The following is a 57,671-nucleotide window of genomic DNA, read 5'->3' on the forward strand; positions in this document are numbered from 1 at the left end:
TTGGATACTCCGTTTACCGTTATGGTGCGATCGTACATATCTTCGAAAGCTGCCATAGACACGTGCGGTCCCGTGAAGTTAATGTGCTCGTATATTTCGTCACTTACTACGATGATGCTCGGGTGCTTTACCAACACATTGGCCAAAGCTCTCAATTCTTCCTTGGAGTAGACGGATCCACTAGGGTTACATGGTGAACTGTAGATCATCATTTTGGTCTTGGGCGTAATGGCCGCTTCCAAGGCCTCAGGAGTCACTTTAAAATCACTTTCTATAGAAGTAGGGATTTCCACAGGTACACCTCCAGCTACCTTGCTAATATCGCTGTAGCTTACCCAGTAGGGTGCGGGTAGCAATACTTCGTCTCCCGGGTTTAGCAGTACTTGGGCCAAATTGGCTAGCGATTGCTTAGCTCCCGTAGAAACAACAATTTGGGAAGGGCTGTAGTCTAGTCCGTTATCCCTCTTAAACTTGGTAATGATGGCTTGTTTTAGGTCGCCGTACCCATCGACAGGAGTATACGAATGATAATCGTCCTTAATGGCCTGAATGGCGGAGTCCTTAACAAAATTGGGAACCGTAAAATCCGGTTCCCCTAAACTTAAGCCTATAATGTCTTTTCCTTGTTCCCTTAGTTCGCGTGCTTTGGCTGCCATGGCCAAAGTGGCTGAGGTGGCCATTTGATTCACGCGGTCGGATAGTTTTGGATTCATAGTGAAGTTAGGTGGTTAGGGCAGCTGGTTTCATGCCCATTTGTTTTAAATGTTTAAAGTGAGCGATAATTGCTTTCCTGGTAGTTTTGTATTCGTGGTAAGGTAAATTGAATTCCCTTGCCGTGTTTTTTACAATCTCAGATATTTTAGTGTAATGAATGTGGCTTATGTTTGGGAAGATATGGTGTTCTACCTGGTGGTTCAATCCTCCTGTAAACCAGTTCACGATTCTATTTTTTGTAGAGAAGTTAACGGTTGTAAACAATTGGTGAATGGCCCAAGTGTTTTTCATGCTTCCAGTGGCATCCGGTAATGGCATTTCGGTATCTTCTACAATATGAGCCAATTGAAAGACAACACTGAGAATAAGTCCTGCAACATAATGCATGATAAAGAATCCGATTAGAATCTGCCACCAAGCAATGGGGAAGAAAATCATAGGAATTACAATCCATACAACGGCGTACAATACTTTCGTGCTTATTAATATGCTCCATTGCGCCAAGGGTTTCGGTAATTTTCCATAGGAAAGTTTTCTAGCCAAGTATCGCTTGGTTTGCAAGAAGTCCGCTGTTAAAACCCAGTTTATTGTAAGTAGACCGTACAAGAATATGCTGTAGATATGTTGAAATCTGTGAAAGCGGCTCCATTTAGAGTGCTTGGTAAATCTTAGAATGCGACCCGCCTCCAAATCTTCATCATGACCGTGTATATTAGTATAGGTATGGTGCAAAACATTGTGCTGCACCTGCCAATTATAAACATTTCCAGCTAAAATATACATGCTACTTCCCATGAGCTTGTTTACCCATTTTTTGGAAGAATAGGAGCCATGATTGGCATCGTGCATCACATTCATTCCCACACCGGCCATTCCAACCCCCATAATGATGCTGGATAAAAGCAGCAAGTACCATGGCATATCTACCAAAAGAAGTAAGAAATAAGGCCCCAGATACAGGGCAAACATGATGATTGTTTTAAGGTGCAGTTTCCAGTTCCCGGTTCGGGATATGTTGTTTTCCTTAAAATAGTTGTTTACACGCTTGTTGAGGGTTCTAAAAAATTTAGCGGAATCAACCCGGGAAAATTTTATTTGCTTATCATTCACAATAAGTAGTATTTATTGGTTCTGGGGAAACCCAAAAAATTAAGGCACTAAAATACGCATCTTAAGTTAGATAGTACATGCAGATATCTTAAAATTTATCAAGGATATGCTACTTTTGCGGTTGATAACTCACTATGGAATTACTACAGTCTTATTTTACCGATCTATCGGAAACACAAATAGAGCAGTTCACCGCATTAGAAAGCCTTTATAAGGATTGGAACCTAAAAATTAACGTGGTTTCCCGAAAAGATATCGATGAACTTTATTTACGGCATGTGCTGCATTCCTTGGGAATTGCCAAGGTTCAGCTCTTTTTGCCGGGATCAAAAGTCTTGGATGTAGGCACTGGAGGCGGCTTTCCGGGGATTCCTTTAGCGATTCTCTTTCCAGAAACGCAATTCCACTTGGTAGATAGTATTGGGAAGAAAATCAAGGTGGTAGAAGAGGTACGCGATGGTTTGGGGCTGGAAAATGTAAAAGTGACCAACGCGCGTGTGGAAACGATTGACGATCACTACGATTTTATTGTAAGTAGGGCCGTGGCACAAATGGAAACCTTTGTACGTTGGGTGAAAGGGAAAATCCTTAAAGATAGTCGGCATGAGCTTAGAAACGGTATCCTTTACTTAAAAGGAGGCGACTTAACCGAAGAGTTGGCCAATTACCGCACTGCCAAGGTATATCCGCTTTCCAATTACTTCAAAGAAGAATTTTTCGACACCAAAAGTGTGGTCCATCTTCCCATGAAATACAAAGGATAGCCTTTTTTAGATTTCTCTATTGCTTGATGATTTTTTTGATGCTCTCTTGTCCTTCAGAAGTCAATGAGACAAGATACGTTCCAGAGGCTATTCCTTCTAGATTAATAGCGTTTCCCGGCATTAAGTAACCCGATCGTATGGTTTCGCCCTGGAGACTGTAAACGGTATAATGATAGTTTTTTGAAGTATGTGAAAGATATAAGTTATCGTTAGCGGGAACTGGAAATAAACGTAATTGATTCCATTCGTTTTCTTCTGTGGAGAGCGTATTGTACGAATAGGTCCAGCGCATAGAGTTTTCCCAAGTGTTGGATTGTGTCCACAATTGGGTAATAATCGTGTTGATGGTTCCATTGCTGTTGTTCTGATAGGTGAGGAAAGACGAGTTTACCCAACTATTCCCTGTTTCGTCCCAAATTTGGGTCAATAGTTCGATAAGGTAGCCATTGCCATCATAGGTATACAGGTTTCTGCTACTGTTTACGTATTGACTTCCATTCCAAGTTTCGTTCAAGAACTCCAATATGGCGTTATCACTGTTATAGGTGTTGGTGGTTCGATACGAATTTTCCCATGTGTTGTTGTCGCTATTCCAAGAGTCCCCGATTAATTGAATGGGAAATCCGTCAGCATTGTTGGTGTAATTGACTTGTGAATTATTTACATAGGCGCCATTCTCCCAGAATTCCTGAAGCAAATAGACAAGGTGTTCATTAGTGTCATAGGTGTATTCCCGAAAAACGAAATTGTTCCACATATTGTTGAACCAAGAGGTAAGTTCCGATTCGCTTAAAAGGCCATCGCCGTTCACTTGATTTACAGTTCGGGTGCTATTGTCCCAATCCGTACCTGCCCATATTTGTGATATGGTTTCTCCTACGGTATTGCCCATATAGTTGCTGTAACTTGTTAATGAGCTGTTTTCATACTGCGTACCTTCCCAAAACTCCCCCAAGATGGAAGCAATTTGATCATTGCTGTTATAGCTGTAAGTCTGAAGTATGTTGTTTTCCCAATCATTGGCTTCCCAGCGCTCAATTGTAATTGTATTGATTTGTTGTGAAAAAAGAGTGGGGGATACACAAGCGAAAAGAAACACTAGAAGTTTTTTCATGATGATTTTGAATTGGGATTGCTAAAAAAAGAAAAACCTTTCAAATACAATCGATTCGAAAGGTTTTTTATGTCGTGAAATTTGAATTTTATCCCAAGAACGGATATCTGTAATCCGTAGGGGTAACAAAGGTTTCCTTAATCATTCTTGGCGATATCCAACGGTATAGGTTCAATTTACTTCCAGCTTTGTCATTGGTTCCACTGGCTCTTGCACCTCCAAAGGGCTGTTGTCCTACAACCGCACCTGTTGGCTTGTCGTTTACATAAAAGTTTCCAGCGGCATTTTCCAAAATCTTAATCCCTGTTTCCAAGGCATAGCGATCTTCGCTAAAAACAGCTCCTGTTAAGGCATATTCGCTGGTTTCGTCTACTAGGTGAAGGGTTTCTTCCCAAGCGTCATCTTCAAACACATAAATGGTCACTACAGGTCCAAACAATTCAGTACACATGGTGGTGTATTTTGGATCATTGGTCTTGATTACCGTAGGCTCAATGAAATACCCTTTGCTCTTGTCGTAACCACCCCCAGCAATGATCTCGGCGTTGGCATCTGCTTTTGCCTGATCAATATAACTGGCTAATTTGTCGAAAGAACCCTCGTGGATCACAGCAGTAATGAAGTTGCTCATATCTTCTGGCGATCCCATGGTAAAGGAAGCTAAATCTTCTTTTAGGTACTTCTCTACGTCGTTCCAAATACTTTTTGAAATGTAACAGCGACTGGCCGCACTACATTTTTGTCCTTGGAATTCGAACGCTCCTCTTGCAATAGCGGTAGCTACTTGCTTTGGGTTTGAGGTTTTGTGGGCAACGATAAAGTCTTTTCCACCCGTTTCCCCAACAATTCTAGGGTAGGTTTTATAATTGTGGATGTTGGTACCTATCTTTTGCCAAATATCTTTAAATACATGAGTAGATCCGGTAAAGTGCAATCCGCTAAAATCGGGACTGGCCAAAATAGTATCGGTAATCATCACAGGATCTCCCATCACCATATTGATCACTCCTGGAGGCACCCCTGCTTCTTGGAACACGTCTAAAATTACCTTGGCAGAATATACCTGGCTGTCACTAGGCTTCCATACCACTACGTTCCCCATAAGAGCCGCACTGGCAGGTAGGTTAGCAGAGATGGCTGTAAAGTTGAACGGTGTAATCGCGTAGATGAATCCTTCTAAAGGACGATACTCCAATCGGTTCCAAGCGCCTGAAGTTGACTCTGGTTGTTCGTGATAAATTTCGGTCATGAACTGAACGTTGAATCGAAGGAAATCGATCAACTCACAAGCGGCATCAATTTCTGCTTGATGAATGGTCTTAGATTGGGCTAGCATCGTAGCAGCATTGATCTTTGCACGGTACGGACCAGCAATAAGTTCTGCGGCACGTAAGAAGATACCTGCGCGTTGTTCCCAAGGCATTTGCGCCCATTTTTTGCGGGCTTCCAAAGCTGTTGCTATCGCTTGTTCAACATGGGATTTCTCAGCTTTATGATAGCTCCCCAATACATGTTGATGATCATGCGGAGGAGACATGGTTGCTGTATTTCCGGTAGTGATATGTTCACCGTTAATATATAAAGGTACATCAACAGTGCTGTTGTACATTTCCTTATAGGTTTTTGATGCGGCTTCGCGTTCTGGAGAGCCCGGAGCATAGCCCAAAACCGGTTCGTTTACGGCGATTGGAACTTCAAAAAATCCTTTTCCCATGGTGTTTTGTTTAGGTTTTTAAATTTGAGTTGCAAAGGTACAAATTTAGAGGCAGTAAAATACTATGGATGTGGGTATCTTAATGAACCTGAAAAGGAAAGTGAAGGGTTACGGCAGATATACCTATTTTTGTAATGTCCAGTTTACCAAAGACAGTTGCATTAAACAATGTGTACGCTCACTTTTTACCCAACGACCGATTCCGGGTTCATTCTTACATCCAGTAGGGACGAAGCCCCGCAACGAAAGACACTTTTACCAGAAGAATACGACGTAGAAGGATCCAAGCTTATTTTTCCGAAGGATGCAGTGGCGGGGGGAACTTGGTTGGGCGTAAGCGATCGGCAAAGGCTGGTTTGTTTGTTGAATGGAGGTTTCGAACCGCATATCCGGAAAGAGAGCTACAGAATGAGCCGTGGAATCATAGTGACTTCCTTGCTTACGGCAGTAAATGCGGTTGCTGAGGTGCATCATTTCGATTTTACAGGCATAGAGCCTTTTACAGTGGTTATTGTCGATTGGACCGAAACCCTAAAAATCCATGAATTGGTTTGGGATGGAGCCAACTCCCATTTTTCTGAAAAGTCCCTGCAACCTCACATCTGGTCTTCTTCATTGCTATATCCAAAAGACGTAAAACGCAAAAGGCAAGTATGGTTTTCGGACTTGTTGAAGGATGATCTGGCGATGGATGGTAACGCCCTTTTAAATTTCCATAAAACAGCAGGCGATGGAAATCCGCACAGCGATCTTGTAATGGATATGGGGTTTGTGAAGACTAAGAGCATAAGTCAGATCGAAAAAAATGCCGATCTTGGCACTTTCGTATATGAAGATTTGCAAACAAAAGAATCCAAAAAGCTGAAGTTTTGAAGCACACGGGAACCCTATTAGTACTGGCATATCCGGATACCTTCGTTACCATGAGTGATGAATGGATCTGCAATGTGTTGCCACTAGTGGGTCTTGGTACCCGGGAGTACATTAAGGCAGGTCATGCCGCCCTCATGCTTATTGAAAACAAAACAGGAGAGGCGTGCTATTTCGATTTTGGACGATATGTAACCCCGAAAGGTCATGGACGGGTGCGGGGAGCCAATACGGATGCCGAACTTCATGTACCGATTAAAGCGAAGTTCTGTGATATAGGTATGCTAAAAAATAACGAAGAGCTTTTGCTTTGGTTGGATGCCAATCCACATAAAACACACGGAGAAGGACGATTGCTCGCTTCTATATGCTACAGCATCGATTTTAAGAAAGCACAACAATACATCGATAGTCTTCAAGGTAGGGGGAGTATCCCTTATGGGGCCTTCAATAAAGACGGAAGTAATTGTTCGCGTTTCGTAACGGAGACCATATTGGCTTCAACCTCGGATGAAAAAGTGGTTCGAGCCTTGAAATTCAATAAAAAATTTACCCCTAGTACAGTGGGTAATGTAGAAAAGGCGGCTTCACTGGGTACGGTTTACGAAGTTTTCGAAGGGAATGTAAAACCTTTCAAAGGATCTGCGTTTAAGGAAAACCTGACCAATTATTTCGACAAAAAACGACCCAATTCCCATGCTTCTATATCGGAAAGAAATATTCCAGAGCATGCTCAAAAACTATCGGGAACGGGAAGCAATGCATGGTTCGAGTTGATCTTGGACGAAGAGTTACCCAAATCGCATTTCCGCATTCGTAGATACAACGATTTGTTCGAAGTAGATTATGACGGGATCTACGTTTCAGAAGTGTTCGATGCGTATCAGCCCTTTCAATTTACGTACGACTCCCACTGTGGGTTCTGTCACGTCATTCAAGGAGAAGAAAAGATACGATTGGACGGGATTGCTAGCTACACCGTGTTTAATTCATCGCGAAAGGTGCGTTCAGCTTAAATAAGGGAATTCCCACTTTAATATTCTTGGAATTGGTTACCATATCATAGTGGCCCTGCATGGAACCGAAAGGTGAAATTAGTAAGCAACCACTTTCATAGGTATGCGCTTTGCCAGGATCAATGATAGGTTGTTGGCCTATGACTCCTTTTCCTTCGACCACGACCGTGTGGTTCAATGCATCTTTAATGAGCCAATAGCGCGAAATGAGCTGAATGGATTCCGGACTGTTGTTTTCTATGGTAATACGATACGAAAAGGCATACTGTTTCTGCTGCTTATTGTAAAAAGCATTCTCATAATTACTCTCTACGGAAACTTTAATTCCTTGTGTGGTTAATTGTATCATGTCAATACATGGCCGCAGTGACTGCAAAAAACAGAACGGCACTAATCGTGGCGCTTATCAAAAAAACGAAATTTAGGAAAATAAATTTTATTATGGTAATGAGTCGTTTTTGTTGGTAAAAATTACGCAATGCCTTATAAAAATAAAACGGGCCTATGAGTAAAAATAGGATGCTCACAAAAACATCTTCCCCAATAAGCATGTCCGGCAAAATAGCAATGAGCATGGCCAGAAATACAAAGCTGAATATATGGAAGATAAAGATCATGTGCTCCATATAGGTGTATTTTTTTCTCGAATAAATGAGCCAAAAGAATAGGGCATAGAAGGGCGTAAAGAAGAAGACAAAGAAAGGTGTCTTCTCGAATAGATAGGTTGCAAACTCTGCAGGCCGTTCCTTGATTTGCTCAAACGCCTCATTCTTATTGTAGGCCCAACGATTATAGCCAGTGTTGGCATGTTTAAGGCTGTCTAGTGCCTGCGCCGGATCCTTTATGCCGGTGGCTTCATAAAAGTCGTAATACAAGCTAAAACGCTTTACGATTTTGTTGGCCCGATTCAGGGTGTCCAGATGTTCTTCAGAAATGTACTCGTAGGTTTTTAACGAGTCCGCCTCCTTGGGCTTTGGGATGGCTTCCTTAATCATGGAATCCAATTCCTGAGTGCTGGGCACTTCATTCGCTGCGAGTATGGAATCCAATCCAATCGCTTCAACAGGAACTCCCTGTGCTTTCAAGACCGAATCTATGCTGATGCTATCTGGAACTTTGGGAACCAACTTAAAATTTTCCCCATCCGATTTTAACTCGAAATTGGGACCCTTTTTGTTGCCATCGTTAATCAAATTGTTCGTTCCTGTAAAAGTGGCAATCAAGCTTTGCACAAGAAAATAAATGATAGAAACACTTAAGAAGAACCGAAACGGATTGGCGTATTTTAATCGCTGCCCTCCTACATAGTTTCGGGTAATGACCCCAGGCCGAAGCAGAAGGTCTTTTAAGGTAAAGCGAAACCTTGAATCATAAGTGATGATGCTGCCAATAAACTCCCCGAAAAAGTCCTTGAGCGAAAGACTCTTGGTGGTGTTCAATTGCCCGCAATAGGAGCAATACATATCGCTCAGTTCTAATGGGGTGCCACAATTAAGGCATTTCGGAGCCCTGTATTTGGCAGCCTTCCGCCCTTTGTGTTTGGTGGGGAGTTGGTTAGTCATATCGTAAAGTTAAAAAACTTAACGATAGTAGCCCTATTGGGCATTGACCAAAATGCGAGGGGTGAAAGAAATATACTCCCTAGTCCTAATTTTTAATCGTGAATTAGTTGTTGGAGATGAGTTCGGAATTCGCTCGACCGTATCCAATCACTCGATCGAAACGCTCCCCAGGACCGCGGTAGAATACAATGACGGTATAATCGTTTTCCGTTTGCCAGAAATTACCGCCAATTGCTCCTTGATCCACCGATCCATCCCGGTCTACAAGCGCAAAGCGATAGTTGTAAAACCCTTGTTTGAACAAGCGGGTATTTTGGTAGGAGTCCGTTTCGGGATTGTACTTCATATAGGTACTCTCGTCGATACACCAATTGTTGAAGTTTCCATAGATATGGATTTCCTTATCGCCAATATCCTCGTAATACTGAAGGTTAAAGTGCATACGGATATACTCCGCTTCAATATTGGGATTTCTGTCGGAATCGATCCCGAAGGTACGCACCACGAAGTTTCCGTTAATATCTGGGAAATAAGTGTAGGGCCTATCGGCTCGGGATAATCGGGTAAATAGATAATGTTCGAAAAGGTCGGTGAGTTCTATCCGGCGAATGGTATTGTTGGCTCCACGGACTTCTTTGCTATCGAAATTCAAGAATTCGTTTCCACCCCAAAAAGCACTTTCCTGATCGTACCGATAAATGAGCTCGCTCCCAATGGTGTATTGTGGTTTTAAATCGGTAATGGCCGTTTTTAGGTTGCTGTTTTGAAGCACCAATGTTTTTACGTTCTGCTTTGGATTGATGAGGGGACGGGTAGGGGAATCTATCGTAAACTGAACACTTTGTTTGGTATCTATGTATTGGATATCCCGTGAGCGTTTCACCTCGACAGCTACCTTCACTTCCTGTTCCATGATCATGAACTTCCGGGTGAAAACCAACTCTCCGTCATAATCGAAAACACTGAGTAGGTAATTCCCGCTTTTTTTGAGTCGGCGGGTCTCTCTATTTGGGATGGTAAGGGTGTAATGGGAATAGAGCTGAAGCGAATTCAATGAATTTTCATAGGTCTCGATCCGTACATCGTCAAAACCATCCATATATTCCCCTTTGGAAAGATCACTTTCGGACCAATCGAAATCGTGATGGGTAATGACATAGTAATAATCCTCTTCGTCACCATTAATATCGTCGAAGGACAACTGAAGCGATTCGCCCAGTCGTATGATGGGTAACTGACTGAATTGTGAATTCCCCCTAAATTGGATGGTTCGAATATATTCCGGCTCAATTTTTTCAACAATCTGGGCTTGGGTGCTTACTACCATTCCCAAAAAACCGAACATAAGTAATGCTTTTTGTAGCATAGGTTACCTGATTTTGCGGTTAAAGGTAAGCAAATTTTGTGCCTAAAACTTTTTCGAAAACCTTACCGTTTCCTGTTAATTAAAATTATTCCTATTTATTATGAAAACCTCTTCGAAGTTCGTAAATTTGCGGTCGCTAAATCTGGGCAATCTATGTTTCAGGTTTTTACGAGAACTTTAACACGTATATCCTATGTCCAAAGACATTAAGATTAGAAAAGGTCTTAACATTAATTTAAAAGGCGAAGCGGACAAAACACTCTCCAAAGCACCACGCTCCCGCACATTTGCCATAAGACCTCAAGATTTTCATCTCGTTACCCCTAAAATGACGCTTAAAGAAGGAGCCAAAGTTCAGGCAGGGGATACTATTTTCCATAGTAAATCCAATGAGGATATCAAATTTGTCTCTCCTGTGAGTGGGACACTTTCCGAGATTGAAAGAGGTGCAAAACGAGTGATTACCAAAATAACTATTGAAGGAGATCAACAGGATACCTACAAGGATTTTGGAATCATTAATCCGGATTCCATGAAGCCGGAAGAGATCAAAAGTCACTTATTAAGTTCGGGATGTTGGCCTTTCATTAAGCAGCGTCCTTATGCGGTAGTGGCCAATCCACAAAGTACACCAAAAGCTATTTTCGTTTCGGGATACAGTACGGGACCTTTAGTAGCCGATTTGGATTTTACCTTAAAAGGAAAAGAAAATGAACTTCAGGCGGCTTTAACTGCCTTGAGTAAGTTGACCGAAGGTAAAGTACATGTATGTATTGGAAAATCTGGAGCTTCTCCATTGGATGGACTTAAAGATGTAACGATACATAAAATTAGTGGTCCTCACCCAGCAGGGAACGTAGGGACTCAGATTGCAAAGATCGATCCTGTGAACAAAGGAGAGGTGGTTTGGACGGTGAACGCACAGGATTTGGTAATTATTGGTGAGCTGATCCTTACAGGAAGATTTAATGCCGAAAGAGTGATTGCTTTGTCGGGATCTTCAGTAAAAGCACCAAAATACTACACCACTAAAATTGGAGCTGAGGTAGCCACCTTTATTTATGATTCTGGTCTTTCCGAAGACAATTCAAGGGTCATTAGTGGAGATGTGTTAAGTGGAACCCAAATTTCTCCAAAGGCGCACTTAGGATTTTACGACAATACGGTAACTGTAATTCCTGAAGGGGACGACTATGAGTTCTTCGGATGGAACAAACCTATTTTCAATAAGATTTCTCCATCCAGAGCATTGACTTTCTCTTGGATGATGCCAAAGAAAAAATACGACCTCAATACCAATACCAATGGAGAGCACAGAGCTTTTGTGGTAACTGGTAATTACGAAGAGGTTTTTCCATTGGATATTTACCCATTACAGATTTTAAAGGCCTGTATGGTGAAGGATTTGGATCAGATGGAAGCTTTGGGAATGTACGAAGTAGCTCCCGAGGATTTCTCACTTACTGAATTTATCTGCGTATCCAAGCAGCCCCACCAACAAATCATCAGGGAAGGTTTGGACTTAATGTATAAAGAAATAGGATAACGCTATGGGATTGAAACAAAATTTACATAAGCTAAAAGAGAAGTACAAAGGGAAGAAGATGGCACCTGCGTTCAACGCAATCCATACCTTCTTGTACTTACCCAATGAAACAACCCATAACGGGACGCATGTTAAAGGAGCCGATGACTTAAAGCGTACCATGAACACAGTGATCATGGCTTTGGTTCCTTGTTTGATTTTCGGAATCTTTAATGCGGGGTATCAGCATTATCTCGCCACTGGAGAGATTTCTAAAGCTGCCGGATTCCTTTCTCCGGAATTTTGGAGCATGGCCAACTTTAGCATGGGAGCATGGAAAGTACTACCCATTGTTGTAGTTTCTTATGTTGTAGGATTGGCTGTGGAATTCATTTTTGCGGTGATCAAAGGACATGAAGTTGAAGAGGGATATTTGGTAACAGGAATGTTAGTTCCACTTATCGTTCCTGTGGACATTCCATTATGGATGTTAGCCGTAGCGGTAATATTTGGAGTTGTTATTGGAAAAGAGGTATTTGGAGGAACAGGGATGAATATCCTTAATCCAGCTTTGACCATTCGTGCCTTCTTGTTCTTTGCGTATCCTACCTGGATGAGTGGAGATAAGGTTTGGGTGCACGGAGCGGTAGAAAGAGCAAATGAAATTGCAGGGGGAGCCAATGTAGATGCTATTTCCGGGGAAACCATTTTGGGAAGTTTGGCCCAAAACAAAGCATTCGATTACGACATTATGGACATGTTCTACGGATTGATTCCAGGATCCATTGGTGAAACTTCTACCTTATTAATACTTATTGGAGGACTATTCTTAATCTTTACGAAGATTGGTAGCTGGAGAATCATGGTTTCTGCCATCATTGGTGCATTGGCCATGGGATTGATCTTTAACGGAGTAGTGGACCAAGGATGGATAGGAGAAGGAAGTAAATTCTTTAGCTTAATGAGTACCGAGTTCTGGCATCACTTATTAATTGGAGGTCTCGCATTTGGTATTGTCTACATGGCAACAGATCCAGTAACTGCTTCGCAAACCAATAGGGGAAAGTGGATCTATGGATTCCTGATAGGATTCATCTCCGTAACGATTCGAGTATTTAACCCTGCCTATCCGGAGGGAGTAATGTTGGCCATTCTGTTGATGAATGTGTTTGCGCCAACCATTGATCATTACGTATTACAAGGAAATATTAAGAGAAGAGCGAAACGTCTTAAAGTTAAAACTGCTTAATTATGGCGATTAATACAGAAAAAAATAGTTATACCATCATATTTTCGATTTTGATGGTAATAGTGGTAGGAGCTTTGTTGGCTACTATTGCACAGGTATTGAAGCCTACCATTACCGAGAATAAAAGGATCGAAAAGCAGCAGAATATTTTGTACGCCATGGGCGTAAACGAAAATGACGAAAGTTCTGCCAATTTTGTTGCTGAAACCGATGCTGCAAAATTGTTCGAGCAATACATTACCGAGCAATTAGTAATTGCCAATGGTTCTGCGCAAGCCGATGATAAGGCTTATCTCATCGATGTGAAAAAGGAGCAGGCCAAAGCTAAGGCTGGTGAAGAGCGTCGTTTGCCTTTGTTCGTAGGTGAGAAAGACGGGAAGAAATATTACATCGCTCCTATTCGAGGAAAAGGACTTTGGGATGCTGTATGGGCCTATGTAGCCATGGACGAAAACATGGTAGTGCAAGGAGCCTATTTCGATCACCAAGGAGAAACCGCAGGTTTGGGAGCTAATATTAAGGAGCGTTACTTTATGGACGACTTCATAGGAGAACATTTACTGGATGCCTCTGGTAATTTTGTGGGTATTGCTATTTCAAAAAGTAATGCAGATCCGCTCAATAAGGATAAACAAGATAATGAAGTAGATGCCATTGCTGGTGCTACTATTACTGGAGACGGAGTGTCGGCCATGATTAGGAATGACCTAAAATTGTACGTACCATTTTTCAAAAACCTTAAAAAAACGAACTAGACTATGGCACTATTATCAAAAAAAGATAGTAAGCTGATTTTAGATCCCCTAGCGGATAATAACCCTATTACCATTCAGGTATTGGGTATCTGTTCAGCTTTAGCGATTACTGCGCAGCTTAAGGCTTCTATTGTAATGTCCATATCCGTAATTTTTGTAATGGGTGTTGGAAACATAGTTATTTCTTTGATGCGAAACATTATCCCATCGAAGATCCGAATCATTGTACAGTTGGTGGTTGTAGCAACCTTGGTAATTATTGTAGACCAAGTATTGAAAGCATTTTCGTATCAGCTGAGTAAAGAACTGGGAGCGTTTATTGGATTGATCATTACCAACTGTATCATTATGGGGCGTTTCGAGGCCTTCGCATTGGGTAATGGTGTTTGGCGTTCCTTTTTAGATGGAATAGGAAACGCATTGGGTTACGGGGTAATCTTAATTATTGTAGGATTCTTCCGTGAGCTGCTAGGATCAGGAACTTTATTGGGATTCCCGGTTTTGGGAGACCCAATCGCCAAGTCCGGTGTATATAGTATAGGATATGAAAACAACGGTTTCATGCTGTTGGCCCCAATGGCATTGATCGTCGTGGGAATCATTATCTGGGTACAGCGTAGTAGAAACAAAGCATTAATTGAAGAAAACTAGTAGGTCCAAGACTGAAACAATATAGATATGGAACATCTTGAGTTATTTTTTAAATCGATATTCGTGGACAACATGGTATTTGCCACATTCTTGGGAATGTGTTCTTACCTAGCGGTGTCCAAAAAAGTAAGCACTGCAGTTGGATTGGGTGCAGCGGTGATTTTCGTACTTACCGTGACCGTGCCGATCAACTGGTTATTGGACCAATACATCCTGCAAGAAGGAGCTTTAACTTGGTTGGGAGCAGAGTATGCCGATTACGATCTAAGCTTCCTATCTTTTATCCTATTTATTGCGACCATTGCAACGATGGTACAATTGGTAGAGATTGTGGTAGAGCGTTTCTCTCCAGCGTTGTATAACTCCTTGGGTATTTTCCTTCCCTTGATCGCTGTAAACTGTGCGATTTTAGGAGGTTCCCTGTTCATGCAGTCCAGAGAGATTGAGAGCTTTGCCTTGGCATTGAACTATGGGTTCAGTTCTGGTATTGGATGGTTCTTGGCCATTCTAGCAATTGCCGCGATTCGCGAAAAAATCCGTTATTCTAATGTTCCTGCTCCTTTAAGAGGATTGGGAATTACCTTCATTATTACAGGACTTATGGCCATCGGATTTATGAGTTTTGGAGGAATGTTAACTGGAGGGGACGATGCGGCTAAAGAGGAAAGCGATTCCGCTGCACAAGTAGAAAAAGTAATTGAAAAAGAGACCGAGACAGCACAAGCAGCTGTTTCAGATAAAACTGAATAAACTATGATCTTAGCAAGTACATTAGGTGTAGTAGTAGCCACGGTGGTCGCGTTTTTAGTGTTGATCCTTCTTTTGGTGGCACTCTTGCTATTCACCAAACAAAAACTTTCCCCCTCTGGGCCGGTAAAGATTACCATTAACGATGAAAAGGTCATAGAAGTTCCTTCTGGAGGGACGTTGTTGTCCACCCTTGGAAATCAAAAAGTATTCTTGCCATCTGCATGTGGAGGTGGTGGAACCTGTATCCAGTGCGAATGTCATGTATTGGAAGGCGGAGGAGAGGCTTTGCCTACCGAAACCCCTCACTTTACCCGTAAGGAACTGAAATCAGGTGCCCGTTTGGCCTGTCAGGTAAAGGTAAAGCAAGACATGAATATCCACATTCCTGAAGAGGTATTCGGAATTAAGAAATGGGAAGCGACCGTAGTGAGAAACTACAACGTGGCCTCATTCATCAAGGAATTCGTAGTAGAGATTCCTGAAGATATGAACTACAAAGCTGGTGGGTATATTCAAATTGAAATTCCCCCATGTGAGATTAAATATGGTGATATCGACATTACTGCCCACCCTGAAGAGCATGAAACGGCTGATAAGTTTCAAGCCGAGTGGGATAAATTTGGTCTTTGGCCATTGGTAATGAAGAACACCGAAATCGTAGAAAGAGCGTACTCCATGGCCTCATACCCTGCCGAGGGGCGTGAGATTATGTTGAATGTTCGTATTGCAACTCCACCATGGGACCGTGCGAAGAACCAATGGATGCAAGTAAATCCAGGAATTGCTTCTTCTTACATCTTTGCTCAGAAGCCAGGAGATAAAGTAACCATTTCCGGACCTTATGGTGAGTTCTTCATCAACCCATCCGAAGCTGAAATGCTATATGTAGGTGGGGGTGCTGGAATGGCGCCAATGCGTTCTCACTTGTACCACCTTTTCAAGACTTTGAAAACGGGTCGTAAAGTAACCTATTGGTATGGAGGACGTTCTAAGCGAGAGTTGTTCTACATTGAGCACTTTAGAGCATTAGAAAGAGACTTCCCTAACTTCAAGTTCTACATGGCATTGTCTGAGCCGCTTCCAGAAGATAACTGGAAAGTGAAAGAAGGCATTGAAGGAGAAGGAGATGGATTCGTAGGATTCATTCACCAAGTGGTGATCGATAACTACCTGAACCACCACGAAGCACCAGAAGATATCGAATTGTATTTCTGTGGTCCTCCATTGATGAACCAGGCGGTTCAGAAGATGGGAGAAGACTTCGGAATTCCGGACGAGAACATCCGATTCGACGACTTCGGAGGATAATATTCTTAGACATATTAATAATGAAAAAACCCTACAATTTTGTAGGGTTTTTCTTGTTAATACAATTTCGAGATATTATCGACAAAATGTTGTTTTTCTTCGATAAAAATGTATTTTTGGGAGTTACCAAATCAATTGACCCCAATGAACCCAAATCGTATGCCTTCCCCGGCCAAATTCTTGGTACATACTTTCATATTCATTTTCAGTCAATTGGAAGATTTCAGTCAGTTATTACTGGAAAATTACTACAGAAATGGAAAGTATAATCTAAAAAATTTTCAAACCCCTGAATTAAATTATTTGGCCGTTAATTGCTACTAATAGCAATTTTTACCATGTTATTATCTTACTATAGGATTGGCCTAAAAATGTGAATTATGATGAAAAGAAAACCAACCTTACTGTTGCTTTTTTTGTGCTTTGCAACAGCAATGTTCGCTCAAGAAAGAACAAGTGAAAAAAACAGCGAGTACACTCCAAGTAGATATCCTACAAAAATCCTTTACCCTAAGAACTTTTATGTTTCTACCCCAGTTAGGGATATGCCCGTTTGTGATGATCTGACCACATTCGATGGTTACTTTGTTCCAAAAGATGGTGTAAATACTTCATCTGAGATGAGTGAGAAGAGAAAAAGAAAATTGGCACATCTTAATGCAGCAGGACGCAGTAGTACGGAAATAGATCCCCTAATACAAGGGCCAGAAGGACACAAGCGTGCTTCTTCAACAAGAACACCCATTGTGAGTTTTGAAAGTATTGGGCTTAATGTTTCTCCACCCGATCCATCCATGGCCGTAGGGCCTAACCACGTGGTTACTATGGAGAATGGGCAATGGGCCGTTTTCGATAAAACAGGCGTCATGGCGTCTGGTTTCCCCAAGCTGCTAACAGATCCATTATCCGGACCTACGCATGCCGATAACGCAGGGGATCCTGTAGTGATGTATGATAGAGAAGCAGACAGATGGTTCCTGTCCCAGTTTCAATTATCTGGTAATCCATCTTTAAGTGATGATGTATTCCTTATTGGGGTATCTACAACACCAGACCCAACAGGCTCGTACAACGTTTACGAATATGAGTTGACCGCAGGGAATGACTATCCCCACTACGGGATTTGGGGAGATACCTATGTAACTGCAGGTAACTTCACCGGAGCACAAAAAGTATATACCTTCAACAGAAATAAAATGTTGGCGGGAGACGGTACTGCAGAGATTGTAGGTTTTTCTCCCTCTGGATTAGGATCTTCTGGTTTTGCCGCTCCTATTCCTGCACATTCTGAAGCATCGGGAGCCGCTACGGGAGATGCGAAAATATTATTCTATCAAGATGATGCCTTTTCTGGAGTAACCTCAGATCACGTCGGATTGTGGAACATCGATATGGATTGGACCAATGCTACAACCATTGCTAACTCCACGATTTCAGGTAAAATACAAATACCAACTTCTCCTTTCGATGCAGCCATCGCAGGAGGGTTTGCCAACTTGCAACAACCGGGTACTACACAGCGAATCGATGCTATCGTAGGAGCTGTAATGAATATGTGTCATTGGTATAAATTTCCTACCTACGAATCTATTCTACTGAATTGGGTAGTTGAAATTCAGAATGGGACCCAAAAATCGGGAATCCGCTGGGTAGAGATGAGAAGTACAGATGGTGGTGCTTCTTGGAGTGTATACCAAGAAGGTACATTTACCGATCCTGCACAAGCTACCGTTGCGCTTAAAGAATCTGTATTCATGGGCTGTATGTCTATGGATGACCAAGGAAATATCGGTCTAGGATATACCAAAACAGGATCTTCTACTTTCCCATCACTTTACTATACGGGAAGGTTAGCTGGAGATGCACTGGGAACTATGACTTTTGGAGAGAATTTGGTGATTTCTGGAACCAACTCGGTAACCGGGAACGACCGTTATGGAGATTACGGACAGGCCGTAAGGGATCCTAGTGATGATAAAACCTTTTGGGTTACCTCAGAGTATTCTGGAGACGGAGGTGCCAATGGTAGACAGGTACGAGTGTATTCGTTTAAACTTGCGCCCGACACCCCAGAGATTAGCTTTTCAACTACTGCAGGTACTGAAACTGAAGATGAAGACGGATGTTTTACCGATGTAACGGTTCCTTTGAATATCGCTTTGGCCCCTTCGGCCAATGCGGATGTTACCTTTGTAATAAATGGAAGTTCAACAGCGACTACAGGAGTAGACTTCGACTTACTTACACCTAATGTTACCTTTGGTACGGGTAGTTCTACTTCCCAAAATATGATCCTGCGAGTGTACCACGATGGTTTGGTAGAAGGAGATGAAACGGTAACGGTAGACTTTACGGTGAATGCCAATGGTGGAGATGCTACGGCCAATACCAGTGCAGATTCGTATACCCTGACCATTTCGAGTCCTGATGTCGTTCCGCTTTCTACGCAGACGGCTACCTTATTCAGCGACGGTTTCGAAACCTATTCAGATTTCGACATTAATCCAGTTGGTGGATGGACCATGTTCGATGGCGATGGCGATTCTACCTATGGATCTACTGCCTACGATTTTACCAACGAAAATTATACAGGAACATTTATCGTGTTCAACCCAAGCCAGACAACGCCTTCGGCTGCGGGGAGTAACTTTGATGCCCGTTCCGGCGATAAAGGATATTATTGCTTTAATGAAAGTATAGCGCCCCAGCAGAACGATGACTATATCTTCACGCCGCAAATTGCGTTGAATGGAACCAATAGCGAATTGAAATTTTGGGCGAAGTCTGTAGTCGATACCTATGGTTTGGAGCGTTTCCAAGTCGGGGTTTCAACAACGGATACGAATCCAGCCAGTTTTACCTTTATAAGCGCGAGTCCTTATGTAGAACCTCCGACCACATGGACGGAATACACCTATGATCTATCGGCTTACGATGGGCAAAACATTTATATTACCTTCCATGTTGTCTCTGCCGATGCCTTTGTTTTCATGCTAGATGATGTTTCGGTGACGGCTACCGTATCTACCGATGTACAAACAGCGGAAAATTCTGCTACGCAGGATCAGATGGAAATCAATGGAACGGGAACAAGATATGCCCAAGATACTAGTTCTGACAATGTGATGATTGGCATGACCAATAACAATAGCTTCGATTATGGTTGTGTTAGTTCTTATGTGTCTAGAGCAGGAACCAGTGCGCAATCCTATAACGGAAGCAGTGCTCCGAATTTGGTGATGGACAAAACATTTACGATCACCCCATCGAATACAGCAGGAGCTGGAGATAACAGTATTACCTTCTATTTCACGGAAGCTGAAATTGCCGGTTGGGAATCGGCCACAGGACTGCTCCGTGCAAATTTGGTTGCTGCAAGGGGAACCGCCTCCAGTGTGACAGAAACTTCTGCCCTTACCATTGGCAGTTTCGGGAGTAATGTGACGCTTACGGGTACATTCACTGGACTGAATGGAAACTATTACTTCGGAACGGCAAGTGCTTTTGTATCCTGTGCCGGGGTTACCAAAACATGGGATGGTGCTACTTGGAGCCCTGCTGGGGCACCTGACGCCACCAACGAAGTTATTTTGGCTGGAAACTACAATACCAATACCGATGGAAACCTAAATGCCTGTAAGCTAACAGTGAATTCCGGAATTACCTTAACCGTGCCGGGAAGTACCTTTACTAGTATTGCGGGAGATATCATTGTAAATGGTACTGTAGTAGTAGAACACGAAGGAAGTGTGGTGCAAACCAACGCGAATCCTATTGTTCAGAATAATGGAACCATCAATGTAAACCTTACGACGCCGAATTTGGCCTCCAGGGATTTTATGGTGATGGGAAGCCCAATGACCACAGAAACTAGGGAAAGCGTTTGGAACACGGCCTTCTTAGTGTTGGATGCTGAGACGGCCAACTTTGTGCCGCATCCGGATGTAGAAGCCATGTTCCCAGGAGCTGAGAACTTTGCAGATGATAATAATGACTTCTGGTCGCCTGTAGTAGCAGGAACAATTACACCGGGAGAAGGATACATCGTACGCCCACAGGCTGGGTACGGTCAGCCAGGAGGTGTATTCAACTATACATATGATGGAGGAACCCTTAATACCGGTCCTGTTAACTTTACGGTGGTACAGAATACGCCTGGACCTGGGCCAGCAGATAATAAGAATGCCAGTCCTAATGTATTGGCAAACCCATATCCTTCGGCCATTTTAGCAGACGACTTCATCAGTGCCAATTCCATGATCGACGAGTTGTATTTCTGGGAGCATCTTACGCCTCCAAGTGCTACTTTGCCAGGAGCGGGAAGCATGAACTTCTCTATGGAAGACATCTCTATGTACAACCTATCTGGGGGTACTGCCGCCGCTTCGGATGGAACGGGTATCGACACGCGTCCCAATGGATATGTTTCCACGGGCCAAGGATTTGGTATCAAGGCGACGGCTGCAGGAACAGCAGTCTTTACCAATGCCATGAGAAGAACGGACAATAACAATACACTTCGTGTTCAGGAAGACAGGGAGCGTATTTGGTTGAACCTATCCACTTCTGAATATAGCATGCAGAAGCAAGCATTATTGGCTTTCAACGGAGACAATGCCACAGAAGGGATGGACCCTGGTTATGACAGCCGAAGATTGGCTACAGTAGTTTCTTTGTATACTCACCTTCAGGATGGTACTGAGGAACTGGGTATCCAGACCCTGGGGCAGTTCGATCATTCCATTACTGTACCTGTTGGGTTCTCAACCCTCATCGATGCCGATACGGAATACAAGATTTCCATTGCCGATATAGAGGGGGTACAACTTACGGACTCCGATGTTTACCTTGTAGATCATCTTACGGGGGCCGTTCAGGACTTAAGGGTAGATTCTTATGGGTTTGTTAGCGGAATGGGAACCTTCCATAACCGTTTCACTTTGCATTTCAGCCGAGTACTGGGAACTGAAAGTGTAGCGCTGGAGTCGATTACCATGTTCCCCAACCCAACAACAGGTCAATTGAACATTGCATCGCCACAAGCTGCTATCGAAAAGGTAGAAGTATATGACCTTATGGGAAGAATGGTGACTACAAACAATATACAAGGTAATAACAACATTCTGATAGACCTTTCAGGATTAAAGACCTCTGTATACTTTGTTACGTTAACTACAGATCAAGGTGTTGTTACCAAGAAAATTGTGAAGAAATAAAGACATAAAATATTCAATGTGAAAAACGCCTCCTTATTGGAGGCGTTTTTTTTATTTAACAAATCCTTCATATCGTTCTTAAAAGCTCCTTTATATCGATCAAACATCAGTTTTGAAGGTTGTTTAAATTGTTCTAAAATGATTTTATGTGCTTGAATAATAATGTTTTAATCATAATAAGTAATATCTTTATACAAAAACCCCCGTTTTTTTAAATCATTCAGCCAAAAACCCCCTGGCCATTAGACTATATTATTATGAGAAGAAAGATTACACCATCAGTTTGCATGCGAATACTATATATAGGCATGCTATGTTTTTTGACGACGACAATTATTGAAAGGGATGCCGATAATACCCATAGTAAATTTTCGGCAGATACTTCACACGAATGCATGCATAACCATACCCCAGCTCATGAAGAGGCAGAGGCAATACTAAAGCAACATGCTATTTCATTTATAACAACACACTTGGATAAATCGTTGAAGCAAGCCATTGAGTTGACCAAAGGGAACTCTGATGAATTTATTGGTTTCCCGGCTACCTGTTTTGCACCCGATACGGACCCAAGTGTTGTAGAAGATTTTTATAAGAGTAGAGCAGCGCTAGAAAATAGCCTAGGGTTACCGGACTCACATGATTCTCGATTCAATTTGCTGAATCGTTGGACTACCACCGCTTCAGATGGGGGAGGTTTAGGTCAAGGTGATTTCACAACTCTAACATGGAGTTATGTTCCCGATGGTACACCTATAGGGAATAGCGGTTGTCAGGTACCTGGTGAGTCGAGCGATCCAAGTGACTTTATAGCATTTTTCAATGGGATCTATGGAGGTCCAACAACTCCTGGCGATTTCACGACAGCACCATGGCATGCAGTTTTCGTTAGCATGTTCGATTCATGGTCGGCCGTGAGTGGATTAAATTTTGTGTATGAGCCCAATGACGACGGAGCTACTGTGGTTACTGGAGGGGCTGGAGCTATAGGAGTAAGAGGGGATTTGCGTATTTCAGGGCACCGAGTCGATGGTAATAGTAATGTTCTGGCATGTAACTATTTTCCTCAGAATGGTGACATGATTATCGATACCGATGATAACTACTATTCAAACAATCCGGGTATAGGTACCACGAACGTTTTAACTCATGAGATTGGTCATGGATTGGGTATTTTACATGTATGTCCAGTATCACAAACAAAATTAATGGAGCCTTTCGTAACTACTGTGTTTACAGGTCCCCAAGAAGATGATATTTTAGCAACGAACAGGAATTATGGAGATCCCGAAGGAGCCAATGATACTTCTGGAACGGCAACAGTGCTGGGCAGTACTGCAAATCCGGTTACGTATAATAGAAACCAAAGAAGTGTTGACGATAATGGAGATGTGGACTATTATTCTTTTACTATTAGTCAGTCAACACTGCTTTCGGGAACACTTACGCCCACGGGAACGCTGTATCTAAGTGGAGTTCAAAATGGTGATGGGAGTTGCTCAGCAGGAACAGCCTTTAACGCATTAACCGTGGCCGATGTGATGTTCGAAATACTGAACACGGATGGAGTTTCGGTATTGGCGACGGGAGACGCCAATGGACCTGGAGTTGCCGAAAGCGTTACAAATATATCTTTACCTAGTGCCGGAACATATTTTGTTCGTGTGAGTCAGCAGGGTGCTTCGGTCGATAACGTTCAGATGTATGATTTAAGTATTTCCCTAACAGCGGCTGTGTTAACTCCAGAGATTGCTTTTGCTTCCACTACTGGAAATGGAGCCGAAGGTAACGATTGCTCCTTTACCGATGTAAATGTAAACCTTAATATAGGAGCGGCACCCTCGGCAAATGCTGAAGTAAGCTTTAGTATTGATGGTTCTTCCACCGCCTCGCAAGGATCAGATTTTGATTTGATGACTTCGAGCGTGATCTTCAATACTGGAAGTACAGCTTCTCAGACCATGACCTTGAGGATTTATCACGATGCCTTTGTAGAAGGGGATGAAACCATTGTTGTGAACACCTCTTTGAATGCCAATGGAGGTGACGCTACACTAAACCCCGCTGCAGATACCTTTACATATACGATAACCAATGATGATGTAGCTCCTGTAGCTTCTTTCGACACCAATGTTTTTTCGGCAGATTTTGAAGATATAACAGGATGGACTGTGGCAGATAATGATGGAGATGGAAATCAATGGCTGATTTTCGATCCATTTGCACACGGAAATCTTACGGGAAGATGGGCTGGATCCGTTACGAACCTAGCCGTAATTGGGGGATCGGGTATCCTCACACCGGATAATTTCTTGTTCAGTCCCGCTTTCTCGATTCCTGCAGATGCCACCAATACAGAAATTACTTTTGAAATTGGTGACCTCGGCATTCCGGAGCATTATGCAGTGTATTTTGCCTCCACAAACTCTGTGGCAGCCGCATTGAGCGGAACCTTGATTGAAGAAGCCAACACCATTGGTAACGATACCGATACCAGAACAGTGAACCTAGCGTCCCTAGCTGGACAAACAGGTCACTTAGCCTTTAGGCACTACAATACTACAGGGAATAGTCTCCTCATGTTAGATACCATAGATGTGGTTGTTACGCAAGGAACCCCTGTGCAAACAGCAGTGAATAGTGGCACTCCGGATCAAGTAAATATAAATGGAACGGGTACGGCACATACCGCCGATCCTGGCTCTGGGGATGTGATGTTAGATATCACTAACTCCAATAGTTTCGACTATGGATGTGCAGATGTATCGGTATCCCGAGCTGGAACGGGTGCGCAATCCTATAACGGAAGTACCGCTCCCAATTTGGTGACGGACAAAACATTTACGATTACCCCAACGAATACAACTGGGTCCGGCAATACCAGCATTACCTTTTATTTCACTGAAGCGGAAATCGCAGGTTGGGAAGCGGCCACTGGACTGCTTCGTGGAAGTCTGGTCGCGGCGAGGGGAAGCACCTCCAGTGTAACGGAGACCTCCGCCCTTACCATTGGCAGTTTCGGTAGCAATGTGACCCTTACGGGAACATTCACCGGACTTAACGGAAATTATTACTTCGGGACGGCAAGTGCTTTTACTTCCTGTGCTGGGGTGACCAAAACCTGGGATGGTGCCAATTGGAGCCCTGCAGGGCCACCTGATGCTACCAACGAAGTCATTTTGGCCGGAAATTACAATACCAATACCCATGGAAACCTAAATGCCTGTAAGCTAACGATAAATACTGGGTTTACCTTAATAGTGCCAGGAAGTACCTACACAAGCGTTGCTGGCGACATTACAGTAGATGGTACGGTAGTAGTGGAGCACGAGGGGAGTGTGGTGCAAACCGATGCGAATCCTATTGTTCAAAACAATGGAACCATCAATGTAAACTTAACAACGCCCAATTTGGCTTCTAGGGACTTTATGGTGATGGGAAGCCCAATGACCGCAGAGACTCGGGAAAGCGTTTGGAACACGGCCTTCTTGGTATTGGATGCGGAGACCGTCAACTTTGTGCCGCATCCGGATGTAGAAGCCATGTTCCCGGGAGCCGAGAACTTTGCGGATGACAACAATGACTTCTGGTCGCCCGTGGTAGCGGGAACGATTGAACCTGGAGTGGGATACATCGTACGCCCACAGGCTGGGTATGGCCAACCGGGAGGTGTGTTCAACTATATGTATGATGGCGGGACCCTTAATACGGGTACCGTTAACTTTACGGTGGTGCAGAACACGCCCGGTCCAACGCCTGCCGATAATAAGAATGCCAGTCCGAACATCATGGCAAACCCATATGCTTCGGCCATTTTTGCCGATGACTTCATCAATGCCAATTCCATGATCGACGAGTTGTATTTCTGGGAGCACCTTACGCCCCCGAGTTCAAGCTTACCAGGAGCGGGAAGCATGAATTTCTCTATGGAAGATATCTCCATGTACAACCTATCGGGTGGAACTGCCGCAGCTTCAGATGGAACGGGTATCGACACGCGTCCCAATGGATATGTATCCACGGGCCAAGGATTTGGTATCAAGGCTACGGTTGCCGGAACAGCAGTCTTTACCAATGCTATGAGGAGAACCGATAATAACAATACATTGCGCGTTCAGGAAGACAGGGAGCGTATTTGGTTGAACCTATCCACTTCTGAATATGGCATGCAAAAACAGGCACTGTTGGCTTTCAACGGAGACAATGCTTCAGAGGGAATGGATCCGGGGTATGATAGCCGAAGATTGGCTACGGTGGTTTCTTTGTACACCCACCTTCCCGATGGTACCGAAGAACTCGGTATCCAGACCCTGGGGCAGTTCGATCATTCAATCACCGTACCCGTTGGGTTCTCAACCCTCATCGATGCCGATACGGAATACAAGATTTCCATAGCCGATATTGAAGGGCCTCAGTTAATGGATTCTGAAGTGTATATTATAGACCACCAAACGGGAGTTGCCCAAAACCTTAGGGCAGATTCTTACGGTTTCGTTAGTGGAATGGGAACCTTCCATAACCGTTTCACATTGCTTTTCAGCCGAGTGCTGGGGACCGAGAGTGTAGCCTTAGAGTCGATTGCCATGTTCCCCAACCCAACAATGGGCCAGTTGAACATTGCTTCTCCACAGGCTGCCATCGAGAAGGTAGAAGTGTACGATCTCATGGGCAGAATGATCACGATGCATGAAGCAGGGGGAGCGGACAATGTACGCTTGGAGCTTTCAGGTTTAAGGAGCTCTGTATACTTTGTTACGATAACCACCGATCAAGGAGTGCTCACTAAGAAAATAGTAAGGAAATAAAGACATAATATTTAAATGTGAAAAACGCCTTCCGTACGGAGGCGTTTTTTTATTAACAAATCCTTTAGATCGTCGATTAAAAGTTGTTTTTTATCGATAAAATGTTATTTTTGGCATCTTGTTATTCGGAAGAATAACCATGTAAAGGTTGACCCCCAAAATTTGATGAACCCTAAAACCTATTTTCGCAATGAGGAGAAATACTCTTATGCTCTTTGCCTTGTCTTTGTCTGTGTGCGCCACAGCATTGTCTCAAAACCAAAGAATTCTAACTAAGTCCCCGCAACAGTTTGGTACGACCCAAGTGTCGCAGGATTTAGGCCTTAAAAAAAGTGATTACATTTCTATCGATTCAGAAAAGTCACAAGGGAAGTCCACTTCAGAAGTAATTTTGAGTGAACTGAAATTGTCCAATGACTATTCCTTTGTGCGCTCTTCCAAACCTGCCTTTCAGGATCGTTTGGGATATACCATCGTAGAGATGCATCAGTATTATAAAGGAGTTAAGGTCGAGATTGCCCACATGAAAGCACATTACAAGAATGGACAGTTGGCCAAAATACATGGTTCTTATCTCAATTTAGGGGAAGTAGCCACAACTCCTTCTATTGCACCTGCAGCGGCTTTATCCAAAGCAGTGACTACCCTAGGAGTGGTGACCCCAATGTGGGAATACCCAGAAGCAGCAGCCATTGCAGATTATGAAAAACCACAAGGAGAATTGGTTATTTTAACCAATTTCGAAGATTCTTCCATTAATAAATTGGCATGGAAGTTTGACGTGTTTGCAGCGGGACAGCCCCTACGTGATATTGTTTATATGGACGCCCGAACCAATGAGGTGTTGCATAGAAACCCTATCATTAAGCACGCCAATAACTTTGGCCATGACGGGAAGAAGGCAAAACAAATCGCATATGTACCAAGAGAAGATGTTGCCAAGCGCATTGAAGAAGCGTATGTATACACACCCATTGTACTTGCGGCGGGTGATGCAGATACCAAATATAGTGGTAACGATCAGCAGGTAGAGACCCTTCAAATTAGCGGAACCTATAGCTTATTGTCTCAGCCTAATGGAGTAACGGTACGTACGTATGACGCGAACAATGCTCCAGCCAATGATGCTTCTTCGGTAACAGATATTCAAGATCCCAACAACGATAATGATTGGGAGGCTTCTGAATTTCCTGGGAAGACGCAAGGGGAGTTGGATGCGCATTGGGGAGCAGAAGAAGTATACGACTATTGGGATGCCGTACATGGAATCAACAGTTTCGATAATGCTGGAGCTGCCATTTTCAGTTTAGTACACGTACAGACTAATTATAATAATGCCTTCTGGAATGGGTCATGGATGAGTTATGGAGATGGTTCCTGTGGCGACTCCGAAGGATGTAACGGATTCGATATCCTTACTTCTATGGATGTATGTGCACACGAAATTGGGCACGCGGTAATGACGAACACAGCCAACTTGGCGTATGAAAGAGAATCTGGAGCCTTGAATGAAGCTTTTGCCGATATCTGGGGAGCTGCGATCGAATTTAGAGCCAAAGGAAATGGAAACAATGCCAATCCAAATGATGAAGTTTGGTTAATTGGAGATGAAATCGATAGAAGAAGCGGAAGTGTCGCCTTGCGTTCTATGGAGGATCCTAATGAAAGATTTCAACCAGATACCTATCAAGGTACCTATTGGCAACCAGCTACCGTAGCCGAAGGTTGTATTACACCCGATCAAGCTTCTAATGACTATTGTGGGGTACACACCAATAGTGGAGTATTGAATTACTGGTTCTACCTTATTGTAGAAGGAGGTAGTGGAACCAACGATAACGGAGATGCTTATAGTGTAACAGGAATTGGAATGGCCGATGCCGAGCTTATTGCCGATCGTATGCAGCGTGTTACCATTACCAATACGACAGCTACCCATGCAGACGCCCGTACCGCTGCTATTCAAGCCGCTCAAGATTTATATGGACTATGTTCTACTCAAATAGAATCTGTAACCGATGCGATGCATGCCGTCGGGGTAGGAGCTGCTTATGTTGCGGACCCAAGTTGTTCGGCACAACCTACCATTGGTTTTGTATCTACATCTTCAAGCACTACGGAGGGAACAGATTGTAGTTACACCGATGTAAACATTACCTTAAGTATTACCTCGGCACCTTCCGCTACCGCTACTGTAAATTTTGCTGAAAATGGAAGCGGAACAGCCTCTAGCACTGCAGATTATAATCTTCAAACGCCTTCCGTTACTTTTCCTGCAGGCGCAACTGGAAACCAGAGCATGACCCTACGTGTATATCACGATAGCTTTGTAGAAGGGGATGAAACTGTAATTATAGATTTTACGGTAAATGCTGGTGGAGGAGATGCTGTGGCCAATACCGCTGCAGATACTTATACGCTCACCATTAGCGATGACGATGCAGCCCCCGTTGCTTCAGTAAATACGACCGTATTTTCTGCGGATTTTGAAAGTACGGCAGGATGGACCATAGCCGATAATGACGGAGACACCAACCAATGGGGTATTTTCGATCCTTTGGCACATGGTAGTCTTACCGGAAGATGGGCTGGGTCTGTTACGAATCAGGCAGTAATTGGTGGATCTGGAACCTTGACGCCGGACAACTTCTTGTTTAGTCCTTCGTTCACGATTCCAGCAGATGCCACGAATACAGAAATTACTTTTGAAATTGGAGACTTTGGATCCGCTCCTGAGCATTATGCGGTGTATTTTGCCTCCACAAATTCTGTGGCAGCCGCACTGAGCGGAACCTTGGTTGAAGAGGCCAATACGATTGGAAACAATACAGATACCAGAACAGTGAACCTAGCGTCCCTTGCAGGACAAACAGGTCACTTGGCCTTTAGGCATTACAATACAACAGGAAACAGCTTGTTGATGTTAGACACCATCGAGGTAGTTGTGACCCAGGGAACTTCAGTGCAGACTACTGTGAATAGTGGTGCTCCAGATCAGATAGATATGGATGGAACAGGTACTGCGTATACCGCAGATCCTAGCACTGGCGATGTAATGTTAAACATTACGAACTCCAATAGTTTCGATTATGGATGCGTAGATGTATCTGTATCGCGTGCAGGGAATGCAGCGCAGGCATACAATGGTAGTACGTCGCCTAATTTTGTGACAGATAAAACTTTTAATATTAGTCCTGCCAATACGACCGGTTCCGGGAGTGCGAGTGTTGCTTTTTATCTCACAGAAGCTGAGGTTTCTGGTTGGGAAGCTGCTACGGGATTGTCAAGAACAAGTTTAGTGGCTGCTAGAGGAACTGCGTCTAGCGTTACTGAGACTGCATCGCTTACCATTGGTAGTTTTGGAACCAATGTAACCCTTACTGGATCCTTTACGGGATTGAATGGAACTTATTACTTCGGTCCCATTGGAGCCTTTGTTTCCTGTTCCGGTGGAACAAAAACATGGGATGGCGCTAACTGGAGCCCTGCGGGAGCTCCCGATGCTACCAACGAAGTAGTGTTGAATGGCGATTACGATACCAGTACCCATGGAGATCTTAATGCATGTAAGCTAACCATTAACACAGGTAGGGTACTGGATATTCAGGCTGGAACCTTTGCAAGCGTTGCTGGAGATATCGTTGTAGACGGTACTTTAAATATTGAACATCAAGGTAGTGTGGTGCAAACGGATGCCAATCCGTTGGTTCAGAACAATGGAAACATCAATGTACGACTTACCACACCTAATTTGGCTTCCCGAGACTTTATGGTAATGGGTAGCCCAATGACTGCAGAAACGCGCGAAAGTGTTTGGAATACTGCTTTTTTGGTATTGGATCATGAAACCTTGAATTTCGTACCGAACCCTGACGTGGCTGCTGCCTTGCCAGGAGCAGAGAACTTTGCCGATGATAATTATGACAACTGGATCGCAATGCCAACGGGAACCATTACTCCTGGGGTAGGATATATAGTGCGTCCTCAGGCCGGTTATGGACAACCAGGAGGGATATTTAACTATACCTATGACGGCGGTACCCTGAATACTGGGGATATTAATTTCACTGTAGTTCAGAACACGCCGGGTCCGACGGCAGCCGATAATAAGAATGCCAGTCCTAATGTCTTGGCCAATCCGTATGCTTCTGCCATTTCTGCGGATGATTTCATTACTGGCAACGCCATGATAGACGAAGTGTATTTCTGGGAGCACTTAACACCTCCAAGTCCTTCCATTCCTGGAGCAGGGAGCATGAATTTCTCTATGGAAGATATCTCTATGTACAACCTTTCTGGAGGAACCGCTGCTGCTAGTGATCCCGGCACAACTACTGAACCTAATGGAATGATTTCAACAGGGCAAGGATTTGCCATTAAGGCAGGTGCTGCAGGTACAGCAACCTTCACCAATGCGATGAGAAGAACTACCGGAAACAATACCTTACGTTTACAAGAGGATAAGGAGCGTATTTGGTTAAAAATTAGTGATCAGGCTCATGGACTGCAAAAACAAGCCCTTATTGCTTTCGATCCAGTTGCTACGGAGTATCTGGATGCGGGTTACGATAGTAGAAGGCTAGCCACCGTGGTGTCACTATATACGCACTTACAGGATGGTACAGGTGAATTTGGAATCCAAACTCGGGAAGCATTCAATAGCTCGATTACAGTACCCGTAGGGTTCTCTACTTTGGTAGATGCGAATACCGAATACAAAATTTCAATTGGAGCCGTAGAAGGAAGTCAGTTGTCAGCGTCTGGAATTTATCTTGTGGACAATATTACAGGCAATGTACACGACTTAAGAGAAGATTCCTATGGTTTTGTAAGTGAAGCTGGGACTTTTAATAACCGATTTACCTTACAGTTTACCTCGGGGGTTTTAGATACGAATGACGCTCAGCTAGAGAGTATAGCCCTATTGCCAAACCCAACCACAGGGGAATTGTACATTGTTTCCCCAGTAGCTGCCTTACAAAAGATAGAGGTGCATGACCTCATGGGAAGAAAGATCACCGAAATGAATGTTCAGGGTAATTCTTCCCTTCGGATGGATCTTTCAGGACTTCATACTTCTGTGTACTTTGTGACCGTAACTACAGATCAAGGTATCCTTACAAAAAAGGTGATCAAGAAGTAGGAAAATACATTACATTATATTCGGAAAAAGCCCACTTTTTAAAGTGGGCTTTTTCTTGCTTTTTTTTCAGGTAAAACCATAATTTTTCGATAAAATGCATGGTATTTTCGACTTTTGGTTAAATCATGTGTATTTTTTTTGTTAATTTATTCCCAATAATTTATGCCCTCAACTATTTGATTTTTTTTAGAACTATGAGATTAAGGACTACACTATTTAGCAATCCACTTTTGGTATCTACTCTTTTTTGTCTTTTAACAATTACAGCAGTAGCCCAAAAGAAGAAACAAGTACAGTCTTCACAACCGCAGGTTACCCTAGGGGAACATGCCATTGTTTCGAAGGCGACAACCATCGAAGGACAGTTAGAAGCTTATGTTTCTAGCAATCGATTAACCACAGAAGATGTGCAGTATGTTGTCACTGCGCAGCATGTGAGCCGGGTGAGTGGAACCCACCATATGTATTTCCGTCAGGCCATTAATGGTCTGGAAGTACAGGGAACGGAATCGAGTCTTCATATTTCCCGTGGAGGAACTGTCATTAAGTCAAACATCAACTTTGTGAAAGGTATTTCATCTAGGTTGATAAACGCCTCGGCCTCGCTGAATGCAGAGCAAGCAATTCGTTCGGTAGCCAACCAAATGAATTATGCCATTTCAGACTTGGCCCAATTGGAAAGAAGATCCAACAGTGATTATATTTTCAATAAGGCAGGAATTTCTGCAACCCCTATTCCTGTACGTTCCATGTACTACTACAAGGAAGGAATGGGCGTTTACTCCATCTGGGAATTGTCGGTAGAAGAATTAACATCGGCCGACTGGTGGAATTTCTTGGTGGATGCCTCCAATGGACAGATCATCGACCAGTACAATTTTACCATTTCCTGTTTTGAAGAAGGACACAATCATGATCACAAAACCGAAGAGAGACCATTATTCTACACGGTCGAAAACCAACCGGCATTAACAGGAGATACCTACAATGTATATCCAGTTCCTATTGAAACTCCAAACCATGGGTCGAGATCTTCTGTAACCGATCCACACGATACCACAGCCTCTCCTTTTGGGTGGCACGATACCGATGGAGTAGCGGGAGACGAATCCAATTATACCATTGGTAATAACTGTGACGCCTATGATGATACTAGTAGTACCATAAGTGGTACTGGATCGGGTACGGACTCTGAAAGAGCTTATGGAGGAGTTGGACCCGCTCTTGATTTCGATTACCCTCTAAACTTGGACGTTACTGTAGGTGACGGAAGTATCGATGCTGCCGTTACTAACCTATTCTATTGGACCAATATTTGCCACGACATTACCTATCACTACGGATTTGATGAGGGCTCGGGAAATTTTCAAGTTAACAATTACGGAAATGGTGGTGTTGCAGGAGACTCGGTTCGATCTGAAGCTCAGGATGGATCAGGAACCTGTAATGCAAACTTTGCCACCCCAACCGATGGAGGAAGAGGTAGAATGCAGATGTATGTATGTGGAAGCCGTGATGGAGATTTAGATAATGGAGTTATTGTTCATGAATTTGGTCACGGAATCTCTACCCGACTTACGGGGGGTGCTGGGAATTCAGGTTGTTTGAACAATACCGAACAAATGGGAGAAGGATGGAGTGATTACTATGCCCTTATGTATACGATGGAAGCAGGCGATGCTGCTACAGACTCTCGAGGGATTGGAACCTGGTTGGTTGGACAAGGTGCCAGTGGACCTGGAATTAGGACCCATCCGTACAGCACAAACTTCGCAGTGAATCCACATACCTATGCCGATATTACTTCTGAAGCAGTTCCTCACGGAGTAGGTTCTGTTTGGTGCGCCATGCTTTGGGAAATGACCTGGGAATTGATAGGAGATCATGGATTTAGTACCGATTTCTACACAGTAACTGGAAATGTTGCAACAGATGCCGGAAATGTACAGGCCTTGGCTCTTGTTACCGAAGCGCTCAAGTTACAGCCTTGTAGCCCTGGATTTGTAGACGGACGTGATGCCATTTTGCAAGCCGATGTAAATATTTACGGCGGAGCCAACCAGTGTGCTATTTGGGACGCTTTTGCCAGAAGAGGATTAGGAAATAGTGCGGACCAAGGATCATCTGCCAGTAGAGCCGATGGTACCGAAGCTTTTGACCTTCCACCAGGAACAGGAAGCTTTACGAGCTCTGACGATGAGGTATGTATTACCGAAGGTGTAATGACACTTTCTGGAGGATCTCCTTCAGGAGGTGTGTATAGTGGACCTGGTGTAACTGACGATGGAAATGGGTCTACATTTACCTTCGATCCTTCAGTAGCTGGTGTGGGTGTTGCCACGGTTAACTATAATGTGGTGGACTCCTGTTCTGGAGGTTCGGCTACAGATTATACCGATGATATTACGGTGACTAGTGGAAATCCAGCGCTTACCTGTAACGATGTTTCAGTGACCTTAGATGCAGGTGGAAATGCGACCATCGAGTGGACCGATGTAGTTTCCAATTTCATTCCGGGAGGGTATGTGCTTTCCGAAGCTAATGGAAACTCCCTCGAAACCTTTACAGGAGGAGCTACCAGCGTGGCATTGGGAGATGATGCCGGAACATCGGCAATCCCTATTGGATTCGATTTCGATTTTTATAGCACGACCTATACCGATTTCTATATAGCATCCAACGGATTTGTTTCTTTCGATGGAACTGGAATGACAGGAGCCGCTTCTTATACACCGACTACCTTACCTACGGCAAGTGCACCTAATAATATGGTGGCTGTGGTTTGGGATGATTTAAGTCCCAACCAAGGAGGTACGATTATGTACGAAGTGTTTGGAACTGCTCCGAATAGAAAGTTGGTGGTGGAATATCTCAATGTGCCTCACTGGACAGCGAGCCCACCTTCGCCCAATACGGTTTCTGCACAATTGCATTTATATGAAACGAGCAATGTGGTCGAAGTTCACCTAATCGATGTACAATCGGATGGTGGGAATAGAACCCTTGGGCTGGAAGACGCCACAGGGACCACTGGGATTACGCATCCAGTAACTAATCTAGGAAATTGGACTTCGGGTGCCTATACCATTACGTTTACCCCAGAACCAGATTCCATGGCCTTGAATTGTGGAAATAGCGTAACAGTTTCCTTAGATCAAAGTGCCTTTACTTGTACCGACGTTGGATCGAATACCATTACGGTAACAGCCGATGACGGAAATGGAGGAGTTTCTATGTGTACTTCCACTGTAACAGTAATAGGAGAAACGACTACTTATTCTGGTGGTTCTTGGGACAATGGACTTCCCGATGCCGGAAAGAATGCTAGGTTCAGTCAAAACTATAACACCTCTAGTGGAAACGTTACCGCCTGTGCCTGTGAAGTAGATGCAGGGGTGACCGTAACCGTGGGTGCCGATGAATATTTGGACATTGAAGGAAATATTACCGTGAATGGAACCTTGGTGGTGGAGCACCAGGGGAGCGTGGTGCAGACGGACGATTCGGCCGTGACCACCAACAACGGTACCATCAACGTGAACCTTNGGATCTTTCGGGATTGAACAGTTCGGTGTATTTCGTTACTGTGGTCACGGATCAAGGAAAGTTGACGAAGAAAGTGATTAAAAAATAATACAAAGTAGATTTGTTTCTACACTCAAAATGTGATAATTACCATGATAAAAACGGATCTGATTTTTTAGGAAAAAAAAATAGGCCTATCGAATTCTTGTCAATTTTACCCGTTCTTGATCATCAAAAAAGTATGGGGTGACGGGCTTTGCGTACTCTATTTAATTCTACAATCTTTCAACAATCGAAAAAACGATAATTGTTATTTCCTTGTTAAAATTTGTAGTATTTTTCCTATAATATTGATTTTTAGTGCATTTCATCGAGTTTTTTTGGGTTTTATGGAATATAAAATGTAAACTTGTTATAACCAAATCACTAAAAACCACTAAGTGCGATCCAAATTTACCATGGACCATTTCGGCTGCGTAGGATTTTCCTATTCAGTTATAGTGCCGAACCTATTCGGTAATCCCCACCTATTACCCCCTTTCGAAAACTGGAATAAAAGAAAGCGGACTACTAATTTTAACGCCCCCTTCTTCATTTCCTTACTGTTTCCGAAAACTAGCCCATCGGTAAACTATTCAATGATCACATCGAAAGTTTTGGTGATTTGAGCGAAAACAATTTTTGAGAAGATTCATATAATCGATTAAAAGTTGAATTTTAACGTGTAACTACCGTACGCGGTAAGGACACTTAAACGCCAAATCATGAAGAAAAATTACTTTTTCAGTACAATGCTATTGGGTTTGTTCCTCGTGGCGCTAACCTCAACTTCATTTGCGCAGGTAGGAATTAACACGGACATGCCGCAGGGAAGTTTGGACATAAACAGCTCCAATATGGGAGTGGTATTGCCTACGGTTGCACTTACCTCCTCCGTAGTACAAGCACCTGTAACCAATCCACAAACGGGTAGCATTCCAGTGGGGACCACCGTTTACAATACAGCCACCACCATGACAGGGACCAATGACGTAGTTCCAGGCATTTATTCATGGGATGGCTCTAAGTGGATACCACAGTTTCCCAAAAAACAATATCAAATTTTTAAGAGTAGTACCGGATTCAGGCCTGCAGATGGGACTTCCATGACGATTATAGGAACCACAGCTTTTACTGCCGATTTTACTGGTAAATACAGAATTAATCTTCGTGTAGACTTTGGAGCCGGTGGTGCTAAAGTTCCCAATCAAGGAGTTACCTCCCAAGGGAATTTGAATATCGCTCGAGTAGAAGGCGATTTCACTTTCACTTTCGACGGAACTGCCTATACCATTCCGGTAGGAGCTTATTCCACCGCCTATGATTCATCGGTAGGAGCCACTAATTACTTTGCTATTTGGGAAGAGACCAACAGAACTTTTTATACCAATATGGATGCAGGCGACTCGGTTAACTTCAGTCTTACATTCCTTCATGGCGCTGGATATGCTATGAACAACGATGCCCTGTTTGGTACTGGGCTGGGATATGTTGCTTACGACATTCCTTGCCATGTAGAAATAACATATTTAGGTGAATAAAACGCGACTTATGAAAAAGCACTACATATATATATTGTTATTAATTCCTTGTCTTGCTCTACAAGCGCAGGTAGGAATTAACACTACTTCCCCCGAGGGAGTTTTGGACATTAGCGGAAGCAACATCGGGCTTATTTATCCCGTGGTAAGTCTTACCGATGTGAATGTAGAAACCATTAGCAATCCAAATGGAGCCTCTTTGGTCGCTGGGACCACAGTTTTCAACACAAATACCTCTACAGCTGGTTCTTCCAGTGTATATCCGGGCATCTATATTTGGACAGGAACCAAATGGATTCCCCAATTCAACAAAAATGATAGTATGCTGGCCTCCCAGACCAACCCTGTTTTAAGAACTGATGGTAATGCTGGAGTACAAACCATTTCATTGGACAACACTAGTTTCACCCCTAATTTTTCTGGGGATTACCGCATTGCGATAACCGTACATTTTGGTGGAGGAAGATTGAATACCGTGTCCAACCCACAGTATGCCAACTTTGGGGCACAAAAAGGGGAATTCAACTTCATCTTCAATAGTGTTCCCCATAAGTTCGATGTAAGAAGCTATTCGGGAGTCAACAATGATGATTACTCAGATGGAGGCACCGATAGAATCTACGACAACCAGTTCCACCAAGTGACTTATGTCGTAAACAAAACATTAACGAGAGGCACCACCTATAACTTCTCTCTTAGCTTTGATATGGATTCCAACACCATTTTCCAAAACAGTGGAAATAGTGGGAACGGAAGAGGATACATAAACACAAATGACGATATAGAGTGTACGATTGAGTTCAACTATATGGGAGAATAAAATCACAGGATTATGAAAGCAACTTATATTTTCAGAATTATACTTATGGTGCTAGCTTTTGGATGCTACTCCGCAAACTATGCACAAATCGGTATTGGAACACAAACTCCCGAGGGAGCTTTGGATGTATCCGACGATAATCACGGAATCATATATCCGCGTATTGCCCTCACCGACTATACGGTGCAATCTCCTGTGGTAAACCCTAATGGTGGAAGCGTGGCCACTGGAACCGTGGTGTACAATACTGCATTAACCACTAGTGGCTCCAGTGATGTTTCCCCTGGGTTGTATGCATGGAACGGATCGCGATGGGAAGCGCAATTCGTTAGGTTCGACTATGAAAAGTTCGAACAAACCAGTGCCCCCTTTAGAACGACCATTCGAGAATCCTATTCGGATCCACAGCCTGGAGATTCCGATAATATCCCTGGTTTGACCAATCAAACATTCACGCCAGAATTCTCGGGATACTATCGAGTAGAAGTGCGCGCAAATTTTGCATGTGGTGAACTTTCCGACTTTCAGAGTGTAGATGACATTTCATTGGCTACTACCGAAGGTGCCATTTTCTTTACTATGAGTGGCACGGGTGTAGACATAGATCCTTCCAGTTCTTTTTACAGCAACGATGAAGGATGGCTTTATATGCACTCTTACGGTGTAGAGACCGATGTAGTTTCCCCTTCTGTAGTAAGTCAAGGATTCGTTCATTACGCTTCCAGTGTATATTATTTGTACCTTCGAGGAGGACACAATTATACATTTACACTAAGTAACTGCATTAATACAGGTCACAACTATTTTGTTAATAATGGTGATACAGGAACCGGACAAGGATATATTGGATTGGAGATGCCCTGCACCGTAGAATTTAACTTTATTGGCGACTAATTTTTTTAACAGAAAACCCCTAGATTGAACCCCCATGAGAAGATTTTTACTTACCTCGCTTACTATTTTTATTTTTTCACTAATAACCATTGCCCAGACCCCTTGTGTAGGTGGTATGGCCGGAAGTTATCCCTGTGACGGAATCACTTTACAAGACTATATTTCCGCCTCGGACATGAATGCCGCCGAAGCTCAAGATTCTTGGGGATGGACAGATCCGTTGGATGGAAAGGAATATGCCATTGTTGCTTTGGACAACGGTACTGCCTTCGTGGACATTTCGGATCCCGTAAATATCCGTTATCTGGGAAGGATGAATTCGCATTCCGGGGGAAGTAATCTATGGAGGGATGTAAAGACTTATAATAATCACGCCTTTGTTGTGAGTGAGGTAACTTCAGATGGTTTGCAGGTATTCGATCTTACGAGACTTCGTGGTTTATCTACCAGTCCTACGGGGGGATCCAGTAGAACCTTTTCTGAAGATGCTTTTCTATTTATTGGTGATGGAGGAAGTAACGATGGCCGTGCCCACAACATTGTTATCAACGAAGATTCGGGATTTGCTTATATCGTAGGGGTAAACCGCAGTTCCAATTCAAACGACGGCCCTATTTTCGTAGACATTTCAACCCCAACGAGCCCTACCATTGTGGGTGAATATGGACCCAGCGATTATTTTCACGATGCACAAGTGGTGACCTACGATGGTCCCGATCCAGATTATGCGGGACGTGAAATCATGATAGGATGCAACGAAAACAACATGGTAATCGTAGATGTTACCAATAAAGCCAGTCCTAGTACTATTTCCAGTTTGGCCTATAGTAATGTAGAATATACCCACCAAGGATGGTTTACAGAGGACAAGCGATTTTTCTTGGTTGGGGATGAGTTGGACGAAGACAATCTTGGAATCCCGACCCGAACTATTGTATTCGATCTTAATGATTTAGACAACCCTGCCGTTCATTACACCTACAGTGGTCCTACCCCTGCTATAGACCACAATGGCTATGTACGCGGAAATCGTTTTTACCTTGCTAATTACGCAGCTGGAATTCGAATTATTAGAGTGGACGGTCTTTACGATGCTACTCCAAGTATGACTGAAATCAATTATTTCGATACATATCCTACAAACAACAATGCCGCTTTTAACGGAGTTTGGAATATCTATCCTTACTTCGAAAGTGGAAATCTTGTGGTTTCAGGATTCGGAAATGCTAGTACCAATGGAGATGGAGGATTGTTTATTTTGAAAGACCCTCTGTATGACAATACAGATCCAACCGCCGTTTGTCAGAATATCACAGTGACACTGAATCGTCTTACTGGAACGGCTTCCATTACAGCAACAGATTTAGACAATGGTTCTACGGATGACTTCGGAATCGTGAGCCGAACCATTACGAGTGGACAAACCACATTTACCTGCGACGATGTAGGAGACACATTCAACGTTACCCTTGAAGTAGAAGATGACTATGGAAACACCTCTTCATGCGTTGCACAGGTAACAGTTGCAGCAGAAACTACGGCTTTTACAGGGGCCTCTTGGACCAACGGAACCCCATCTATTGGATCTAATGCACAAATAAGTTCCAATTATAACACATCAACCGACGGAGGAAGTATAGATGCTTGTACTTGCGAAGTGGATGCCAGTAGAACCTTAACTATTGCCGGAGGGGATTATCTGAACATTACTCAGGATATCACAGTAAACGGTACGTTGGTGGTGGAGCACCAGGGGAGCGTGGTGCAGACGGACGATTCGGCCGTGACCACCAACAACGGTACCATCAACGTGAACCTTACCACGCCCAACCTGGCATCCCGCGACTTCATGGTCCTCGGGAGCCCGATGACGGGCGAGACCCGCGAGAGCGTCTGGAGCGCCGCCTTTTTGGTACTGGAGGCCACAACGGCCAACTTCGTGCCCCACCCCGACGTGGAGGCCATGTTCCCAGGGGCGGAGAACTTCGCCGACGACAACAACGACTTCTGGTCCGCCGTTGCGGCGGGTACCATTACCCCAGGCGAGGGCTACATCGTCAGGCCGCAGGCCGGCTACGGACAGCCCGGGGGCATCTTCAACTACACCTACGACGGCGGGACCCTCAACACCGGTGACGTGAGCTTCACCGTGGTACAGAACACCCCCGGCCCCACGGCCGCGGACAACAAGAACGCAAGCCCCAACGTGNCAACACCGGTGACGTGAGCTTCACGGTGGTACAGAACACCCCCGGCCCCACGGCCGCGGACAACAAGAACGCAAGCCCCAACGTGATGGCCAACCCCTACCCATCGGCCATATGGGCGGACGACTTCATAAGCGCCAACGCCATGGTGGACGAGGTCTACTTCTGGGAGCACCTCACCCCGCCCAGCCCGACGCTACCGGGTGCGGGGAGCATGAACTTCTCCATGGAGGACATCTCCATGTACAACCTATCGGGGGGGACCCCGGCGGCCAGCGACCCCGGTACCTCCACCACGCCCAACGGCTACATATCGACCGGTCAGGGCTTCGGGATCAAGGCAAGTGCGGCCGGTACGGCCACCTTCACCAACGCCATGAGGAGAACGGGCAACAACAACACCCTGAGGACCCAGGGGCAGGAGAGGGAAAGGATATGGCTGAAGCTCGCCAACGCCGAGTTCGGCATGCAGAAACAGGCCCTACTGGCATTCGACCAGCTGGCCACCGAGGGGATGGACCCCGGATACGACAGCCGAAGGCTGGCAACGGTGGTATCGCTGTACACCCACCTTCCCAACGGGGAAGGGCAATTGGGCATCCAGACAAGGGAGGCCTTCGACAGCTCGATCACAGTACCCGTGGGCNGCTGGCATTCGACCAGCTCGCCACAGAGGGCATGGACCCCGGATACGACAGCCGAAGGCTGGCAACGGTGGTATCGCTGTACACCCACCTTCCCAACGGGGAAGGGCAATTGGGCATCCAGACAAGGGAGGCCTTCGACAGCTCGATTACCGTACCGATGGGCTTCTCCACCCTGATCGACACAGAGACCGCCTACAAGGTGTCCATATCGGACATCGAGGGGGCGCAGCTCACCGAATCGGAGGTGTACCTGGTAGACAACCAGACCGGAAACGTGCACGACCTCAGGGCGGAATCCTATGAGTTCAACAGTGCCATGGGGACCTTTCATAACAGATTTGTACTATACTTCTCTTCGGAAGTATTAAGTACCCAAAATAATATTGAAGAAAATGTACTGCTCTATCCAAATCCTGCAAGCGATATGCTGAACATTTTCTCTATGAATTCCAACATCGAGTCCATCGAGGTATACGATGTTCGAGGAAGAAGAATGAAACAAGATATTGAAGAAGAAAAACAATCTTGTTCCCTAAATATCTCAAGTTTGGAAACTGCCGTATATTTTGTAAGGGTAGTCACCGAATCAGGATCGGTAACCAAAAAGATCATCAAAAGATAACTAGGAACAAACCCTCCGAAATTGTAAAAAAGTCGAATGAATTAAATCTCATTCGACTTTTTTTGTCCTACAAGCTCACTTCACATTTTCTTACTAAAGGAAGTTTTGACATCTTTTTAATCGACAAAAGAATTGTTTTTATCGATTAAATACATATAATTGCGAAACGAAAATTGTACATTTTTTACGCTCAAACCGTAAAAATTTAGTTTTCAAATAATTACATAACCCGAATCGCCCGACCAGAAAAAACCTTATGATTTTTCTGGTTATTTTGAACTAAATCTATTGTGAAAATGAAACTTTTCGCCCCCAAACCGTTTATTACCTTATGCTCAATTTTATCCTTCCTGTTTTTTTCAACCTCCCTTAGCGCTCAGGTAGGAATTAATACCACGACCCCAGGAAATGGGGCTATGCTAGACGTAACCAGTACCGACAAAGGGATGCTTATCCCAAGGGTAAATATTGCCGATCTTGCCACCATTGCTCCCATTACCGGTGGCGGTACGGAAAGTCTTTTAGTGTACAATACCAATACAACCACAGGACCTGGATTTTTTTACTGGGATGGTAGTATGTGGGTGGGCCTAAGTGGAAGTAGTAGTGGTGACAAATGGGATCTTGAGGGAAACGCGGGGACCACACCGGGTACAGGTGCTGGTCAAAATTTTGTAGGGACTACAGATGCTCAAGATGTTATTATTGCTAGCAACAACAGCGCGGTAGCACGACTTAGTACGGCTGGGCAAGTAGAGGCAGCTAGGGATGGATCAAGTACCGTTCCTTCCTTTACCTTCACCAGCGATACCGACTCAGGGTTATATTTGTCTGGGACCAATCAAATTACGTTGGCCACAGGAGGAACAGATCGTGTTTCCTTTACCAGTGATGGCCGCATACGAGCACACGAGGCCGGAACCCTAGAAAACCCCTTGTTTGCATGGACCGCGGATACCAATAAAGGATTTTATAGCCCGGGTGCCGACATGTTCGGATTGGTGACCAATGGAACCGAGCGCTTTAGGATTCCCAACGCAAATCAAGTATATGCCATGGCCAACGGAAGCAATGGTGCTCCTTTCTACAGCTGGGGTAGCGACACGAACACAGGATTATGGAGAAGTGCCGGGGACCGACTTAATTTCACCGCTGGTGGCCGTGAGTTTATTGAACTACTGGAAAACGGCGACAACTCCATCCTCACTATGAATGACGCTGGTTCGATAACTGATCTCAGGATCGAATCCGACGGAGAAGAAAATATGTTTTATATGAATGCGGTAGAGGATCAAATTTTTGTCCGTGAAACAGATCACCATATCTCCACCTATATAGATCCTTTTAATGCCTATGCCGATGGTACGGGTGCCGGTGGTGGAACCGGGATTCAGTATTCCATTGCCGGTTGGAATCAAGGAAACCTAGGTGGGGGGATCAATGGAGTGATTGAAGACACTTCCAACCCCTATGCAGCCATTGAAGGATCCACGGAAGGAAATGGAATCGCCACACGTGGACTCATTACCTCAACAACAAGCACCGGGTATGCCACTACGGGAGAAACAAGTAGCTTAACAGGAATCGGCGTGTACGGTTACAGCCCTACCTCATTTTCCGGAGGAACAGGTTTTGCAGTATATTCCGAAGGGGATTTGGGTTATACCGATGGTGTATACAATCTATCGGATCGTCGTTCAAAAAGAAATATACAAGACATTACAACTGCACTCGATAAAATTAAAAGTATTGAAGGGGTTACCTATCAATATGACGATACGAAATTCAATAGCCAGAGAAGTCAGGATGGTCGTACCTATTATGGTTTCTTGGCCCAAAACATAAAAGAGGTAATGCCCGAAGCCGTTACCGAAAAGAAAATCTTTTACCGTAACCCCGAAGTTGGGAAGCGAAGTGCCCGTGAAGAAATGGGAAGTGAAATCCTCTTGGATGCGGTTAATTATCAAGCCGTAATTCCTGTTCTCGTGGAAGCCATGAAAGAACAACAAAAACTGATCGAGGATCAGAACCAAAAAATACAGGAATTGGAAGCCATGGTAGATGCGCTTCAAAGAGACTAATAAGATTGCTTCTTAATCCGAAATCTCCGCTTGAGAAATCGAGTACATAGAAGAGATTATTCAACCACATATATCGAGAATTAAAAAACCCTAGAATCCAACGTCTAGGGTTTTCATTTTGTTTAAGTTTTGGAAATGTGAGTTAAGGCAAATTTCCTCCATTTATGGGTTTTTTTACAGTTTTCCATTTTTTAAAAACCTTAACAAAAAATCCCTATTTGTGCATTTTATCGATTTTTTTGGGTTTTTAACGATATTTTTTCGTAAAATGGTCCAGTTAAATGCACCGGTTAAATTAAATCGCTAATAATCAGTGTATTAACAAAAACAGGCCTTTTTCATCCCCAAATTAGACCAAATAGAAACCCAAAAAACCTATTTATGAGATGAAAATTACACGCTCCTCAAAAACTTGTAGAACTCTTGTTTTACTTTTTGTTCTAATCTTTTCTGCCCCATTATTTGCTCAAGTTGGAATTAATACCACGACCCCAGGAAACGGGGCCATGTTAGATGTTACCAGCTCCGATAAAGGGGTGCTTATTCCAAGGGTGGACATATCGAATCTTTCCACCATTGCTCCCATCACAGGAGGGGGCACCGAAAGTCTATTAGTATATAACACCAACTCTACAACTGGGCCCGGATTTTTTTACTGGGATGGAAGCCAGTGGGTCGCTCTTGCAGGCAGTAGTAGTAGTGACAAATGGGACCTTGAAGGTAACTCTGGGACTACGCCAGGCACAGGTGCCGGGCAAAATTTTGTAGGTACCACCGATGCTCAAGACGTAGTGATAGCAGCCAATAGTACAGAAGTAGCTCGAATCAGCACTTCAGGGCAAATAGAAGCTGCCAATGCCGGTTCAAACACAACCCCATCCTACACTTTTTCTAGTGATACAGACTCTGGTTTGTACTCCTCTGGTGCCGATGAAATAACCTTGGCAACTGGGGCAGCAGACCATGTAACTTTTACCAGTGATGGCCGTATACGTGCGCACACTGCGGGGACATTGGAAAATCCACTATTTGGATGGTCCTCGGACACCAACAAAGGATTTTACAGCCCAGGTGCCGATATGTTTGGTCTGGTTACCAATGGTACCGAACGTTTTAGAATTCCAAATGCCAACCAAGTATATGCCATGGCCAACGGAAGCAATGGTGCTCCTTTCTACAGTTGGAGCGGTGATACGAATACGGGAATGTGGAGAAGTGCTGGAGATCGACTTAATTTTAGTGCTGGATCTAGGGAATTCATTGAAATGCGTGAAAGTGGTGACAACTCCATATTAACCATCAATGATGCAGGTTCTGTAACGGATCTTAGAATTGAGTCCGATGGTGAAGAAAATATGTTCTATTTGAATGCCATAGAAGACCAAATATTTATCCGTGAAACGGACCACCATATCTCCACCTATATAGATCCTTTTAACGCCTATGCCGACGGTACGGGTGCTGGTGGTGGAACCGGGATCCAGTACTCTATCGCTGGATGGAACCAAGGAAACTTGGGAGGAGGAGTTAACGGGGTTATTGAAGATACCTCTAACCCTTATGCAGCCATCGAAGGCTCTACCGAAGGGAATGGAATAGCTACCAGAGGACTTATTGTTTCCACGACGAGCTCAGGATTCTCAACGACCGGGGAGACCAGCAGTCTCACGGGTATCGGAGTGTATGGCTACAGCCCTACTTCCTTCTCTAGTGGATCTGGATTCGCTGTATTATCTGATGGAGACCTTGGCTATACGGATGGTGTATACAATCTATCGGATCGACGTTCGAAAAGGAATATTCAAGACATTACTTCGGCCTTAGATAAAATAAAAAGTATCGAAGGAGTAACCTATCAGTATGACGACGCCAAATTCAACAGTAAAAGAAGTGCAGACGACCGTACCCACTACGGTTTTTTGGCCGACAATATAAAAGAAGTGATGCCAGAAGCAGTTACCGAAAAGAAAATCTACTATCGTGACCCAGAAGTTGGGCTGAGAAGTTCTAGAGAAGAAATCGGTACCGAAGTGATGTTAGACGCTGTAAACTATCAAGCAGTCATCCCAGTGCTTGTTGAAGCGATGAAGGAGCAACAACAGCTTATTGAAGAGCAAAACTCGAAAATACAAACGTTAAAAAACACTATTGAAGCTATCCAAAGAGACTAAGCAAAAATAGTAGCCAACCAAAAAAGCCCTCTTGAAATTTTCAAGGGGGTTTTTTATTAAAACTACCATAAAACAGAGGAAACCACGAAGGGCACCCAAGGAGTATTTGTTAAATCTTAAATTTTAGTGCATTTCGTCGAATAAAAATGTATTTAATCGATTTATTTGCATAAAAGTCAAAGAAATCCGTTCATAGAAAGTGCCATTTTCATTCCTACCTGGAATATGGACTAAAAAAAAGAAAAATTAAATTGCTAACAGTCAAACACTTACAGATGAAATGACATCGAAAATGCATTTCATCGATTTTTTTTGTTTTTAATCGATGATATTGCTAATATTGAGTAAGAAAAATAATACGCAACACAAAAAATACATAAGATATGACCCCAAGTCGCCTTTTAAACCTAAGAAATTTTGCCTTTTTAGCCGCTATCTTATTGGTATCGGTAGAAGGTCATGCACAGATGGATTATGAAACTGCAGAAGCAGTAACAGGATTTACTACGGTAACAGAGCCTTCGGCAGATGACGAAATCATCCGCGAAGTAGGCGTTGGAACCTTAGAAAATGGATTTGCCGAAATTCAAATCAACCCCGCCATTGCCGATTTGATAGACGGAGATCGTATTGAAGATTTGGTTACAATTTCCATTCAATTGGAAGGAGAGAGTAATGGAATCTATATTTCTAAAAAGAACAAACATTCCTTTCAGATTACAGAACTCTTGGAAGGAACATCGAATGCTACCTTTTCTTACGAATTGATCGTAAAAGACCTGTAGTATAGATTAAAGATATTTCGTAAACCCCCAATAAGGCCTCTTTTGTAAATAATTGAGGTCTTTTTCTTTTTTATAGGCTTCTTGTTCAAAGCTGATGGCGTAGTAGGCCTTCCTCCTATTTCCCAACTGGAGCCATCGCACTAGAAACTCGAGGCTATACCATAGATAGAAAAATACGATCAACAACTCCAGTTGCTGCCGTAAATGGATGCGTTCATGGTTCATGAACACATCATCCTCTTTCAGATGCTGTTCCTTCAGAATTACAAAGGGCCAAAAAGTTATTCCGGAAAAGCCCTTTCGGATTAAATTCGGATTCACCAAAACAATCATTCCCACAAGTTAAGAAATTGGTATTTTTGTACTATGTTCTTCAAGAAAAAAATAGAACTGGAAGAAGGGGACTATTACCTAACGCCCGAAGGGTACAAATGCTTTACCGAACAATACCATCTAAAAAGAGGGTATTGCTGTGAAAGCGGTTGCCGGCATTGCCCCTATGGCTACAATAAAAAAACAAACCAACAATCATAAGCATTGGACACCCATTTAAGGACATATAGAATATTAATCGCTACGCATTATCATCGGGCAGACATTCGATATCCCTAGTTACTACATTTTCAATTCGAAGAAAATTAAGTAGTAACCAAATAGATATCTAAAATGACTTTTCAAGAAGAAATAAAACAAGGGATTCCCTCCCAATTACCCGCTGTTAGACCGTATGACCCAACAGCAAACCACGCACCCAAAAGAAAAAGGATCTTAAGCCCTAAAGAGGAAAAGCTCGCCCTACGAAATGCCTTACGGTACTTCGACCCTAAGTTTCACGCAACACTCCTACCCGAGTTTAAAGAGGAACTGGAAACCTACGGACGTGTTTACATGTATCGATTCCGTCCGCATTACGATATGTATGCGCGGCCCATTTCCGAATATCCCGGAAAGAGCGAGCAGGCAAAGGCCATTATGCTTATGATTCAGAATAACTTGGATCCCGCTGTGGCCCAACATCCGCACGAATTGATCACCTATGGTGGAAACGGAGCAGTATTCCAGAACTGGGCGCAATACCTTTTGGTGATGCAATACCTGTCCGAAATGACCGAGGAACAAACCCTAGTCATGTACTCAGGACATCCATTAGGCCTTTTTCCATCGCATAAAGATGCTCCGAGAGTGGTGGTGACCAACGGAATGATGATCCCCAACTATTCACAACCGGACGATTGGGAAAAATTCAATGCTCTGGGTGTTACCCAATACGGACAAATGACCGCCGGAAGTTATATGTATATCGGTCCACAGGGGATCGTTCATGGAACAACCATTACGGTTCTAAATGGTTTCCGAAAAATCAATAAATCACCTAATGGAGGTCTATTTGTTACTTCTGGTTTGGGTGGAATGAGCGGAGCCCAGCCCAAAGCCGGTAACATTGCAGGCTGCGTTACAGTATGTGCCGAGGTAAACCCAAAAGCCACTCACACAAGACACAGTCAAGGTTGGGTAGATGAAGTGATTTCCGACCTTACGCAACTAACGGATCGCGTAAGAACGGCATTAGAAAATAAAGAAACAGTCTCCATTGCTTACGACGGAAATGTGGTAGAGGTATGGGAACAATTCGACAAAGAAAATCTCCATGTAGATTTAGGAAGCGATCAGACGTCCCTGCATAATCCCTGGGCAGGAGGATACTACCCCGCAGGAATGAGTTACGAAGCGTCTAACGACATGATGGCCAACAACCCGGGCCTATTCAAAGAAAAGGTTCAGGAAAGCCTGAGAAGGCATGCTGCGGCCGTGAACAAACATACGGCCAAGGGAACCTATTTCTTCGATTATGGAAATGCTTTCCTTTTGGAAGCTTCTAGAGCGGGTGCAGATGTTATGGATCCAGATCATCCACTGCGTGAGTTTAAATATCCATCCTATGTACAGGACATTATGGGACCTATGTGCTTCGATTTTGGGTTTGGACCCTTTAGATGGGTATGTGCTTCCGGGAATCCAGAAGATCTCCAAAAAACAGATGATCTCGCCTGCGAAGTTTTAGAGGAAATGATGAAAAATTCTCCAGCTGAAATTCAACAGCAAATGGCCGATAACATTCAGTGGATCAAGGGAGCACAGGAAAATAAGTTGGTAGTTGGCTCGCAAGCTCGTATCTTGTATGCTGATGCTGAAGGCCGTATGAAAATAGCGACGGCTTTCAACAAGGCCATTGCCGAAGGTATTATTGGCCCCGTGGTATTGGGACGTGATCACCACGATGTTTCGGGAACGGATTCCCCGTTTAGGGAAACTTCCAATATCTACGACGGCAGTAGATTTACTTCAGATATGGCCATTCACAATGTGATTGGTGATAGCTTCCGAGGTGCCACTTGGGTGAGTATTCACAACGGTGGGGGCGTTGGATGGGGCGAAGTAATGAACGGTGGTTTCGGTATGGTTCTTGATGGTACCAAAGAAGCGCAACGACGTTTGGAATCCATGTTGTTCTGGGATGTGAACAACGGAATTGCACGACGTAGTTGGGCTAGAAATGAGGAAGCCATCTTTGCCATTAAAAGGGAAATGGAGCGTACGCCATCCCTTAAGGTAACGCTTCCTAATTTCGTTGATGACGATTTATTAAATTAAAAATTACTGCTATGAAAATTTTTAAAGGAACCGCTGCCCTCTTCTTCTTACTTGTTGTTCTTTCTTCTTGTACTACGGTTCGAGTCGCTACCGACTATGACCGAGATGCGAACTTTGGTGAATACAACACCTTTGCCTTCTTTAAACCCGGAATTGACAAAGCCGAAATTAGTGATTTGGACAAAAAACGAATCCTACGTGCTATTGATGCCGAACTTGCGTCTAAGGGAATGGTGAAAAATGAAAATCCGGCGATTTTGGTAAGTATTTTTACCAAAGAACGCGAACGGGTAAACGTCTACAATAACAACTTCGGCTGGGGCTGGGGTTGGGGTTGGGGCTGGAACCCATGGTGGGGAGGTGCCTATGGAAGCACCGTATCTACCTCTACCGAAGGAAGCCTATACATTGACCTTATCGATGCCCAAACCAAGGAATTGGTATGGCAAGGGGTAGGAAGTGCTAGGCTTATTACCAGTGGTAATATTGATAAGAAAGAGGAGCGCATTCGGGAAATCGTTCGCGAGATCTTGGTGAATTATCCTCCGGGAGTTGCTTCAAACTAATGTTGAAAACATACATCCAATAAAAAAGCCGTTCTGTTGAACGGCTTTTCTTTTAGTAGTTCAGTATTTCCTGAATTTTCTTTTTCACTTTTTCTACGGAAGGGATCATGGTCTGTTCCAAAGTGGAATTCAATTAAATCCCTGGGCATGTTTTAAATTTTCCTAGGGGATATTCAATTATTAGTTTTTAATCAATTGTTTTACAATTGAATTTAGACCACTTTCTACTACCAGTAAATAGCTTGCACTCTCTAAACTATTTAAATCAAAAGTATAAGAATAAGAACCTTCGGTAATTTTAAAATAAGCAACCTTTCTACCCAGCATATCATAAATGGCAATGGAATCTAATTGTTCATTTTTGGGATTATGTACGATTAGGTTACTCTTAACTGGGTTGGTAAACAATACAACTTGAGATAGATTCTCCAGGTCGGACAATCCAAGGGCCTCGTCAACTTCCAGTGTGAACGAATGGGACACCTCGTTCCCATTGCCATCCAGAGCCAGAATATCGACTTGATACGTATTAATAGTAAGCACAGTTCCGGGCACCGGGTTCTGATTAATCTCTATGCCGCCGGACTGGGTGCAATTATCCGCTACCGAAACTTCCAAAGTAAAATCTTCTAAAACATATTCGCCGGATGTGTTTACATTTCTTATCTGATCCTCTGGTAATGAAGACACATCAAAAATAGGCGCCGTATTATCTACCACATTAATCTCCGCACTACAACTTGCCGCATTACCGCTCCCATCCGTTATGGTAAAATTGATTGTATTCGCTCCCAAATGGGAACAATCAAAGTCACTTTGATCAATGGCAACATTGAAACTACAATTATCAAATGACCCTGCATCTACATCCATTGGCTCCAGAGTAGCCTGTCCATTTTCATCCAATTCAATGGTAATATTTTGACATATTGCCGTTGGAGAAATACTGTCCTCAATAGTAACCACAGCAGAACAGGAATCAGTATTACCTGCCGTATCCATAACCGTTAAGGTAACTGAATTGGCACCGATATCCGAACAGTTAAAGCTACTTGGAGAAACAGAAAAAGTGATATCATCTCCATCAGGATCACTACTTCCGTTGTTAATAGACATTCCATCGATTGAAGCTTCTCCATTGTCATCCAATTGAATGACTATATCCTGGCACATAGCGACAGGTGGGGAATTCACTAAATCGGATAAATCATATACTCTTACATGATCCGAATAATTCCCGCTTTCATCAGAATAGTATCCTCCAACAGCTACCGTGTTACCATTATCCCTTAGGCTAATGGATCGACCCGTTTGTTCATTAACTTCACCTTCGATACTCATTCCCAATTGAACCCATGAGTCTCCCATATTTTGAAACACCCGTACATGTCCAGAATTCTCTCCATTTGTTTCATTGAATTGTGCTCCTATAGCTACAATACTTCCATTATAATTTAGGACTGCGGGATTACCCGATTGATCGAACTCATTTTCTCCATCTATATCATCTCCAATTTTTAACCACCCACCATTAATATCATTGTACACTCGAACATGTCCAGAACTTGATCCATTTCCATCATTACCGACAGCGCCAACCGCAATTGCTTGCCCATTTCCACTTAAACTCACCCAATGTCCAGACAAATCACTCGCAGCCTCACCATTAATATCATTACCAACCTGAACCCAATTAGCTCCTTGATATTCAAAAACCCTAGCGCGTCCGGAACTAACACCATTTCCATCATGAAACCATGACCCAGATGCGAATCGAGTCCCGTCATCACTTAAACTCACTGTATTGCCAAACCCATCTACAATTTCTTCTCCATTAATATCCTGTCCTTTTTGAACCCATTCCCCTCCACTAAACTCGAAGACCTTTACCTCACCTGTGCTTAACCCATTATCATCATTGCCCCTAGCACCAATTGCCATAGTGTTGCCATCACCGCTTAAACTTACAGAACACCCGAATAGATCGCCAGCAATGGGGCCATTTAATGTTGATCCCAGCTGTACCCAGTTGCTTCCAATTAATTCGAATACTACTACACGGCCAGAGTTTGTCCCATTAACGTCACTTGTTTGGGCGCCTATAGCCAAAACAGATCCATCTGCGTTTAAGCTTACTGAATTCCCTAAATTATCATTATCAGAAAGACCATTAATATCACCACCTATTTGAATCCATTCCCCATCTTCAAGATCAAATACTCTAACCTCACCCCGGCCATCTCCACCTCCATCGTTACCGATCGCTCCGACAGCCAATCTAGTGCCATCACTATTCATACTTATAGCGCCTCCAAAAAGGTCATCCTGAGAAGGATCCCCATTAATGTCACTTCCTATTTGAGTTTGGGCTGTTATATTGCCATTATTAAAAACCCCAAAAAACAGTATAGCTAAAGCTAGATTACTCAAAAATGCTTTCATGTACTTATAATTATTTCTGAATTACCCTTCCGTATAACACCCTCATTTGACAATGCTACACAGCAATTAAAATCTGCACGAAATTAGAAAATTACATATTAAATAATCAGAAAAGAGTTCTCTTGCACTCAAGAAACATGAACAAACGGTCAAAAAACTTTAAACTAATGTTGAAAACATACATTCAATAAAAAAGCCGTTCTGTTGAACGGCTTTTCTTTTAGTAGTTCAGTATTTCCTGAATTTTCTTTTTCACTTTTTCTACGGAAGGGATCATGGTCTGTTCCAAAGTGGAATTCAATGGAATGGCAGGCATGTTTTCACTACCAATCACCATAACAGGGGCATCTAACTCCTGAAAACATTCTTCCTGAATTCTACCCTGCAGCGCCCTACTGAAACTGTTTTCTGAAGGCTCTTCGGTAACCACCAAGCACTTTCCGCATTTCTTCACACTTTTGAAAACGGTATCGTAATCCAACGGATGCAATGTCCTTAGATCTACGACTTCTATGTTATCTTTCATTCCGAGTTCTTCGGAGGCATTCATGGCCCAGTGAACCCCCATACCATAGGTAATGATAGAAAGGGTTTCCTCTTCTTCCTGCTTCCAAATTTCCTGAAGGACCCAAGCTTTTCCAAAAGGTAGCACGTAATCCTCTGCAGGCTCCACCGAAGTAGCTCCCTTGGTTCCGGGAACCTTACTCCAATACAAGCCCTTGTGTTCAAAAATAACAACCGGATTCGGATCGTGATAGGCTGCCTTTATCAGTCCTTTTAGGTCGGCCCCATTACTAGGATAGGCAATCTTAAGTCCTCTAATATTTGTTACCACACTTTCTACAGAAGAAGAGTGATAAGGCCCTCCACTACCATAAGCGCCAATAGGAACACGCAAAATCATGGAAACAGGCCATTTTCCGTTAGATAGGTAGCAGCTACGGCTTACTTCGGTAAAAAGCTGGTTCAGTCCCGGCCAAATGTAATCGGCAAACTGTACCTCAACAATGGGTTTTAGTCCTACTGCACTCATTCCTACAGTAGATCCTACAATAAAGGCTTCTTGTATTGGGGTATTAAAAACTCGGTTGTCCCCAAACTTTTGGGCTAAAGTAGCCGCTTCACGGAACACCCCACCTAGCCTTCCTCCAACGTCTTGTCCGTATAGCAGACACTCGTTATGCTTTGCCATGATTTCCTCAATGGCAAAAAGGGCACAATCTACCATAACCACCTTATCGGCACCCTCAGGAGAACGATCCCCAGATTCTTCGGTAATGGGAGTTGGTGCAAAGTCGTGGGTAAATAAATCTTCGGGTTTTGGATCTTCAGCTTGCAAAGCTTTATCCAGATCGGCCCGAACGACATCAATACATTCGTTTTCTATCGCTTGCAATTCGTCTTCAGACAAACCACGGGATTTCAATAATTCTTTAAACTTCGGATAAGGGTCCCGACTTCGGGCCTCTTCCAAATCATCCCGGTACCATTCCATCCGTACTCCAGACGTATGGTGATTCAGTAAAGGAACTTTGGCGTGAACCAAGTAAGGACGTCTTTCCTTACGAATGATCTTTATGACATTTTGAATAGTTGTATACGATTCAACAAAATCAGTCCCGTCTATGGATACGGCATCCAAACCATGGAATCCTTGAGCGTATTCATAAGCATCCTGTGCTCTTGTTTCTTCTGCATTGGCGCTAATGTCCCATCCATTATCCTGAACCAAATACAGAATAGGCAATTGCTTTAATGCCGCCATCTGAAATGCCTCAGCAATTTCCCCTTCAGTCACCGAAGCATCCCCAAGGGAACATACCACAATAGGGGCGTCGATATCCTGTCCTAAGCTTTCCTTATACCAGAATCCCATAGCGACTCCTGTTGCGGGAATAGCCTGCATTCCGGTAGCAGAACTTTGGTGTGGGATTTTGGGCTTATCCTCATCCCTCAAACTTGGGTGACTATAATACGTCCTTCCTCCTGAGAAAGGATCGTCTTTTTTAGCCAATACCTGTAGCATCAACTCATAGGGTTTCATCCCTATTGCCAACAGCATACTATCATCCCTATAGTAAGGAAATGCATAGTCTTTAGGGGTTAGCTGCATTCCAACGGCCGTCTGAATCACTTCATGCCCTCTAGAAGTTGCATGAACATATTTAGACACCACTTTAAAGTTCTCCTCATAAAGGAAGGTCATGGCCTTGGCGGTCACTAAATTCCTGAATCCCTTCAGCAATATTTCCGTATCTAATTCAGCAGCGTTCAAATCTTGTACTTGTTCTTTTATCATTTTATTGAACTTGGGTCATCCAATTAAATTTATCTTCAATTTTACCTGTTTTTATGGCATTGAGTGTATCGTTCACATCCAATCCCACCGGACTCTCATCACTTACATGAATCGTTTCATCCCCCCATCCAATTTCTTGAATGTAAGCTATGCCAACGGCGGTTCCCGTCCCAAAGGCTTCTTCTAAAGTACCATTGTCGGAAGCTTCTTTTATTTCGTCAATGGTAATTGGGCGTTGTGTTACCTCGAAGCCTTTATCCTCTAATACATCGACCACGCTCATTCGGGTGATTCCATCCAAAATAGCTCCATCAAGGTTAGGCGTAATGAACTTTCCTCCTATCTTGAAGAAAATATTCATCGTCCCTACTTCTTGAATGTACTTATGTTCATTAGCATCTAACCATAGGACTTGGTCGTATCCTTTCGATTTGGCAATCTCGGTAGGGCGAATGGCGGCAGCATAATTCCCAGCTGCTTTGGCTTCACCAGTACCTCCCTCGGCCGCGCGGATGTATTTTTTCTCCGCCCACAATTTGATTCTCTTACTGAAGAAAGGTCCGGCTGGAGAGGCAATGATCAAAAATTTGAAACTGGTCGCTGCACGCATTCCAATAAAGGGTTCATCGGCATACATAAACGGACGCAGATATAGAGCGCTTCCATCTTGCGGGGGAATCCAATTGCGTTCTACATTCACCAAGGTTTTCAATCCTTCCACAAATAGATCCTCCGGAAATTCGGGCATTCCCATTCGGCGCGCACTGAAATTAAGCCGAGCTGCATTCTTTTGGGCACGAAATAACATTGGGATTCCGTCTTCAGAAACCGTAGCCTTCATTCCTTCGAAAATCGCCTGACCATAATGTAAGGCCATGGCTGCAGGATGTGTTGGAATGTGAGACAGTGGCTCTACCCTAGGATTGTTCCATTGTCCATCGTGATAATCGCAAATAAACATATGGTCCGTAAAGGTTCTCCCAAGGGGGATATTCCCGAAGTCCAATTCGGATACTTTAGAGTTTTCTACTGTGGTGATTTTTATGGTTTCAGTCGTTATCATAATTAAATCGTTCTATTAATATCAAACCCTTCCATCTCATCCGCTATTCTACGGAGGAAGGAGCCTGCTAAATATCCATCTACAATACGGTGGTCGAAGGAAAGGGACAAATACATCATATTTCTTATTTCGATGGAATCCCCTTCTGGGCGTTCCATCACCTCAGCTCTTTTCTTGATGATTCCCGTGGCCAAAATCGCGGCTTCTGGCTGATTGATGATAGGCGTACCCATCAAACTACCAAACGTACCCACATTACTAATGGTAAAGGTGCTTCCCTTGGTATCATCTCCCTTTAAATTACCCTCACGCGCCTTGGTAACCAATTCGTTGGTAGCTGCAGCCAACCCTTTCAAATCTTTCTTATCGGCATCCTTTACAACGGGAACGATAAGGTTTCCACTAGGAAGGGCAGTAGCCATCCCTATATTGATGTTCTCTTTTACGATGATGTTCTTCCCATCTAAAGAGGAATTAATCATAGGAAAGGCCTGAATGGCTTTTGCAACACACTCTATAAATAGCGGAGTGAAAGTGAGTTTCTCTCCGTGTTTTTCCTGAAATGCCACTTTATTCGCATTCCTCCAATTGAACATATCCGTAAGATCTGCCTCAACATAAGCCGTCACGTGTGGAGAAGTATGCTTACTGAATACCATGTGATCGGCAATCATCTCACGCATACGGTCCATTTCCACAATCTTACCAGTTCCTTTGTCAAACTGAAGATCGGGCACCTTGAATCCTGATGATTCGGTTACTGGCTGTGCAAACTGAAAGGGTCTCCCCTCTTCAATATAATTCGCTATATCGCTTTTTCGAAGTCGTCCGTCCTTTCCCGTTCCCGGAATACGGGCCAGTTCCTCATAGCTAATGTGGTGTTTTCTGGCCATGCTGTCCACCAAGGGAGAAATGAATACATTTTCATTTACCTTGAAGGCTGTTTGGGATACAGATTTCTTGGCTTTTGAAGTTTTCGTAGGTGCCGCCGATTTCTTAGCCGGACTTTCGGAAGCGGATGCTTCCTGCTTTTTAACAACTGCCTCGGCCGAAGTATCCAAAACCGCAATAGTCGCTCCCACTGCAACTATATCTTTGACAGCCACTTTATGACTTACCATGGTTCCGGCAGCAGGAGCGGGCACTTCGTTATCTACCTTATCGGTACCCACTTCGACCAAAATATCGCCTTCCTCAAACGATTCCCCTTCTTGAACCACCCAGTTTAAGATGGTTCCTTCGGTAATGGACTCTCCCATTTTTGGGAGTTTAAATTCAACTTCTGGCATTGCTTGCGATTATTTTTCTTTTCTGAATTCTTCTAATGTTTGATAAAAATTTTCCTGTACGGGACGATCCTTCGGAATTTCCCTCAGCGGCTCTACTTCTCGTAGACTTTCATGACAATCTGAAGGCAATTGCTGGTACAATCTTGTCCCAGCAGTTTTCCAAGCGATCATTTCATCCGAAACTTCCTTCACCGCCTTCGCGGGATTACCAACAATCAATTGGCGCTTATTGAAAGTAGTTTCTGCTTTCACAAAGCTCATGGCTCCTACGATACATTCATCGCCTATTTCGGCATCGTCCATAATGACACTGTTCATGCCTATGAGGCAGTTCCTTCCTAGATTGGCTCCATGAATCACTGCACCATGCCCCACATGGGCTCCTTCTTTCAGTAC

Annotated in this window: 38 protein-coding genes (2 of these 38 cut by a window edge); 25 read left to right on the top strand and 13 right to left on the bottom strand. The window is 43.6% G+C overall.

Going from position 1 to position 57,671, the window contains the following annotated elements; genetic code table 11:
- Together POV27_RS04280 and POV27_RS04285 are read right to left on the bottom strand one after the other, a co-directional pair.
- A protein-coding gene (locus POV27_RS04280) for a pyridoxal phosphate-dependent aminotransferase (protein ID WP_272861488.1) crosses the window boundary here: on the bottom strand, positions 1 to 713 show its 5' portion. It extends 475 nt beyond the left edge of the window; the window shows 713 of its 1,188 coding nt (coding positions 1-713); its start codon is at positions 711 to 713; the stop codon falls past the left edge of the window.
- Positions 714 to 720: 7 nt separating this feature from the next.
- Positions 721 to 1,683, bottom strand: a complete 963-nt coding sequence (locus POV27_RS04285) for a fatty acid desaturase family protein (protein WP_419179931.1) — start codon at positions 1,681 to 1,683, stop codon at positions 721 to 723.
- A gap of 275 nt (positions 1,684 to 1,958) precedes the next feature.
- On the opposite strand from POV27_RS04285, the gene rsmG reads away from it, so the two are divergent.
- Positions 1,959 to 2,588 (top strand): 16S rRNA (guanine(527)-N(7))-methyltransferase RsmG, encoded by a 630-nt coding sequence (rsmG, locus tag POV27_RS04290; protein ID WP_272861490.1) that lies wholly within the window; start codon positions 1,959 to 1,961, stop codon positions 2,586 to 2,588.
- Between the two features lie 16 nt (positions 2,589 to 2,604).
- On the opposite strand, the gene POV27_RS04295 is transcribed toward rsmG, so the two are convergent.
- Together POV27_RS04295 and pruA are read right to left on the bottom strand one after the other, a co-directional pair.
- Positions 2,605 to 3,702: a T9SS type A sorting domain-containing protein gene (locus POV27_RS04295; RefSeq protein WP_272861491.1), complete on the bottom strand. Its 1,098-nt coding sequence runs from the start codon at positions 3,700 to 3,702 to the stop codon at positions 2,605 to 2,607.
- Between the two features lie 88 nt (positions 3,703 to 3,790).
- A complete protein-coding gene (gene pruA, locus POV27_RS04300) occupies positions 3,791 to 5,416 on the bottom strand; it encodes an L-glutamate gamma-semialdehyde dehydrogenase (protein WP_272861492.1) in 1,626 nt (541 codons plus the stop codon).
- A 168-nt stretch (positions 5,417 to 5,584) separates the two neighbouring features.
- Here pruA and POV27_RS04305 point away from each other — a divergent pair, with 168 nt between their 5' ends.
- Both POV27_RS04305 and POV27_RS04310 read left to right on the top strand, forming a co-directional pair.
- Positions 5,585 to 6,289 carry an NRDE family protein gene (locus POV27_RS04305; protein WP_272861493.1) on the top strand — a complete coding sequence of 235 codons (705 nt, stop codon included), beginning with the start codon at positions 5,585 to 5,587 and terminating at the stop codon, positions 6,287 to 6,289.
- On the top strand, positions 6,286 to 7,302 hold the full coding sequence (locus tag POV27_RS04310; protein WP_272861494.1) for a DUF6695 family protein: 1,017 nt from the start codon (positions 6,286 to 6,288) through the stop codon (positions 7,300 to 7,302). Before POV27_RS04305 ends, POV27_RS04310 begins: the two co-directional genes overlap by 4 nt.
- Here POV27_RS04310 and apaG read toward each other — a convergent pair.
- From apaG to POV27_RS04325, 3 genes are all read right to left on the bottom strand, one after another.
- Positions 7,271 to 7,651, bottom strand: coding sequence for a Co2+/Mg2+ efflux protein ApaG (gene apaG / locus POV27_RS04315; protein ID WP_272861495.1), 381 nt, complete (start codon positions 7,649 to 7,651; stop codon positions 7,271 to 7,273). The genes POV27_RS04310 and apaG overlap by 32 nt on opposite strands.
- Position 7,652: 1 nt before the next feature.
- Positions 7,653 to 8,864, bottom strand: coding sequence for a DUF3667 domain-containing protein (locus tag POV27_RS04320; RefSeq protein WP_272861496.1), 1,212 nt, complete (start codon positions 8,862 to 8,864; stop codon positions 7,653 to 7,655).
- Positions 8,865 to 8,967: 103 nt separating this feature from the next.
- Positions 8,968 to 10,230 carry a type IX secretion system plug protein gene (locus POV27_RS04325; RefSeq protein WP_272861497.1) on the bottom strand — a complete coding sequence of 421 codons (1,263 nt, stop codon included), beginning with the start codon at positions 10,228 to 10,230 and terminating at the stop codon, positions 8,968 to 8,970.
- 193 nt (positions 10,231 to 10,423) lie between these two features.
- On the opposite strand from POV27_RS04325, the gene POV27_RS04330 reads away from it, so the two are divergent.
- The 19 genes from POV27_RS04330 to POV27_RS04415 all read left to right on the top strand — a co-directional run bounded on the left by POV27_RS04330 (position 10,424) and on the right by POV27_RS04415 (position 46,964).
- Complete coding sequence (locus POV27_RS04330) at positions 10,424 to 11,776, top strand: Na(+)-translocating NADH-quinone reductase subunit A (RefSeq protein ID WP_272861498.1); 1,353 nt, start codon at positions 10,424 to 10,426, stop codon at positions 11,774 to 11,776.
- A gap of 4 nt (positions 11,777 to 11,780) precedes the next feature.
- Positions 11,781 to 13,004 carry an NADH:ubiquinone reductase (Na(+)-transporting) subunit B gene (locus tag POV27_RS04335; RefSeq protein ID WP_272861499.1) on the top strand — a complete coding sequence of 408 codons (1,224 nt, stop codon included), beginning with the start codon at positions 11,781 to 11,783 and terminating at the stop codon, positions 13,002 to 13,004.
- Positions 13,005 to 13,006: 2 nt separating this feature from the next.
- Positions 13,007 to 13,759, top strand: coding sequence for a Na(+)-translocating NADH-quinone reductase subunit C (locus tag POV27_RS04340; protein ID WP_272861500.1), 753 nt, complete (start codon positions 13,007 to 13,009; stop codon positions 13,757 to 13,759).
- Between the two features lie 3 nt (positions 13,760 to 13,762).
- A complete protein-coding gene (locus tag POV27_RS04345; RefSeq protein ID WP_272861501.1) occupies positions 13,763 to 14,410 on the top strand; it encodes an NADH:ubiquinone reductase (Na(+)-transporting) subunit D in 648 nt (215 codons plus the stop codon).
- Between the two features lie 27 nt (positions 14,411 to 14,437).
- Complete coding sequence (gene nqrE, locus POV27_RS04350) at positions 14,438 to 15,160, top strand: NADH:ubiquinone reductase (Na(+)-transporting) subunit E (RefSeq protein ID WP_272861502.1); 723 nt, start codon at positions 14,438 to 14,440, stop codon at positions 15,158 to 15,160.
- A gap of 3 nt (positions 15,161 to 15,163) precedes the next feature.
- Positions 15,164 to 16,468 (top strand): NADH:ubiquinone reductase (Na(+)-transporting) subunit F, encoded by a 1,305-nt coding sequence (nqrF, locus tag POV27_RS04355; protein WP_272861503.1) that lies wholly within the window; start codon positions 15,164 to 15,166, stop codon positions 16,466 to 16,468.
- 380 nt (positions 16,469 to 16,848) lie between these two features.
- Entirely contained in the window at positions 16,849 to 21,684 is a 4,836-nt protein-coding gene (locus POV27_RS04360; protein WP_272861504.1) for a T9SS-dependent choice-of-anchor J family protein, read from the top strand.
- Positions 21,685 to 22,004: 320 nt separating this feature from the next.
- The gene (locus tag POV27_RS04365) at positions 22,005 to 26,489 is read left to right on the top strand and encodes a T9SS-dependent choice-of-anchor J family protein (protein WP_272861505.1); all 4,485 of its coding nucleotides are present in this window, start codon (positions 22,005 to 22,007) and stop codon (positions 26,487 to 26,489) included.
- 190 nt (positions 26,490 to 26,679) lie between these two features.
- Positions 26,680 to 31,632 (top strand): M4 family metallopeptidase, encoded by a 4,953-nt coding sequence (locus POV27_RS04370; RefSeq protein ID WP_272861506.1) that lies wholly within the window; start codon positions 26,680 to 26,682, stop codon positions 31,630 to 31,632.
- Positions 31,633 to 31,826: 194 nt separating this feature from the next.
- Positions 31,827 to 35,195 carry a M36 family metallopeptidase gene (locus POV27_RS04375; protein WP_272861507.1) on the top strand — a complete coding sequence of 1,123 codons (3,369 nt, stop codon included), beginning with the start codon at positions 31,827 to 31,829 and terminating at the stop codon, positions 35,193 to 35,195.
- Between the two features lie 8 nt (positions 35,196 to 35,203).
- The gene (locus tag POV27_RS20330) at positions 35,204 to 35,266 is read left to right on the top strand and encodes a hypothetical protein (RefSeq protein ID WP_419179933.1); all 63 of its coding nucleotides are present in this window, start codon (positions 35,204 to 35,206) and stop codon (positions 35,264 to 35,266) included.
- A 655-nt stretch (positions 35,267 to 35,921) separates the two neighbouring features.
- Positions 35,922 to 36,737: a hypothetical protein gene (locus tag POV27_RS04380; RefSeq protein ID WP_272861508.1), complete on the top strand. Its 816-nt coding sequence runs from the start codon at positions 35,922 to 35,924 to the stop codon at positions 36,735 to 36,737.
- A gap of 10 nt (positions 36,738 to 36,747) precedes the next feature.
- Positions 36,748 to 37,557 carry a hypothetical protein gene (locus tag POV27_RS04385; RefSeq protein WP_272861509.1) on the top strand — a complete coding sequence of 270 codons (810 nt, stop codon included), beginning with the start codon at positions 36,748 to 36,750 and terminating at the stop codon, positions 37,555 to 37,557.
- Positions 37,558 to 37,569: 12 nt separating this feature from the next.
- The gene (locus POV27_RS04390) at positions 37,570 to 38,451 is read left to right on the top strand and encodes a hypothetical protein (RefSeq protein WP_272861510.1); all 882 of its coding nucleotides are present in this window, start codon (positions 37,570 to 37,572) and stop codon (positions 38,449 to 38,451) included.
- 34 nt (positions 38,452 to 38,485) lie between these two features.
- On the top strand, positions 38,486 to 40,678 hold the full coding sequence (locus POV27_RS04395; protein ID WP_272861511.1) for a choice-of-anchor B family protein: 2,193 nt from the start codon (positions 38,486 to 38,488) through the stop codon (positions 40,676 to 40,678).
- Between the two features lie 943 nt (positions 40,679 to 41,621).
- Entirely contained in the window at positions 41,622 to 41,927 is a 306-nt protein-coding gene (locus POV27_RS20370) for a T9SS type A sorting domain-containing protein (protein WP_473087674.1), read from the top strand.
- A 296-nt stretch (positions 41,928 to 42,223) separates the two neighbouring features.
- Positions 42,224 to 44,008 carry a tail fiber domain-containing protein gene (locus tag POV27_RS04405; protein ID WP_272861513.1) on the top strand — a complete coding sequence of 595 codons (1,785 nt, stop codon included), beginning with the start codon at positions 42,224 to 42,226 and terminating at the stop codon, positions 44,006 to 44,008.
- 506 nt (positions 44,009 to 44,514) lie between these two features.
- The gene (locus POV27_RS04410; protein ID WP_272861514.1) at positions 44,515 to 46,179 is read left to right on the top strand and encodes a tail fiber domain-containing protein; all 1,665 of its coding nucleotides are present in this window, start codon (positions 44,515 to 44,517) and stop codon (positions 46,177 to 46,179) included.
- Between the two features lie 383 nt (positions 46,180 to 46,562).
- Complete coding sequence (locus tag POV27_RS04415) at positions 46,563 to 46,964, top strand: hypothetical protein (protein WP_272861515.1); 402 nt, start codon at positions 46,563 to 46,565, stop codon at positions 46,962 to 46,964.
- Positions 46,965 to 46,970: 6 nt separating this feature from the next.
- Here POV27_RS04415 and POV27_RS04420 read toward each other — a convergent pair whose 3' ends face one another.
- Positions 46,971 to 47,297 carry a hypothetical protein gene (locus POV27_RS04420; protein ID WP_272861600.1) on the bottom strand — a complete coding sequence of 109 codons (327 nt, stop codon included), beginning with the start codon at positions 47,295 to 47,297 and terminating at the stop codon, positions 46,971 to 46,973.
- A gap of 33 nt (positions 47,298 to 47,330) precedes the next feature.
- Here POV27_RS04420 and POV27_RS04425 point away from each other — a divergent pair, with 33 nt between their 5' ends.
- From POV27_RS04425 to POV27_RS04435, 3 genes are all read left to right on the top strand, one after another.
- Positions 47,331 to 47,498, top strand: coding sequence for a C1orf53 family protein (locus POV27_RS04425; protein WP_272861516.1), 168 nt, complete (start codon positions 47,331 to 47,333; stop codon positions 47,496 to 47,498).
- Positions 47,499 to 47,630: 132 nt separating this feature from the next.
- Complete coding sequence (locus POV27_RS04430) at positions 47,631 to 49,616, top strand: urocanate hydratase (RefSeq protein WP_272861517.1); 1,986 nt, start codon at positions 47,631 to 47,633, stop codon at positions 49,614 to 49,616.
- 11 nt (positions 49,617 to 49,627) lie between these two features.
- On the top strand, positions 49,628 to 50,182 hold the full coding sequence (locus POV27_RS04435) for a DUF4136 domain-containing protein (protein WP_272861518.1): 555 nt from the start codon (positions 49,628 to 49,630) through the stop codon (positions 50,180 to 50,182).
- 180 nt (positions 50,183 to 50,362) lie between these two features.
- On the opposite strand, the gene POV27_RS04440 is transcribed toward POV27_RS04435, so the two are convergent.
- The 5 genes from POV27_RS04440 to POV27_RS04460 form a co-directional block, all read right to left on the bottom strand.
- Complete coding sequence (locus POV27_RS04440) at positions 50,363 to 52,624, bottom strand: T9SS type A sorting domain-containing protein (RefSeq protein WP_272861519.1); 2,262 nt, start codon at positions 52,622 to 52,624, stop codon at positions 50,363 to 50,365.
- Between the two features lie 220 nt (positions 52,625 to 52,844).
- A complete protein-coding gene (locus POV27_RS04445; protein WP_272861520.1) occupies positions 52,845 to 54,923 on the bottom strand; it encodes an alpha-ketoacid dehydrogenase subunit alpha/beta in 2,079 nt (692 codons plus the stop codon).
- A gap of 1 nt (position 54,924) precedes the next feature.
- On the bottom strand, positions 54,925 to 55,986 hold the full coding sequence (locus POV27_RS04450; RefSeq protein ID WP_272861521.1) for a branched-chain amino acid aminotransferase: 1,062 nt from the start codon (positions 55,984 to 55,986) through the stop codon (positions 54,925 to 54,927).
- A gap of 2 nt (positions 55,987 to 55,988) precedes the next feature.
- The gene (locus POV27_RS04455; RefSeq protein ID WP_419179932.1) at positions 55,989 to 57,245 is read right to left on the bottom strand and encodes a dihydrolipoamide acetyltransferase family protein; all 1,257 of its coding nucleotides are present in this window, start codon (positions 57,243 to 57,245) and stop codon (positions 55,989 to 55,991) included.
- 39 nt (positions 57,246 to 57,284) lie between these two features.
- Positions 57,285 to 57,671, bottom strand: partial view of an acyltransferase gene (locus tag POV27_RS04460; protein ID WP_272861523.1) — the 3' portion only. Its footprint extends 213 nt past the window's final position; 387 of the gene's 600 nt are visible here — the last part of the coding sequence; its start codon lies beyond the right edge, outside the window; it ends in the stop codon at positions 57,285 to 57,287.

Source organism: Aureisphaera galaxeae (assembly GCF_028561275.1).
Lineage (GTDB): Bacteria > Bacteroidota > Bacteroidia > Flavobacteriales > Flavobacteriaceae > Aureisphaera > Aureisphaera galaxeae.

Excerpts from the sequence above, each read along its gene's own strand:
- rsmG (WP_272861490.1), top strand. The coding sequence starts at position 1,959 with ATGGAATTACTACAGTCTTATTTTACCGATCTATCGGAAACACAAATA.
- POV27_RS20370 (WP_473087674.1), top strand. The coding sequence starts at position 41,622 with ATGGGGACCTTTCATAACAGATTTGTACTATACTTCTCTTCGGAAGTA.
- pruA (WP_272861492.1), bottom strand. The coding sequence starts at position 5,416 with ATGGGAAAAGGATTTTTTGAAGTTCCAATCGCCGTAAACGAACCGGTT.
- POV27_RS04380 (WP_272861508.1), top strand. The coding sequence starts at position 35,922 with ATGAAGAAAAATTACTTTTTCAGTACAATGCTATTGGGTTTGTTCCTC.
- POV27_RS04415 (WP_272861515.1), top strand. The coding sequence starts at position 46,563 with ATGACCCCAAGTCGCCTTTTAAACCTAAGAAATTTTGCCTTTTTAGCC.
- POV27_RS04285 (WP_419179931.1), bottom strand. The coding sequence starts at position 1,683 with ATGTTTGCCCTGTATCTGGGGCCTTATTTCTTACTTCTTTTGGTAGAT.
- POV27_RS04390 (WP_272861510.1), top strand. The coding sequence starts at position 37,570 with ATGAAAGCAACTTATATTTTCAGAATTATACTTATGGTGCTAGCTTTT.
- POV27_RS04330 (WP_272861498.1), top strand. The coding sequence starts at position 10,424 with ATGTCCAAAGACATTAAGATTAGAAAAGGTCTTAACATTAATTTAAAA.
- POV27_RS04340 (WP_272861500.1), top strand. The coding sequence starts at position 13,007 with ATGGCGATTAATACAGAAAAAAATAGTTATACCATCATATTTTCGATT.
- POV27_RS04345 (WP_272861501.1), top strand. The coding sequence starts at position 13,763 with ATGGCACTATTATCAAAAAAAGATAGTAAGCTGATTTTAGATCCCCTA.
- POV27_RS04370 (WP_272861506.1), top strand. The coding sequence starts at position 26,680 with ATGAGGAGAAATACTCTTATGCTCTTTGCCTTGTCTTTGTCTGTGTGC.
- nqrF (WP_272861503.1), top strand. The coding sequence starts at position 15,164 with ATGATCTTAGCAAGTACATTAGGTGTAGTAGTAGCCACGGTGGTCGCG.
- POV27_RS04430 (WP_272861517.1), top strand. The coding sequence starts at position 47,631 with ATGACTTTTCAAGAAGAAATAAAACAAGGGATTCCCTCCCAATTACCC.
- POV27_RS04335 (WP_272861499.1), top strand. The coding sequence starts at position 11,781 with ATGGGATTGAAACAAAATTTACATAAGCTAAAAGAGAAGTACAAAGGG.
- POV27_RS04360 (WP_272861504.1), top strand. The coding sequence starts at position 16,849 with ATGATGAAAAGAAAACCAACCTTACTGTTGCTTTTTTTGTGCTTTGCA.
- POV27_RS04405 (WP_272861513.1), top strand. The coding sequence starts at position 42,224 with ATGAAACTTTTCGCCCCCAAACCGTTTATTACCTTATGCTCAATTTTA.
- POV27_RS04325 (WP_272861497.1), bottom strand. The coding sequence starts at position 10,230 with ATGCTACAAAAAGCATTACTTATGTTCGGTTTTTTGGGAATGGTAGTA.
- POV27_RS04410 (WP_272861514.1), top strand. The coding sequence starts at position 44,515 with ATGTTAGATGTTACCAGCTCCGATAAAGGGGTGCTTATTCCAAGGGTG.
- apaG (WP_272861495.1), bottom strand. The coding sequence starts at position 7,651 with ATGATACAATTAACCACACAAGGAATTAAAGTTTCCGTAGAGAGTAAT.
- POV27_RS04450 (WP_272861521.1), bottom strand. The coding sequence starts at position 55,986 with ATGATAACGACTGAAACCATAAAAATCACCACAGTAGAAAACTCTAAA.
- POV27_RS04320 (WP_272861496.1), bottom strand. The coding sequence starts at position 8,864 with ATGACTAACCAACTCCCCACCAAACACAAAGGGCGGAAGGCTGCCAAA.
- POV27_RS04425 (WP_272861516.1), top strand. The coding sequence starts at position 47,331 with ATGTTCTTCAAGAAAAAAATAGAACTGGAAGAAGGGGACTATTACCTA.
- POV27_RS04305 (WP_272861493.1), top strand. The coding sequence starts at position 5,585 with ATGTGTACGCTCACTTTTTACCCAACGACCGATTCCGGGTTCATTCTT.
- POV27_RS04385 (WP_272861509.1), top strand. The coding sequence starts at position 36,748 with ATGAAAAAGCACTACATATATATATTGTTATTAATTCCTTGTCTTGCT.
- POV27_RS04455 (WP_419179932.1), bottom strand. The coding sequence starts at position 57,245 with ATGGGAGAGTCCATTACCGAAGGAACCATCTTAAACTGGGTGGTTCAA.
- POV27_RS04420 (WP_272861600.1), bottom strand. The coding sequence starts at position 47,297 with ATGATTGTTTTGGTGAATCCGAATTTAATCCGAAAGGGCTTTTCCGGA.
- POV27_RS04435 (WP_272861518.1), top strand. The coding sequence starts at position 49,628 with ATGAAAATTTTTAAAGGAACCGCTGCCCTCTTCTTCTTACTTGTTGTT.
- POV27_RS04440 (WP_272861519.1), bottom strand. The coding sequence starts at position 52,624 with ATGAAAGCATTTTTGAGTAATCTAGCTTTAGCTATACTGTTTTTTGGG.
- POV27_RS04295 (WP_272861491.1), bottom strand. The coding sequence starts at position 3,702 with ATGAAAAAACTTCTAGTGTTTCTTTTCGCTTGTGTATCCCCCACTCTT.
- nqrE (WP_272861502.1), top strand. The coding sequence starts at position 14,438 with ATGGAACATCTTGAGTTATTTTTTAAATCGATATTCGTGGACAACATG.
- POV27_RS04445 (WP_272861520.1), bottom strand. The coding sequence starts at position 54,923 with ATGATAAAAGAACAAGTACAAGATTTGAACGCTGCTGAATTAGATACG.